Raw genomic sequence first — 57,671 nt, 5'->3', positions numbered from 1 at the left:
TCCTGCTCCGCCAGCCCCCGGATCCAGTCGATCTTCTCCTTCACCTGCTCGGGCGGCTCGCCCCACGTCAGATACACCTCCACGTTCCGGGCGGCGACCGGCCCCGCGGCCGCGGACGACCCACCGAAGAAGATCTGCGGCAGCGGGTCCGGCGGCAGCGCCGTCAGCCCGCCTCGCACCTGATAGTGCTCGCCCTGGAAGTCGAACGGTTCACCGCTCCAGACGCCCCGTACGACCTGGAGGAACTCATCCGTGCGGGCATAGCGGCGATCGTGGTCGAGATGATCGCCGAACCGCCTCTGCTCGGTCGAGTCACCGCCGGTGACCACGTTCAGCAGCAGCCGGCCCCGCGAGATCCGCTGATAGGTCGCGGCCATCTGCGCGGCCAGCACCGGTGAGATCACCCCCGGCCGGAACGCGACCAGGAACTTCAGCCGCTCGGTGACCTGGGTGAGCGCGACCGTCGTCAGCCAGGCGTCCTCGCACCACGTCCCGGTCGGCGTGAGCACCGCCTCGAAGCCCAACTGCTCGGCGGCCTTGGCGATTTGGGCCAGATACTCGATGTCCGGGGCCCGCACCCCGCTCACCGGGGTGATGCGGTCCCGCCGGATGCCGCCGTCGGTGTAGGCGTGCCGGTCGACGAGCGTCCGCCCGTCGCCGCCGGTCGGCAGAAACCAGTGCAGGTGTACGGACATCTCACTCGGCCTTTCCGTGGGTACGCGGCGCCGTCGTCGGCGGCGGATCACCGTTGCAGCGGGGGTGGGGAGGAGGGGAAGGAAGAGCACGTAGGGGAGAGCGCCGGCCGGTGAGCAGCACAAGGCCGGCACGGCGCACTTCAGCGGAACAAGGACCCGTACGCCGACGCGACAGCGCGAAAGGGAGAGCAGGCCGGAACGGAGGCGGCCCGCAGTCTCGACATCAGCGCCGGAACATCAGCACGCGCCGCGACGACACGCGGCGGACGCCACCCGCACCAGGTCGATATGACCGCGCGTGGTGAGCAGGGCTGCAGGAGACATGTCGCCGAACGTAGCGGTGCCGTCCAAGACGGGTCAACGCCGTCTCGTCGACTGGACCTTTGTTGCCGGAGCATGGCGGGAACATGGCCGCGCTCAGCTCCTGAGGTAGGCCAGAACGGCCAGCACCCTGCGATTGTCGTCCGTCGACGGGCTGATCCGGAGCTTGGTGAAGATACCGGCGGTGTGCTTGGCGACGGCGCTCTCGCTGATGTGCAGACCACTGGCGATCGCGGCGTTCGACCTGCCCTCCGCCATCAGTTCCAGGACGTCGCGCTCACGCGGTGTCAGGCTCTCGATCGTGCCGCGGGCGTCGCCGCGCGACAGCAGGCGGGAGATGACCTGCGGGTCCATCACCGTGCCGCCGGCGGCGACGCACCGCACCGCGTCGACGAACTGCTCGGTATGGGTGACCCGGTCCTTGAGCAGGTACCCGACGGCTCCCTCTCCGCCGGCCAGCAACTCGTTGGCGTAGAGCTGCTCGACGTACTGGGAGAGGACGAGGACGGGCAGGCCGGGGCGCCGGCGACGGGCTTCCAGAGCCACCTGCAGGCCCTCGTCGGTGAAGGTCGGCGGCAGCCGTACGTCCACCACCGCGACGTCCGGTGCCTGGTCGCCCTCGTCGAGCAGCGCGCGCAGGAGGGACGGGCCGTTGTCCACCGCCACGACCTCGCAGCCGTGCTCCCGCAGTGTGCGGGTCAGCCCGTCCCTCAGCAGGAAGAGGTCTTCGGCGAGGACAACGCGCACGGAATCTCCATCGTCACGGTGGTCGGTCCGCCCTGCGGGCTGTGCAGGGCGAGAGTGCCATCGAAGGTATCCAACCGCTGCCGCACACCGGCCAGTCCGGTACCCCGGGAGAGGTCGGCGCCCCCATCACCGTCGTCGGTGACGACGATGCGCAACAGGTCGTCCTCGTGCGTCAGGGCTATGTGGACCTCGCGGGCCCCGGAGTGCTTCGCCGCGTTCGCCAGCGCCTCGCTCACCGCGAAGTAGGCAGCGGACTCCACGGGGGCCGGGTGCCGGCCCGGCAGCCGCGCGGCGACATGGACGTCGAGGAAGCTGTCGAGCGCCAGCGACCGGACCGCGTCGCCGAGGCCGCGGTCGGCGAGGACCGGCGGGTGGATGCCGTGGACCAGATCGCGCAGGTCCTGCAGGGCCCGCTCGGACGTGCTGCGGACCTCCAACAGGAGCTCGCGTGCCGCCGCCGGGTCCGTCTCCAGCAGGCGGGTGGCCCGGTCCAGCGTCATCCCCAGGGCGACCAGCCGGGCCTGCGCGCCGTCGTGCAGGTCCCGTTCGACGCGTCGCAGTTCGGCGGCAAGGGCGTCCAGGGCCCGGCCGCGGGTGTCGGTCAGCCGCTCGATCCGTCGGGTGAGCTGGGTGCTGCGCGGTGCCGACAGCAGCGGCCGGCTCACCCGGGCGTGCAGGCGGAGCACGGCGGGGGCGGCGAGCAGGCCGGCGGCCATGAAGGCGAGCCCCAGCAGCAGCGCGGCGAGCATGGTCGCGGGGGAGCGCACCGGGACGAACGCGTACCAGTTGCCGTCGCCGACGAGCCGCCAGACGAAAGGCTGCACCAGCGCGCCGAACGCCCCGTACTCGACCAGGGCGAGGGGGACGGCCACCAGGAGCCCGCCGGTCACCGGCTCCCACCACGCCCACCCGACGTCCCGCCAGAACCCCTCGTCGGCGAGGAGCGCGCCCGACCTCTTGCGGGCGTTCGCACCAGGGTCGGCGGGCAGCGGCTCGGGCGGGCCGACACGGACGTCCGTCCAGCGGGCGGTACGCGAGCGGGAGCGGTCGGACAGCGCGCGCAGGGCCCGCGCGGCGGGCGGCAGCAGCCGGAAGCCGACGCCCACCGGCAACAGCAGCAGCGCCAGTACCACCAACGAACCGGCCGCCGACGCCGCGAGCGCATGCAGACTCGTCAGCTGGCACCGGCCGAGGGCGATACCGGCGCGGGCCACGACCTCGCGCGGCTTATCGAACATCTTCCATGATCGCGGTGAGCTTAGCCGGTGCCGCCGCCGTCGCCCACCCCCGCCCGGCGCTCAGCCACATCCACCCGACCGCCGCCGTCAGACACGAGACGCCGAACAGCACCATGGGAAGCACCGCGCCGGCCTCCTCGTCCATGAACAGCAGCATGCCGAGGTTGATCAGCGCGTGGAAGCCCCCCGCGAACAGCAGCCGGGAAGCCCGCGCCCCTTCGAGGGCCCACCCCATCACCACCGACATGGACACCGCCGCCACCAGGAACGCCCCCGCGTACAAGGGGTGTTGCGTGAAGACCTGGACGTGCCAGACGCCCCACAGGGCGCCCACCGCGACCGAGGAGGCATGGGGCCCGAAACGCGTGCGCAGCAGCGGCTGCAAGAAGCAGCGCCACCCGATCTCCTCGCCGCACGCGCCGACCAGCTGCGCCGAGGCGATCAGCGCGAACGGGGCGTCCGGACGCGTGAACCGCACATCCCCGCTGAACGCCGCGTACCCGCCGGCACTCGCCGCGATGATCAGCGGCGCCGTCACGATCAGCAGCGCCCCATGGCCGCCGCCCCGCCGACCGCTCGTGAGCTGCGCCCGTACGCGCCCCGGCCACAGCATCGCGGCGACCCCCACCCCCAGGGCGGGACCGAACTGCGTCAGCTGGATCACCTCGACGGGTATCCCCGTCGCGGGCTGGACCGCGCCCAGCAGGCCGGCTGCCAGGAAGGCGACGGCGAGGAACGAGGCCATCGCCCTGATGTCCACAGGTGTCATTCGCATGGCACCGACGATGCCGCCTCACGGGGCCCTCGCCATTGCACCTGCCTGCCGGCCTGGGGTGTACCTGGGTACACCCCAGGCCACAGCCACCGGCCCCCATCAGGACCCACCCGCTCGAGTCGCCTCTCACAAGCCCCGTCGACTCTGAGAAAGTCCCTCCATGGCTGAGACCTTCACGACACGAGAGATCGACGTACGGACCGGCTCCCGCGAGACGGTCCACGACCTGACCCGGGAGTGCGCGTCCTTCCTGCGGGACGTGGCCCAGGGACGTGACGGGCTGCTGAACGTCTTCACCCCCCACGCCACAACGGGCGTCGCACTGGTGGAGACGGGCGCCGGCAGCGACGAGGACCTGCTGGCCGCCCTCGGCGACCTCCTCCCGGCGGACGACCGCTGGCACCACAAGCACGGAAGCCCCGGCCATGGCCGCGACCACGTCCTCCCCGCCCTCGTGCCCCCGCACGCCACGCTGCCCGTCATCGGAGGAGAACTGGCCCTGGGCACTTGGCAGTCGGTCTGCCTGGTCGACACGAACGTCGACAATCCGGATCGGCGGGTGCGGCTGAGCTTCCTGGGCTGACCAAGATCGTCCTGGGGGTGTCCGCGAAATCTCCGTACCCTGCGTGCCCTGAACGGAGAAGCCTTGCGCGGTACGGACCTGAACATGATCGAACGACCCTATGACGGATGCGGAAAGTGCCTGCTCGGCGTGCGGCGGCTGTCGCGTGTGAAGGCGGCCACGTCGTCACCGGAGCGGCAGCGAGAGGACGTCCTCACGGCTGCCGCGTCCGTCGGAGGGCACATCATCGGCTGGGCCGATGACTGGGAGGTGTCAGGAGCACGGACCCGATGACACGGCCCAAGCTCGGACCGTGGCTGCGTGACGAGAGGGGCCCGTATGACGGCCTCGTTGCCGCAGCGGTGGACCGGCTCGGCCGCAATGTCGTTGACTGCCTGAACGCCGGCTACAAAATGCGTGACGAGGGAAAGCTGCTCGTCACGTATGGTCACGACGGCCCGTGGTGCCTCGACGACCAGGTGGACGAAAACCGCTTCACCATGGAGGCGTGGGGCGCGCAGATGGAGCTGCGAGCCATCCAGCGCCGGAACCGCAACGCCACCATCAAGACGCGCGCTGCCGGAAGCCTGCCAGCGGGTCAGCTGACCCAGATGCCCTTGGGCGAGACCCGGCGTGCGAGGCGTAGGCCCGCGTCACTGACGGGGCTCGACCAGGACACATCGGCGACCTGGCAGCCGAAGTCATCGGCGAGTGCCTGAACGAGCGTGGTGCCGATGCCCTTGCGGCGGTAGGTGTCCGCCACCCAGATAAGGATGATGCGTGGGCGTAGGGTGTCGTCCTGGTCTCCATACCGTGACTCGTCGATCAGATCCCAGCTGTGTTGCTCGCTGGCGTCATTGGCGGCGAGGTAGCCGATGACGTACCCATTCGCCTTCAAGAGGTACGCGCGCAGGTTGTCCGGGGTCACCTCAGGCTCGTCAAGGTGGGACCACGAGCGGAAGTCGTAGTGGTTCTCTTTTTGTGGCATCCGTGCCACTCGGTAGGCCAGCTTCCTCCACGCGATGGGTGACTGCGTCGTCACGACGGCCAGATCACTCCACCAATCCAGGTTCCTGGGTGGCCGAATGCCGAAAGCCCACGCCGCGTGGTGAGCGGTGTGCTCCTTCCCGTCGTCCAACGGCTCCTGCAGGCTTATGCCACAAGGGCAGTTGCCGCTGCCTGGCGTCTCCACAGCGCGGAATTGAACGGGGGTTGCGCCATAACTGAGGTTCTGGCCTCGGCTGCCCACCCAGGGACGGATGGGCGGATCATCCGACTCGACGTACCCGGTCCAGTGGTCCTCCCACCCGGGGTACTGCTCGGGAAACATCTCCCGTCGCTGCTTCTCGGCGAGCGACAGCATCGGCCGAACCCACACGCTCCCGGCAGTCGCCCGACCGTTGAGGCGCACTCCGCGTCCTTTGGCCTTGCCGCGCAGGAACCTCAGGAACGCGCTGGGCTGCGAGTCGAAGTCGACGCCGCGGACCAGCTCCCGCTCGCCAGGAGCAAGCCAGTCATCGACGGGGAGCGCCAGCCGGTCGGCGAGCGCATGGAGCCTGCTGTAGTCGCGGTCGAGCTCGGCTGAACGGAGCGCTTCGACCATGGCCTCTACATGCGGGAATGGGGCGAACAGATTGACCCAGCGTGGGCCGTTCCCCCATGAGAAGCTACCCGGGTAGCCGTCATACCAGATGCGGTCGGTAGACGCCTCACGCACCCTGTCGACGGCTTGTGTGTAGGCGGTGGGCAGCTCCGGGGTGTCACCATGCGAGGTCGTGGCGTCGACGTACCCATCGCGGTCGAGGCCGATCGTGGCGTACCAGTGGGAGGCCCGGACACGGATCTTCCGGGAGCGCCAGGCGTGTGGGTCGGGATCGAGGTAGATAGTTCGCTCGGTCACGTGCTCTGCTCCTCGTCCTGCTACTTGCGGTTCCTCGCGGCCCTGCGTGCGATGGCTGCGGCCGGCAGAGACATGCCACGCCTATGCTGCCAGGGTCGAGCATGACTAGACCGCTGATCCGGTCTGCCTCATTCGTCTCTTCGGCATCCGCCCGGTCATCGCGGTAAAGCGCGCAAACTGGCTTGACCGCAATAGGCACTTGTCTCAAGTCAAGTTGGCTTGATCGAGCGACTCGCTCGTCATGAGCGGTAGCACATCCGCTTTTGACCGAACCGGGGTCCATACCGGAGACGAGGTAAGAGGTTGCTGTCGTCGTTCGGTTTCTGTGGGCCGATCACCCGCGCAGCGCGATGGCATTAGGTGACGGTTCGAGAGAAAATCGGCCAGGGCTGACACGACCCACATCGGTTGGTTCCTAGCTGTCCACCTCCGTAGGGCGGGAGTGCCACACAAGACGGGTGGATCGTGGCAGCGCCAAACGGCCCCATGCAATGCCACCGACCATTCTTGGCGCGGCGGGTCTGGCTTCCGCGAGGACGATGACGCTGGTGGCGTGGTGACACACAGTGAAGAGTGAGCGTGTTGCGGCTCGGCGCTGTCCGCAGTTCCACCCACCAGCGCCGACCAGGCTCAGCACGACGTGCATGCTGCATTCCTCGGCTTATGACTGTGTGCCCCGGCTCCTGATCTGGCCGCTGCTGAGAACCTGATCGCCGCCATCCCACGCTTCTACGCTCGCGACACCAAGGCCACGCTGCCGTGGGCGACTTCGCCACGACGCCTACCTGATTCCCACCGCGCGGCCGATGGCTGCGGACGCGACGTCGCCCTTTCACGTCGGGCCGCTGGCCACCTGGCCGGCGTGTTCCACGCCAAGGCCAGAACCATCCGCCGCCACCTCATCGCCGTCCCTGCCCGAATCGCGCACCGGGCCCGCAGCCTCGTCCTCCACCTGCCCAGGCGCTGGCGATGGGCCTATAGCTTCACCGACCTGTTCACCGCCACCGGCCATTGCCTGCAAACTTGTCGGACGCGCCCTTGCCCGCCCACGACACGAAAGGCCTTGGAGATCCCGCACCGGTCGGCCACCCGGCCCCTTGAACTGTTCGCGAACAGAAACCGCAGTTATGCCGCGCGCTGGGCGGGAGGGCATGAATATCTTCCCGTCACCTCCAGCTCCACGGTGTTTGACGGGAGTTGTCCGCCGGGCTCTTCGGTGTGGGTGGCCAGGAGATTCAGGCGGCCAGGACGAGGAAGGCGTGAGCGAACATGCAGGCGGTGATCTGGTGGTGCCAGGCGGTCCAGGTGCGGACCTGGTAGTCGTCGAGACCGGTGAGCCGTGTGCCGTGCCGGTTGTCCTCCTCGATCTTCCAGCGCAGTCCGGCGCAGGCGACCATGACGCTCATCGTGGTGCCGGCAGGGGCATGCACGAGGAAGTAGCCGGCCTTGCCGGGGTCGCTGACGCTGCGGCGGATGAGCAGGGAGTGCGCGAAGCCGTCGGCGGGGTGATCGTCCTTGACGTTCACCTCGAACAGGGCCCAGTCGTAGAAGCGTTGCCCCTTGCTTCCCTCGCCGCACGAACGCCGCTCCCATCGCTGTCCGGTGATACGCGTGAGCAGGCCGTCGGCCCGTTTCACGGTGGACCGGCCGGCGTCCTGGTGTCCGGGCAGGGCGGCGAGCGGGAAGCTGGAGGGCACTGCCGCCACGTAGCGCAAGCGCTGTTCGCGCAGGTAGTGGCGCACGGTGGCGTACTGGCCGTAGCCGCCGTCCACGGCGGCCCAGCCGAAGGGCACCCGGGTGTCGACCGCCTCGCCGATCAGCTCGACGGCCTGGGCGGGCTTGGTTGCGAAGGCGACCTCGTCGGGGATGTCGGCCTCCCGGCACCGCTCCCGGTCAGAGGTCCGGCGTTCGGGCAGGTAGAGGCGGTGTCGGATGAAGGCGTGCCCGCGCTCGGTGGTGTAGCTGAGCATGACCGCGACCTGGCAGTTCTCCGTGTGGTTGGTCGCCCCACAGTGTTGTGGGGCGACTCCGGCCGACTTCGTGCCCTTCTTGATCATCTGGGTGTCGTCGACGACCAGGCCCGCGATCAGATCATGGAAAATCACCCGTGGCTCGGGCCCGCGAGAACAAGTCGTCAACCCTGTCCGGGAACATTTTCAACTCGGCATCCAGCGCGGTGATTTCAGCGTCCAGCACATCCAGCATCATGACCGGTCAACGCGCGAGACTGTCAGCCGTCACAAGACCCGCAGCTGCAGTACCTGGGCATGACGAGTTGAGCGAATTCCGCGAAGTGTCCGAGGCCGTACGGGAGAACTGGCTGCTGCAGCGGTGGATGTACAAGGAAGCGATCGTTGACGGACTGCGCACACCGCTGCCGGGAATTCAGCTGAGCGAGGCGACCGGAATGGTCCGGCTGACGTCCTATCCGGGGCGCCCTGAACGCCTGGACAAGGCCGTATTGATGCCGGTGGCGGCGCCGCCCGGATATGCGGCGCCGGAAAGTATGGCTTCCGCCGCGTTCTTGGCGGATCGTGGCATGAGCTCCCCTCGAGTACGGGCTCGGGACGGCCGGGAACTTTTCCATTCCGCACCCTATCCTGAACCGGTCGAGCGCAATCGGGGGCAGCAGGACAGAGCGACAGAGGAGCACACGCAATGGCACAGCGAGAGAAGCCGCGTCTGACCATCGTCGGCAGCGGGGGACAGGCTTACCGGGAGTATTCTTTCCAATTCCTTAGCATAGACTACGAGTTGACGGCAGTTCTCTCGGCGGAACCCACCTGGCAGGCTCAGTACCTGGCCGACTACCGGGTCGCCGACTGCACGGATCCCCGGGCGATCGCCGCCGCGGTGACCGAACTGACCCCGGCCGGCGGCCGCACGGGCGTCCTCACCTGGGACGAGCTGGTGCTGGAGGCGACCGCCCGGGCCGCCGAGGCGCTGGGGCTGCCGCACACCTCGGTCGCTGCGGTGACACGCTGCCGCGACAAGTACGCGACCAGGTCGCTCATGCGGGAGGCCGGGCTGCCGTCGCCGAGGTACCGGCTGACGTTCTCGGCCGACGAAGCGGCTGCCACCGCGGCGGAGTTCGGCTATCCGGTGGTGGTGAAGCCGCGCTCCCTGGCCGGCAGCATCGGTGTGGTGAAGGCCGAGGACGAGAGCGCCGTGCGCGCGGCGTTCGACCTGGCCGCGGGGGCCGCGTACGCGACGCTGCCGGCCGGTGAGGGCATCCTGGTGGAGGAGTTCCTCGACGGTCCCGAGATCAGTGTGGACAGCGTGGTCTTCGAGGGGAACGTACGGTGCGTCCACGTCGCCCAGAAGCGCGTAGGGTTCCCTCCGTACTTCGAAGAGGTGGGGCACCTGGTCACGGCCGACGTCACAGGGTCCCTGCCACCGGAGGTCGCCGAGCTGATCGAAAGCGCGCACCGCACCCTCGAGGTGGACTTCGGTGTCACGCACGCCGAGGTCAGGCTGACGGCCGACGGCCCCCGGCTGATCGAGTTGAACGCCCGGCTCGGTGGTGACCTGATCCCCCTGATCAGCCGCATGGCCACCGGGATCGACCTGGTGAAGGCTGCCGCCGAGATCGCGCTGGGACGCTCTCCCGAGCTGGGTACGGAAGGCCGGGAGCCGGGCGGCGCGGCGGAGATCCGCTTCGTCTATCCGCCGCACGACTGCATGGTCCGCGATGTCGACCTCAGCAATGTCGAGGGCCTGCCCGGCGTCGCGTACACGACCGTGCTCGCCCTGCCGGGAACGCGGCTGCTTCTACCGCCGAAGAACCCCATTCCACGGCTCGCGGCCCTGGTGGCGGTCGCCGCCGACGAGGCCGGGACCAGGCACATCCTCGATCTCGCCGAGGAGAAGGTCATCACGGACATCACTCCACTGGCGCCCTGAGACACCTGGAGCACCTGGAGCGGACGAAGCGGGCGAGCCCCTGAAGCCCTGGCAGGCCGGGGCCGGGAGCGCCGGGTGACCGGTTACGCGCCCTCGGCTCCGGCCTTGACGATCTTGGCCACGAAGAAGCCCTCGAAGGTCTCGGTCGGAGCCACCCGGACCGCGCCCGTGAGGCGCGGGTCGAACTCGGTGCCCCGCCACGACGTGACGCCGGGCAGGAACGACGGCTCGGAGAAGTCCAGCGGCTCCACGGTGAGATCCGAGTGGCGTTGCAGGCGTTGTCAAGTTGCTGGTGTGGTATCGCGGACGATTGGCTGCTCGTGTTCACCGGCCCGAAGCGGGAAGCCGAAGAGATCAAGGCCGACCAGTCCGGCGGACTGAACGCACGGTCAACAGCGATTTCTCCATCGTCGCCCAGTACCAGGCCGAATTCCGCGGGATCGCCGGTTGCTACCAACTCGCGTTCAACCTCCACCAACTCGACCGGCTGAAGCACGTGATGCAGCGCTCCCTGGTCAAGACGCTGGCACGGAAGTACCGCGTCCGCGTCCCCAGGATCTACCAGCGCTACCGGACCGTGCTAAAGACTGACCAAGGTCCCCGACGGGGACTCCAGGTCACCGTCGAGCGAGGCGAAGGACGACCGCCGTTGGTGGCGCAATGGGGCGGGGTCTCACTGAAGTGACCGTGACACTGAAGCGCAAGATCAGGATCGGCAGCCTCGACGATCACCCGACACAGGTGTGGAACAGCGGACGCAGCGAAGTCGTCAAGCGCCTGCTCGCCGCCTGCCTGGGCCCAGCTGATGGCCGCGCGCCATCGCAAGTCCCTGGTCGTCTGCCGTGTCTGCCACGAGGACATTCACTACGGCGGATGTCCCTCGCGGCAGAACTCATGAGAACTCATGAGAAGAAAAGACACTGGAGAGCCGTGGTGCTCGGAAAGCGAGCATGCCCGGTTCGGTGGGGGCCGTTGGAAAAGGTCCTGGTCACAGGCACATCGCTGGCGGCCTACCCAACGCATGCCTGGTTTGAAGCGGCGGGGACTGGAAACGAAGCATCAGCCACCGCGCCAGTCCCCGACCCTACTCAGCTTGAGAGGGCCTCGCCGATGCGGTCCGTTAGGGCGGAGACGGTGCGGGTCGGGTCCTCGGTGGCGGCGGCGAGGACGGACTGGAAGCGGCGGGCGAAGTCCTCGGCGGCTTGGCGGTCGACCGCGCCGAGGGCGTGGACGACCTCGCAGCGGTACATGCCAGGGGAGCGCATGACCTCGAACAGCAGCTCGATCTGGGCCACCGCGGGGTAGCTCAGCACGTTCTCGACCTGGATGCCGTCCAGCTGCCAGCCGTTGTCGATGTCGTTGGACGCGTAGGTGAACCCTGTCTGGTAGACCGGGTGGCGCAGGTCGCCGTACTCAAGGCCCAGGGCGTCCAGGATCTGCAGCATCGGGACGTGGCGGCGGGCATGGGCGGCAGCGGCCATGCGCTTGACGCCGTCCAGCAGGGTGGCGAACGGCTCCTCGGGGCGTACCTCGTAGCGCATGAAGGTGGCGGTCTGGAAGAAGCCGATGGCGTCGAAGTGCTGCTCCTCGCTGCGGGTGTCGGTAGGCACGAACATGGTGGTGTCGGTTGTGCCCGTCCAGTCCCACAGCACGGCGTAGTAGACCGCGAGCATCACCGAGAACGGGGTGGCCCGGTGCGCGGCGGCGGTGCGGTCGAGCGCGGCCGTGGTGTCGGCGGTCAGAGTGAAGTGCACCACGCCGGCGGTGAAGGCGTCGGGATCCTGCTGGAGGGAGACGTCCGGCAGCGGGCGCGGGGACAGCGGAGTGAGGCGCCGGGTCCAGTAGTCGAGGTCCTCCGCCGACACCTCGTCTCGCGGGGGGACCTCGTGGAGCTGGGGCGCCGGGTCCAACTCCACGTCGGGGTCGGTGTAGTACGCCTGCAGGTCCTTGATGAGGATCCCCTTGGACCGCTCGTCGATCACGATGTGGTCCACCACCAGGAAGAGCTCGTGCTCGTCCTCGGTCACGCGCACCAGGGTGCACTGGAAGACCGGGCCGTGGTCCAGCGAGAGAGAGGTGCCCTGGAGCCGGACGGCCAGGGCGTCGACCGGGCTCTCGCCGGCCGTGCCCGCCGGGAGGCTGTGCTGGTCGATCAGCCGGAAGAGGTCGGGGTGGGGTTCGGCGTGCGCGATCTGTACGGTCTGGTCGCCATGGAGCGCGAAGGTGCTGCGCAGCACCGTGTGACGGACGGCGAGCCGGCGCAGCGCGCGCTCCAGCCGGTCGGTGTCCAGCGGGCCGGTCAGCCGCAGTCGGGTCAGCACGTTGAACATGCCGTCCGCGGCCGGCCGGCGGGGGTGGATCACGAGGCGGTGCTGTGAGGCGTTGGCGGGAAAGACCCGCGCGGTGGAGAGGGCGGGAGACTGCTGCTCGGTCACGGGAGTTGCCTTTCCAGGTCCAGTGGTTCAGAGCCCGAGGGCGTGGGCCGCGCGCAGAGCCTGGACGTCCACCTCGCCCTTGTGGGTGCGGGGCAACGGGGAGTTCAACCGGACGATCTGGGTGGGGACGAGGGTGCGGGGCAGCAGGCCGGCCGCGTGGCGGCGGATCGCGGTGGCCGTGAGCTCGGCGTTCGTGACCACGTACGCCAGTGTGCCGATGGTGTCCGCGCCGCGGGTCAGCGCCGTCACGTGTGCCTCCTGGATGTCCGGGTGCTGAAGCAACTCGTGTTCGATCTCGCCAAGTTCGGTGCGCACGCCGTTGATCTGGATCTGCCGGTCGAGTCGGCCCAGGTGGAACAGCCGTCCGTCGGGGTCGAGTCGGGCCAGGTCGCCGGTACGGTAGAGACGCTCGCCGTACGGGTCGGTGACGAACCGTTCGGCCGTACGCTCCGGCTGATGGAGGTAGCCGTCGGCCAGGCCGGTCCCGCCGATCAGCAGCTCGCCCGTCTCGCCTGGAGCGACAGGTAGCAGCGAGTGGTCCGCCACCCTGACGTGCGTGCCGTCGACCGGTGTGCCGATCGGCACCTCGCCGCTGTGCTCGGAGCCGTTGCACAGGAATGTGGTCGAGTCGATGCATGTCTCGGTCGGCCCGTACTGGTTGAAGAGCAGGGTCCACGGGTACGTGGCCAGCCACGCGTCGCGGGCGGCGGCGCTCATCGCGGCTCCACCACAGAACACGTACCGCAGCTGGGCGGCCTGAGCGGCGGACAGGCGCCCGGTGACGAGGCCGAGCATCCGCGGCACGAAGTGCACTGCGGTGATGGCGTCGCGTGCCAGGCAGGCAGCCAGCGCATCCGGGTCGCCCGCCTCCTTGGGGTCGCCGACGACGACGGTCGCGCCGAAGGCGAGCGGCGCGAGCATCTCCCAGACGGAGAAGTCGAAGCCCACGTTGGCGTGCCACAGCACCCGGTCGCCGTGGCCGAGCGGGTACACGCCCTGACCCCAGCGGAAACGCCTGACCAGTGCGCGATGCGGTACGACCACGCCCTTGGGTCTCCCGGTGGTCCCCGAGGTGTGCATCACGTAGACGGTGTCGCCGCCGCCGATGTCGGGCCGTACGGCCGGGGCGAGCTCGGTCCAACGGTCCGTGTCGGCGGGCGTGACGACGGGCAGCCCGGCCGGTCCGAGCTGAGCGGCGGCGGAGTCGGTGTCGGTGATCAGCAGGGTCGGCCGGCTCTGCGTCAGCAGCTCCCTGATCCGCGGTGCGGGCAGCTGCGGGTCGCTGGGCTGGTAGGCGGCGCCGACGCTGATGATGCCCAGGGCCGCGGCGATGTGGGCGGCCGAACGCTCCATGAGCACGGCCACCCGGTGGCCGACACCGACCCCATGTGCGGTCAGCAGCGCCGCCCACCGCTCGGCGTCCTGCTGCAGCTGACGTGCCGTCAGTAGCCGTTGGCCGTCGATGACGGCGACGGCCTGCGGCGCGGCGTCCAGACCGGCGAGGACCAGTTGGCCGGTACTCGTCGAGTGGCTCCCGACGGACGCGGGAGTGCCCGTGCTACCGGTAAGCACGGCGCTGGAGTTCGAAGAGGCGGGCGTAGTCGTCACCATTGGCGAGCAGCTCCTGGTGGGGGCCGAACTCGTGCACCTTGCCGTGCTTGAGGAAGACGACGAGGTCGGCGTGGTTCAGCGTGGACAGCCGGTGCGTCACGATCACCGCGACGGCGCCAGTGGATCGGGTGAGGGTGCGTGCCGCCAGCAAGTAGCGGTCGAGCAGCTCTTGCTCGGCGGCCGCGTCGATCGCCGAGGTGGGCTCGTCGAAGAGCAGCAGCAGCGGGGTCTCCCGCATCGCCGAGCGGGCCAGCGCGGTCTTCTGCCACTGGCCGCCGGAGAGCTTGACGCCGTCCGGGAAAGAGGCTCCCAGGGGAGTGTCCAGGCCGAGCGGCAGACGTTCCGCCAGGTCACCGGCGGCGGCCTTGTCCAGTGCCCCGATCAGCGCGTCGGGATCGTCCGCGCGTGACAGGTCGCCGACGCCGACCACGGAGCGCAGGGTGAACTCCAGGCGGGCGAAGTCCTGGAAGGCGGCGGTGACGCGTGCCCGCCAGGCCTCCGCAGCGACGGCCGTCAGATCGACGTCGTCGGCCAGGAGCTCGCCGGAGGTCGGTCGGTAGAACCCGGCGAGCAGCTTGACCAGCGTGGACTTGCCCGCGCCGTTCTCGCCGACGAGCGCGACCACGGAGCCGGCGGGCAGCCGCAGGTCCACCGCGTCCAGCACGGGGGTGCCGGACGTGCCCGGATAGCGGAAGGTGACGTCGCGCAGCGCGATGCCGTCGGTGAGCCGCTCCGGCGGTCGCGCCCCGGTGCCGGCGGCCCGCTCGGCCGCGCTGAAGCGCTCCAGCCAGTCGTACAACGCGCCTGCCCGGGCCATCCGCAGCAGCGCCTTGGTGAACCGCACCAGCAAGTCGATCTGCAGGTTCATCCCGGTGATCAGCAGCAGTGCCAGCACCACCTGTCCGACGCTCGCCGTGCCGTCCTGGTAGGCACCCACCACGAGCAGCAGCGCGGTCAGGTAGCCCGCGCTGAACACCACCCAGCCGAGCGTCGTCAGCCACAGTCCCCGCCAGTTCGCCGCGGCGAGCGTGGCCCGGGCCCGATCGGCGCTCTCGGCGTGCCGTGCCTCGATGGTCGCGGCGAGACCGAAGACCCGCAGCTCCATCGCGGCGTCGGGGGAGCTGGACAGCTGGAACAGGTCCCGGGTACGGCGCAGGTCGGCCGCCGCCTCGGTCAGCGCGGTCTGGCGCAGCCGTTCGGCGTGCCGTCCGGCAGCGAGCGAGAGCAGCGTCGCGAGCGGCAGGAGCAGCAGCCACGGGCTGATCAGGGCCAGCAGCACCACGGTGGCGAGGGTCCGGACCAGGACCCCGACCTCCAAGCCGACCACATCCGCACCTTCGGACAGGTGCTGGCGTTCCTGGCGCAGGTGCTCCAGCCGGTCCAGATAGGCCGGGTTCTCGTAATGGCTCAGCCCCGGGATCCGGTTCGCCAGTGACTGCATGCGCAGGTCCACGTGGTGTGCGGTGTTCTCGATCATCAGGGCACTGACGTTGAGCGACAGCCGCATGACCAGCACCGTCAGCCCCATGGTCAGGGCGCTGGCGAGGGCGTACCCCCATGCGGAGGAGGTGTCGCCGCGGCCCGCGGCGTCCACCAGCAGGCCCAGCCAGACCACGGCCAGGACCTGACCGATCGGGCGTAGGGCGAACATCAGCAAGGTGGCGGTGGCGTGGCGGCGGTCGGCGACGAAGGAGAGCCGTAGCACGGTGCGCAGGCCACGCATGTCGGACAGCTCGCCCCCGGCGGTCCCGGCGGTGCCCGGCAGTGGCTTACTCGACATGGAACCGCTTCGCCTGCAGGGTGAACATCTGGGCGTAGACCCCTTCCTGGCACATGAGTTCGTCGTGACTGCCGTCCTCGGTGATCCGGCCGCCGTCCAGGGTGATGATCCGGTCCGCGTGCCGCACGGTCGCGAAGCGGTGCGAGATCAGCAGGGTCATGGAGGCGCCGCTGCGCTCCATCACCTCGTCGTAGAACCGGGCCTCGGCTCGGGCGTCCAGGGCCGACGTGGGCTCGTCGAGCACCAGACAGGGCGCACCGGCCCGCACCGCGTGCAGCGCGCGGGCGACCGCGACCCGCTGCCACTGGCCGCCGGACAAGTCGTCACCGTCCGGGTAGCGGCGGGAGAGCACGGTGTCGAAGCCGTGCGGCAGCCGCTGCGCCAGCGTGTCGGCGCCGGCCGCGCGGGCCGACTCCTCGATCCGCTCGCGGTCGGCCGGCTGCTGCGGGGCGCCGAAGGCGATGTTCTCCGCGAAGGAGACCGGATAGCGGTTGAAGTGCTGGAACACCACCGCGAAGTGCCGCTGCCAGGCGGCGGGTTCGAGGGCGGCGAGGTCGCGCCCGCCGACCGTGATCCGTCCCTCGGTCGGGCGCTGCAGGCCGCACAGCAGCTTGACCAGTGTGGTCTTGCCGGCGCCGTTGAACCCGACCACCGCGAGCGTCTCGCCGGGGCGGATCTCCAGGTCGAGCCCGCGCAGTGCCCAATGGGAACTGCCGGGATAGCGGAAGCCGACGTTCTCGAAGACGATCGGCGGCAACGGAGCCGCGACGCGCTCGCCGCCGACGGGCGGGGCGTGCCCGTCCAGTTCGGCGACCACCGACAGGGCGGCCGGGATGGCGAGCGCGCCCTCACGGAGATAGACCAGGTCCATGGTGAGTGCGATCACCGACACCAGGCCGGACGCGGCGGTGGTGAAGGCGATGAACTGGCTGAACCCGATGGACCCGTCGGCGGCGGCCGTGGTGAGCTGGTAGAAGAGCACGGTGTGCGCGGCGACCACGGCGGCGCAGGCGGCGAGGATCCGCAGTACGGCCGGGCTGAGCCGGGCTCCGGCGACCCCGGGCCGCCAGGCGGAGGCGAACTGCCGTTCCAGCCAGTCGGCCAGGTTGAAGACGCGGATCTCTTTGGCCGCCTCACCCGTCAGCGCGAGATCGCGGATGTAGCCGGACCGGCGCAGCCGCTCCGACTCGGTGTAGACGGCGCCCTGCTGGTCGCGGTACTCGGCGGCCAGAGCAAGGGTGAGGGCGAAGTACGCGAGAGTGACCAGGGTCCCGAGCAGCGGGTCGAACCAGAGCAGCACGATGCCGCAGGCCAGGGCCTGAAGGCGCATCACCGAGAGGTTCGCCAGGGCGGTGACGGCGACATGCACCTCGACCTGGTTGGTGCCGATGCCGCGGGCCACCGCGATGCGGTCCAGCAGCTCTCGGTCCTCCAGCGGCGCGACGGTGGCCGGCCGCAGCATCGCCGCCATCATCTTCTGGCGCAGCGAGTCACCGATCCGGCGGCCCAGGTCCTCGGCCAGGATGTTGATCACCAGGGCGGTGAGCTGGAGGCAGAAGAACATGGCGGCCAGCGCGACCGCCGTGACGGTGATGGCCTGGCCGATCGCGACGCCCTGGTGTCCCTGCCGGATCAGCCCGACCAGGTGGCCGTTGGCGATCGCGATCAGGATAGGCAGGGCCCCGCTCGTGGCGACCGCCGCGCCGAGGGTGACGGTGCGTCGGGCGTCGGCGCCGATCGCGGCCCGCAGCAGGACCAGGACGGGGGCGGTCCGGGCGCCTCGCTCAGTGCTTTGCATTACCTGCCTTCAGCAGTAGCGGGGCGGGCCCCACCGGTCCTCGGGGAAACGGCAACGGGTGAGTTGATCTTCTCGTCAGGCATGATTTCTATCAGCGTCGATGGGAAGCAGTCAATGAATGTCAGGGGGTTCTGAGTGGTCCTGGCCGGAGGGGGATCTGGAGGGGATAGGAGTGTGGTCTAGAAGATCTTGACCACTGAAACAAGGTGACTTAGCCTCAAGTTGCTCGTGGTCCAGCACCTTCCCCGAGCGATATAGGTGGAGCGCCGGGGAGGTCGCGAGGGCCTTTTAAGTCACATTCGGCAGGCCGCCGTATTGCGAATACAAGAGCGGCCCCGATGATTTCCGGCCATGCCGAACCATTCATTGTCCAAGAGTGCCCTGCTTCCCATTGGAATTCTGTGAGCGCGATGAAACCCGATGGTACGGCGGTACCGATTGCCGTGATCGGCGCCGCCTGCCGGCTGCCCGGCGGCATCGAGAGCCTCGACGCCCTCTGGCGCGCCCTGCGCGATGGCGTGGATGCCGTGACCGACCTGCCTGACGCCCCCTGGCACCGGGAGACCGCGGCCCTGCTCGGAGCCGACCACGCCCAGCCGTCCCTGCCCGTGCGCGGGGCCTTCCTCGGCGACGTCTACGGGTTCGACGCCGGCTTCTTCGGTATCTCCCCCAAAGAAGCGGCCAGCATGGACCCGCAGCAGCGCATCCTGCTGGAGACCTGCTGGCGGGCTCTGGAGCACGCCAACCTCGCGGCCGACGCACTCGCCCGCAGCGCGACCGGCGTCTTCATCGGCATCGGCGGCGATGACTACGCCCAGCTCGCCACCGCACCCGCGCGGTTCGACCAGCTCGACGCCTATTCCCTGCTCGGCGTCAACCGCGCCATGGCGGCCGGCCGGATCGCCTACCTGCTGCGGTCCCACGGTCCCGCCCTCACGCTGGACACCACCTGTTCCTCCTCGCTGGTCGCCGTCCACACGGCCGCGCAGTCGCTGCGTTCGGGCGAGAGCGAGGTGGCACTGGCGGCCGGCATCCACCTGGTCCGTACACCGTGGAACATCGCCACCCGCGGCCTGACCAACGCACTGTCACCGACCGGGGTATGCCGCGCCTTCGATGCCGAGGCCGACGGGTTCGTGCTCGGCGAGGGCGCCGGCGCGGTCGTACTCAAGCGCCTTGAGGACGCGCAGCGCGACGGCGACCCGATCCTCGGCGTGCTGCGTGGCTCGGCGGTCAACCACGACGGGCCGAGCAGCGGGCTCACCGCCCCCAACGGCCGGGCCCAGCAAGAGGTCATCCGCAGCGCCCTGCGGATGGGGCGGCTCGCCCCGGCCGAAGTCGGCTACGTGGAGGCGCACGGCACCGGGACCTCTCTGGGAGACCCGATCGAGGCCGAGGCCCTCACGGCGGCCTACGGCGAGGGCCGGCCGGCCGACCAGCCGCTGGTGATCGGCTCGGTGAAGACCAACTTCGGCCACCTGGAGGCCGCCGCCGGCATCCTCTCGCTGCTCAAGGCCCTGCTGGTGGTGGAGCGCGGTGAGATCCCCGCGACGCTGCACCACCGCACACCCAACCCGCACATCGACTGGGAGCGGAGCAGCCTGCGGGTGCAGACGGCGCACGGCCGCTGGGCGGCCGGACCCGGCCCGCGCGCCGCCGGTGTGAGCGCCTTCGGGCTGAGCGGCACCAACTGCCACGTGGTGGTCACCGAACCCCCGGTACGACCGGAGGTCACACCGGCGCCGCATGGACCCGGCCTGGTGCTGCTCTCGGCGAAGGACGAGGAGGCGCTGCGCACGACGGCGCTGGAGTGTGCGCAGGCGTGGCAGGAGACGGACGCGCCGTTCGACGAGGTGTGCGCCGCCCTGGCCGTGGGCCGGTCGGCATTCCGCACCCGGCTCGCCTTTGTCGCACCCGACGCCGGCGCCGCCCGCGAGCTGTTGCTTCAGTACGGGAACACCGGCGCGGCCCCCGGCGTGCGCGTCGGCGAGCTGGGCGCGCGCCCGGCACAGGCCCCGGTGGTGGTGCTCCTGCCCGAAAGCGGCCCAACTGGCCTGCCGACGCGGACCTACCGCGAGGTCGAGGTGTTCCGACAGGCCGTCGACGCGGTGGCCGAGGCGGCGGGCGTGGAACCCGGGGCCCTCCTCGGCGGCAAGGCGAGCGACTTGGCGGCCTTCGCGAGCCGGTACGCGGCCGGCCAGATGTGGCGGGCCTGGGGCCTGACGCCCGACGTGCTGATCGCCGAGCCCGGCACCGCCACCGTGGCGCGCTGTCTGGCAGGCGAACTCTCGTTGCCCCAAGCCGTGTCGGTGGTCACGGGAGGTACGGGCGGGGGCGGTCCGGCCGGGCAGCCGACTCCCGCTTCGGCCGACATCGTGATCGCCCGGGGCGGCGACGGCTCGCACCCGGTTCTGCGCGAGGCAGCGGCGCTCGCGGCACGGACCCCTTGCGTCCTGCTGCAGGCCGGCGGCGAAGCCGGACTGGCCGGGCGCGCCCTCGCGTCGACCGCTCCCGGAACGGCGGTGGCGACGGCACTGACCGGCGTCGAGGACAGCTCGCGGGCCGGTGTGCTGGCCGGGCTCGGCGAGCTGTTCGTCCACGGGCGGGCCGTCGAGTGGCGGCGCGTGCTGCCCGGGGTGCGCTCGGCCAGGCTCCCCGGCCACCCGTTCCGGCGCAACCGGCTGTGGCTGTCCGGTATCCCGGACCCGCAGCTCGTACCCAGCACAGCACACGCGGACGATCAACCTGACGAAGAATGGGATGGCGGCATGGCCGACGTTGGAGCGTTCCTGCGCAGTGAACTCGCGCACATGCTGGGCATGGCCGAAGCGGAGGTGTCCGAGCGGGCGCCGCTGCTGGAGCTCGGCGCGGACTCGCTGGTCTTCGCACGGATCGTGCAGCGGATCGCGGACCGGTTCGACGTCGCGCTGACGGTGCGTGAGCTCTTCGAGGACCTGCTGACCATCGAAGAGATCGCCCGTCATGTCGCGGGCGCGATCGGCGCGTCGGCCGAGAGCGTGCCAGAGCCCGAGAACGCGCCCGCGCCGACTGCCGTACCGTCCCCGACCGCCGTCCCGGCTTCGGCTCCGGCTCCCGTTCGGGCCTCGGTCGCCACCCCTGCCCCGACTCCGGTCCACGCACCCGCTCCTGTTCCGGTCTCCGCCCCTGCGCCAGTCGCCGCGTCCACGGCGCCCGGTCCCGTCGGCGACGCCTTAGAGGCACTACAGGCGCAGGTCAGAACGCTGACCGCCGAGCTCACCGAGCTGCGTGCCCGAACTGCCCCAGCCACGACCCCCGTTCCCGGGCAACGTGCCGCAGAGCCCGCGGCCGCAGCGCCCGCCCTCGCGCCGGCCGCCCGCCGTGAGGCGTACCTCTCCGACGTCATCACCCGCTACCAGGCCCGCACCGCCGCCTCCCGCGAGTACGCGCTGCGCAACCAAGACCGCCTGGCCAACAACCGGCGTTACGCCCCGGCGACCCGCCCGGAGGTACGCGCGATCCGCTACCCGCTGTGCGGCGACCGGTCGGCCGGCTCCCGCTTCTGGGACGCCGACGGGCACGAGTACATAGACCTCTCCATGGGCTTCGGTGCCCACCTGCTCGGTCACAGCCCCGAGCCGGTGGTCGCGGCTCTGGCCGAGCAGATGCGCCAGGGCATGCAACTGGGCAGCGCCAGCCGACTGGCCGGCGAGGTGGCCGGGCTCGTCAGCGAGCTGACCGGTGCCGAGCGGATGCTGTTCTGCGCCTCCGGCACCGAGGCCGTGATGACCGCGATCCGCCTGGCCCGCGCCGCCACCGGCCGGTCCAAGATCGTACTGTTCGCCAAGGCCTACCACGGCCACTTCGACGGGACCCTGGTCTCACCCCGACTCGACCACCCGGCCAGTGGCGCGGACCCGATGGTCGTCGGTACCCCGCAGGCGATGGTGGACGACGTCATCGTGCTGCCGCTGGACCGGGAGAGCTCGCTGACCACCATCGCCGAGCTGGCCGACGAGCTCGCGGCCGTCGTGGTCGAGCCGGTGCAGAACGGCAACCCGGGCCTGCACCCGGTGGACTTCCTGCGCCGACTGCGCGCGCTCACCCGCGAGGAGGGTATCGCGCTGGTCTTCGACGAGGTCCTCACCGGCTTCCGGGTCGGGCCCGGCGGCTGCCAGGAGCTGTTCGACATCCGGGCGGACCTGGTGACCTACGGCAAGACGCTGGCGGCCGGCCTGCCGATGGCCGCCGTCGCGGGCCGCCGCGACTTCCTCGACCTGGTCGACGGCGGGTCCTGGGTGGGCGAGTGGCGGATCCCGGGCGAGACCGCACTTACCTTCACCGCCGGCACATACGCCAACCACCCGCTCGCCCTGGCGGCCTCCCGCGCGGTGCTCGGGCACCTGCGGGAGAACGGACCGCAGCTGTACAAGGAGCTCAACGAGCGCTCCGACGCGATGACCGAACGGCTGAACGCAGGCTTCGCCGAGCTGGGTGTGCCGCTCGGTGCGGCCAACACGGGCTCCTTCTTCCGGTTCGCGCAGAACGCCAACTTCAGCTTCGTCCACCAGCCGGTGGAGATGGACCTGTTCCGCGCCAACCTGGCGCTGCGCGGCGTGTACGTCGCCGAGACCGGAGCCTCGTTCCTGTCCACGGCGCACACCGACGAGGACGCCGACCAGGTGGTGCACGCCGCCCTGGACGCGGCCGCCGAGATGAGGGAGGCCGGCCTGTGGCAGCGCGCCGACGGATCGTCCGGTCCGGCGCCGGCGGTCCGTGAGCCCGAGGCCGCGCCCCGGCGCCCGGAACCACCGTCAGCGCCGGTCGCACCGGTGCTGACGGTACGTGAACCCGAACGCCCGCAGGCCCCGGCCGTCCCGGCCGCGCGCCGCGCCCCGCAGCTGAGCCTGTCCTACTTCGGCGACAGCGACATGATCGACATCGACGCGCACTACCAGCTGCTGATGGACGGCGCCGACTTCGCCGACCAGCACGGTTTCGACGCGATCTGGCTGCCCGAGCGGCACTTCCACCCCTTCGGCGGCCTGTCGCCCAACCCCGCCGTGCTCGCCGCGACGCTTGCCCAGCGCACCAGCCGGGTCAAGCTGCGCGCAGGCAGCGTGGTGGGTCCGCTGCACCACCCGGCCAGGATCGCCGAGGAGTGGGCCGTGGTGGACCGGCTCTCCCAAGGGCGGGTCGGCATCGCCGTCGCCTCCGGCTGGAACGACCGCGACTTCGTACTGGCGCCCGGCTCCTTCACCGACCGCCGCGAGGTCACCATGAAGCGGATCGACCAGGTCCGTCGGCTGTGGCGCGGCGAGGAACTGGAGTTCCGCGCGGGCGAAGGGACCCAAAAGGTCCTCACCTATCCGCGTCCCGTACAGCCCGAACTTCCGCTGTGGCTCACCACGTTGGGAAGCTCCGAGGCGTTCGGCGCGGCCGGTGAGGCGGGCCTGGGGGTGCTGACCAACCTGCTCACTCAGGACGTCGCCGAGCTCAAGACCAAGATCGCCGCCTACCGGGAGGCCCGGGCCCGGGCCGGCCACGACGCGGGCCGGATCACGGTCCTCGTGCACACCCTGGTCGGCGAGGACGAGGAGAAGGTGCGGGCCGCGGCCGCCGACCCGCTGGCGCGCTACCTGGCCGCGGCGCTCGACCTGACCAACCGGATGTCGCCCGCCGAGCGGCGGATCGACCCGGATCGGCTGGCCGAGTCCGACCGCGAGTTCCTGATCCGCTCGGCCCAGGACAAGTACCTGCGTCATCGCTCGCTGATCGGCGGCATCGACGGCTGCCGGGCGACCGTGGACGAGCTCGCCGACGCCGGGGTGGACGAGATCGCCTGCTTCGTGGACTTCGGCGTGCAGCCGGACCTGGCGCGCGAAGGATTCGAGGCGCTCGACCGGCTGCGCCGGACGGTGGCCGACGCCCCTGCCCGCGACGCGGGCCCGACCCGCCCGGCGGTCGTCCTCACCCAGCCCGAGCGCCCGGCCGCACCGCAGAGCGGTCCGCCGCAGTCCGCCGCGCTGCCCAGCACCCCCAACCAGCGCCTGGTCTGGGCCGCCGCACAGTTCGGCGCCGAGACCAACAGCGCGTACAACCTGCGCCGACTGCTCAGCCTGAGCGGAGAGTTGGACACCCGGGCGGTGCGCGCCGCGTTCCGGACGCTGGTGGACCGACACGAGGCGCTGCGGGTGGCCTTCAGCGACGACGGCGCCACCCAAACCGTACGGACGGATGTGGACACTGATCTCGAGCTGGTCGACCTGTCCGGTCTGGACGAGGCCGCGCGCGACCGCGAGGTCACGGCGCTGCTGGAGGAGGAGGCCGCCCGCCCGTTCGACCTGGCCCGTGGACCGCTGCTGCGTGGCACGCTCCTCACCGTGGGGCCCCGCGAGCACCTGCTCTGCCTGACCGCGCACCATGTGGCCGTCGACGGCAGCGCGGAGAACGTGCTGCTGGACGAACTGGGCCGGCTCTACGCTCACGAGATCGGCGTCGGCGAGCCGCTCGCCCCGGCCCCCCGGCTCGCCGACTACCTGCTCGGGCCCGACGGTCGGCCCGCCACCGAGGCCGACCTGGCGTACTGGCGCGGCATCTTCGACCCGCTGCCCGAGCCGCTCGCCCTGCCCGGCCGAGGCCGCACCGTCGGCAAGCGGGTGACCGGGCACGCGGGTGCCCGGCTGAACGTCGACTTCGACCAGGACCTGCTGCGCCGGGTGCAGAAGTTCGGCTCCCAGCACGGAGCCAGCCCCTTCATGGTGGTGCTGGCCGCCTACACGGCGCTGCTGCACGAGATAGCCGGCCAGGATGACGTGGTGGTCGGCGTGCCCACCGCGCGCCGCCCTGCCGAGGGCCCGGGCAAGGACCTGGTCGCCTACTGCGCCAACGTGCTGCCCATCCGTTCGCTCCGCGACCCGGCGGAGGACTTCCCCGCACACCTGCGCCGGATCCGCAGCGTCCTGCTCGACGCCTTCGACCACGAGGCCTGCACGCTGGCCGAGATCATGCGTGACCTGCCGAAGCCCGCGACGTGGGGCCAGCCGGCGATCCTCTCGGCCGTGTTCAGCTGGGACAAGCCGCACCTGCCGGAGCTGGCCGGGCTCACGGTGCGACACCTGGAGAGCGGGGCCCCCGCGGTCCGGTTCGACCTGGGGCTGAACATCACACACTTCGACAGCGGCCACCGGATCTCCTGGGACTACAACACCGAGGCGGTCAGTGAGGACGAGGTCCGGGCACTGAACGACCGGTTCGACGTGCTGCTGCGCGCCGCTGTGGGCGCGCCCGCGGCCGAGGCCGAGCGTGCCACGGACCTGGTGGCGCGGCACGCCGAGCGGCGGCCGCAGGCCGTGCCGGTGTGCGGCGAGACGGTTCCGCTGACGCTCGCCATGGCGGTCGAGCGGGCCCGACGGCTGGCGGCACGGCTGGTCGAGGCCGGGGTCGGCGTCGGCGATCCGGTCGGGCTCGCGGTGGAACCGGGGTCCGCGCTGCTGGTGGGACTGCTCGGCATCCTGTGGTCCGGCGGCTGCTGGGTCCCGCTGGGCTCCGACGGCGCCGCGACGGCCGGGCGGCCGACCGTGGCCGTCGCCGACCGGGGGCGGGTGCCGGGTCTCGACGGCGTAGCCCTGGTGGAGGTCCACGCCTGGGACGCCGGGCCGGTGCCCGAGCTGCCGGTGCTCGACGATCATGCCGTGGCACTGCGACTGGGGCCTGACCTTTCGGTGACGCACCGTCAGCTGGCGGGTGCGGTCGCCGCGTCGATCGCCTCGCACGGCGACGCAGCCGAGGACGGGCAGCTGCTTCCGCGCGGCATGGCGGACTTGGGGGACTGGACGGCCCTGCTCGCCGCGGCGGCCGGCGGCCGCGCCGTGCGGTGGGACGAACGGGTTCCGTCGGAGCGTGAGAGTGCCCGCGCGTACCCGTCGCCGACTCCGCGCACCGATGAGTCGACTCCGCGATCCGGCACGTCGGATCAGGCTGCCGCTGCCCCCACCACGCGGGACCCCGGCATCGTCCCGGAGCTGATCGCGATCTGGTCCCAGGTCCTGGGCCGGACCGGACTCACCGCCGAGTCGGACTTCTTCGAGGAGGGCGGCGACTCCATCGCCGCGGTCCAGATCCTGGCGAAGATCCGCACCCGGTTCGCGGTCGACCTCCCCGTGGACGTCTTCTTCGACGCGCCCACCGTCAGCGACCTGGCTCGCTCGGTGCGGTCCCACTGACCAAGGGCGGGCCGCCCGCCGCCACCGCACGTCCCGCCGAACAGCAAGTAGGAGAGCGATGAATCAGGAGTCAGGATCCCCTGGCGTCGAGCAGGCAGCGGACCGAGTCCGTGTGGCACTCCGGGAGCTGCCGGGGATCACCGACTGGTGGGTGGCCGCCGGGCCGGCCGATACCGGGATCATCGCCTACGTGGTCCCAGGGCGGCCGACCGGCCATGCCGACCTCCTGCGCACCCTGCGGCGCGCCTGCGTCGGCGTGCCGCAGGAGCTGGGCCCGCACCTGGTCCGGCTGACCGCGCTGCCCCGCGACCCCGAGGGACACGTGGACCAGGACCGGCTGGCCGAGCTGCCGGCACTCGGCGAGGACACACTGCGCGCGGCCGAACGGGCCGCACTCGAAGTCGGCGCCACCCAGGCCCGGGCCGCGATCGTGGAGGCCGGTGTACCGCAGCCCGGCGGACTGGTGGTCTGGCCGGGCGACGCCGCGCCGGTGCCCGCGCGTCAGGACGGCGAGGCGCCCCCGGCACTGCTCAGCGGCGGGCGGCGGATCAGCCACCCGGACGGTCCGCTCACCCTCGTACAGGCACTGGAGCGGGCCGCGGCCGGCAGCGCGGGCGTGGTGTTCGACCCGGGCGCGGGCGAGGCGGTCCGGCTGACCTATGGCGAGCTGCGCGAGCGCGCCGCACGGGTGGCGAAGGGCCTGCAGGGGGCCGGGGTGCGTCCGGGCGATCCGGTGCTGCTGCCGGCCGGCGACAACGAGGAGTTCCTGACCGCCTTCTGGGCCTGCCAGTTGACCGGCGCGGTGGCTGTCCCGTGCGCCCCGGTCACCGCGGAGGCGGGCGCCTCGGCGGCGGAGCGGCTGCAGTACGTGTGGGAACTGCTCCAGGAGCCCGTGATCGTCACCTCCGACCCGACGAGCGTGCCGCCGGCCGTACGCGAACGCGCCCGGCTGCACGGCCTGGACGCGCTGACCGAGGCCGAGCCCGCCACCCCGGCGGAGATCCGGCCGGACGACATCGCGGTGATGCTGCTGACCTCCGGCAGCACCGGGATGCCCAAGCTGGTCACCCAGACCCACGCGGCGATCCTCTCGATGACCGCCGCCGCCCGCGCCACGCTCGGCCTCGGCGCCGACGACGTCTCCGTCAACTGGTTCCCGCTGGACCACGTGGTCGGCCTGCTGATGTGCCATGTCCGCGACGTCTACCTGTGCTGCGAGGACGTGCACGTCCCCACCGACGCCGTGCTGGGCGACCCGCTGCGCTGGCTGGACCTGCTCACCCAGTACCGGGCCACACTGACCTGGGCGCCGAACTTCGCCTTCTCGCTGATCGGAGCCCGCGCCGGGGACCTGGCCGACCGTGACTGGGACCTGTCCCGGGTGCGGTCCATCATCAACGCGGGGGAGATGGTCGTCGCCGAGCAAGTACGCCAGTTCCTCGCCGTGCTCGCGCCGTTCGGACTGCGGGATCACACCGTGCAGCCCGCCTGGGGCATGTCCGAGACCTGCTCCGTGGTGACCGCGGACCAGGATTTCTCCGGCACGGGGGGCTCACTGCTCGGTCCCGTGACGGTCGGCGGCCCGTTCCCCGGCCTGTCGGTGCGCATCGTCCGGGCCGACGGCTCGCCCGCGGTCGAGGGCGAGACCGGCGACCTGGAGGTCACCGGCAGCATGGTCACCCGCGGCTACCACAACAACGACAAGGCCAACGCCGACTCCTTCGCACCCGACGGCTGGTTCCGCACCGGCGACCGCGCCGTCATCGCCGCCGGGGCACTGACCATCGTCGGCCGCTCCAAGGACGTCATCCGGGTCAACGGCATCAGTATCCCCTCGACCGAGGTGGAGGCCGTGGTCGAGCGCTCCGACCGGGTACTCGAGAGCTTCACCGCCGCGGTCTGCTACCGCCCCGACAACGCCGCCACCGACGAGATCGCCGTCTTCTACAGCCCGCGGGCCGGCCAGCAGGCGGAGGTGGTGGGCGCTGACGTACGCCGCCGGGTGCTGGAGCACTACGGCTTCCCGCCCCGGCACGTCATCCAGGTGCGGCCCGAGGAGATACCCAAGACCTCGATCGGCAAGATCCGCCGTGCGGTGCTCGCCGCACGGCTGCACGCGGGGGAGTTCGATGACCGGCTGGCGCGCGGCGCGGCGGCCGAACCCGCCGGGGTGTGGCTGGCCCGCCCCGAGTGGCGCGTCCGAGCGGCCCGTCCCACCGCGCCCGGCATCCGTGACATCGACGGCGCGCGGACCGTGGTGCTGGGCGCGGACGCCGCGACCGGCGGACGACTGCGTGCCCTGCTGACCGCCCACGGGCGCCGCTGTACCTTCGGGATCTGGGACGGCGACCAGGAGATGGACCCCCAACTGGTCACTGTTGCGCCCTCGGTCGGCGCGGTCGGCGCGTTCCTGGCCGACGGCGCGAACGGTACCCGGCTACCCGGCGAAGTGGTGCTCGCCTTCCCGGCCGAGCCGCAGCCGCAGGACGCGCGCACCTTGATCGAGCGTCAGGCCGCCGTGATCGAGCAGGTACTGCTGGTGGTCCGCGCACTGGACGAACTGGGGCCGCGCGGGCCGATCCGGCTCACCCTGCTCGGCGCCGGCCTGTGCGCGGTCACCGCCGACGAAATCCCGGACCTCGCGCTGAGCCCGCTCGCGGGGCTGGCCCCCAGCCTCGATGCCGAACTGCCCTGGCTGCGGGTGCGGTTGATCGACGCCGAACCCGGCGATGAGCGGACTGTGGATGGCGAACTGCTCGGCGAAGCGGGAGGCGCGGTGGTTTCCTACCGGGGCGGTGTGCGGCGCGAGCTGTGCATCACCGGCCAGCCCGAGCCCGAGCCCGAGCCCGAGCCCGAGCCCGAGCCCGAGCCCGAGCCCGAGTCCGACACAGAAGGGCCGTCGGCACTCTTCCGGCGGGACGCGACCTACCTGGTCACCGGTGGCCTCGGCGGCGTCGGCTTCGAGGTCTGCCGTCATCTGCTCGCCACTACCGGCTGCTCGCTCGTCCTGCTCGGCCGCACCCCGCTGCCGGAGCCGAGCACCCTGCAGGGCGACCGGGGCGCACTCGACGCCCGCCGGCGGCGTCTGCGCGAGCTGGAACAGGTCGGCCGGGTCCGCTACCTCGCTGTCGACTCCGGCGAGGAGGCCGGGCTGCGCGCCGCGCTCGCGGAGGTCGAGGCATCCTGGAACCTGCCGATCGCCGGTGCCGTGCACTTGGCCGGACTGATGGACGGCGTCCCGGTCGCCGAGCTGACGCCGGAACGGCTGCGCGAGGTGCTCGCCGCCAAGGTCGAACCCGCCCTGCTGCTGGGTCGGCTGATCGCCGAGCGGAAGGGCTCCGTGGTCGCCTTCTCCTCGGTCAACGCGCTCTTCGGCGGCGCCCAGGTGGCCGGCTACGGCGCGGCCAACGCCTTCCTCGACGCCTGGGCCGCACAACTGGGCGCCCAGGGCGTGCCGGTGCATCTGCTGTCCTGGTCCCGCTGGCAGTCGACTGGCATGAGCGCGGGCAGCGAGGACGACGAACTGGTCCGCTCGCGCGGCTACCGGGTGCTCACCGTGGAGGCCGCGCTGCGCGCCTTCGACAGCGCCGTGCGGCTGCCCGTCGGCCACACCGTGATCGGCCTCGAGCCGACCAACCCGTTCATTCTGTCCCGCGTCGAACTGCCGACCGCACCGCTGGACCGGCTCGAGGTCCGCTGCGTACCGCTGCCCGCTCACACCGGCGAGCTCGTCGTCGACGATCTGCGCGGCACACCGGTCGCGGTGGCGGCCGTCGCCGACCCGACGGGTACGGGCTCGCGCGAGGGCGCCGACCGGGAGACCCTCGCCACTCTCGCCGGTATCTGGCAGAAGGTCCTCGCCGCGCCCGAAGTCCCCTACGATGCAGGGTTCTTCGACCTGGGCGCGCGGTCCCTGCAGCTGCCCCGGGTGCAGCACCTGATCGAGGAGAAGCTGCGGACCCGGGTGGAGATATCCGACTTCTTCGCCCATCCGACCGTTGCCGCCCTCGCCGCGCACCTGGACCGCCTGCGCGGCGCGGGCGGCGGGGGAGGCGGGGGCGGACAACCCGAACCGGCCGCGCCGCGGCGCGGCTCCGACCGGTTCGGCCGGCCGGGCACCGCCCTCCTGGAAACGGAGGCCGTGTGATGAGCACCGCCGAATCCGGACGGGACGTCGCGATCATCGGCATGGCCTGCCGGTTCCCGGGCGCGAACACGCCCGAGCAGTTCTGGGCCAACCTCACGGGCGGGGTCTCCTCGATCCGCACCTTCACCCCCGACGAACTCCTCGCCGCCGGCGTCGACCCCGACTTGGTGCGCCACCCCGACTACGTGCCGTCCGCCGGCTACCTGGAAGGCGCCGAGGACTTCGACCCCGGGCTGTTCCGGATCCCGCCCGCCGAGGCGCGGATCACCGACCCCCAGCACCGGCTCTTCCTCGAGTGCGTCTGGGACGCCCTCGAACGGGCCGGGTACGACCCGCAACGGCTCGGCGACGCAAGGATCGGCTGCTTCGGCGGCGCGGGCATGGCCCTGTACGCGGGCAACCGACTCAGCTCCTACTTCAGCGAGAACCTGGCCCGCAGCTCCGGTCTGCTCACCGAACTCGCCCCGCTCCAGGCGTTCATCGCCACCCAGAGCGACCACCTCTGCACCCGGGTCTCGCACCGCCTCGGCCTCCGCGGACCCAGCATCGGTGTGCAGACCGCCTGCTCCACCGGCCTGGTGGCGCTCCACCTGGCCTGCCAATCGCTGCTCACCGGAGAGAGCGACATGGCGCTCGCCGGTGCGGCCGGGGTGCACTTCCCGCTGCGCCGCGGCTACGTGTACGAGGAAGGCGGCTTCCTGTCCCCGGACGGCGTGTGCCGCCCGTTCGACGCGGCGGCGCGCGGCACCGTGGGGGGCAGCGGCGCGGGCGTCGTGCTGCTGCGCCGCCTGCAGGACGCGCTGGCCGACGGCGACCCGATCTGTGCGGTCATCAAGGGCAGCGCGGTCAACAACGACGGAGCTGTCCGGGCCGGTTACCTGGCCCCCAGTGCCGAGGGCCAGGCCGACGTGGTCCGCACCGCGCACCGGATGGCCGGGATCGCACCGGACGACATCGGGTACCTGGAGGCGCACGGCACCGGTACCTCGCTCGGCGATGCCATCGAAGTCAGCGCGCTCACCCAGGTGTTCGGCGCCGGAACCGGGCGCGAGATAGGCCTGGGATCGGTGAAGTCCAACATCGGCCACCTGGACACCGCAGCCGGCCTCCCCGGGCTGATGAAGGCGGCCATGGCGCTGGAGCACGGTCTGATCCCGGCCACGCTGAACTTCACCACTCCCAACCCGGCGCTGCGGCTGGAGAGTTCACCGCTCTTCGTGGTCTCCGAGAACACCCCGTGGATTCAGCACCGGTCCGAACGCCTGGCCGGGATCAGCTCGTTCGGCGGCGGCGGCACCAACGCGCACGTGGTGCTCGCCGCGGCGCCCGAGCGGCCCGCCGCGCGGACGGACGCCGGCCCCTACCTGCTCACCCTGTCAGCACGCAGCTCGGAAGGGCTGCGTCAGCAGGCCGAGGCCTATGCCGACCACGTGGCCGCCACCGAGCAGGACCTGGCCGACGTCTGCGTCACCGCCCGGACGGCCCGGCCCACTTTCGCCCACCGCGCCGCCGTGGCCGCGCCCGACGCGGACACCCTGGTGGAGCGGTTGCGCACCCTGGCGCGCCACGACGTGACGGCGGACCGGGCCGCGCCGCCGGGGGACCAGCAGCCCGTCTTCCTGTACAGCGGCCAGGGCGGCGCACTCGCCGAGACCACCTGGAGCCTGTACCAGCGGGTGCCGGCCTTCCGGTCCGGACTGGACGAGTGCCTGCAGGAACTCGGTGAGGCAGGCCCCGCACTGCTGGAGCTGTTGCGCACCGATGCCCCAGCCCTGCACACCGAGGCACGCTGGGCCCAGCTCGGGCTGTTCTGCTTCCAGTACGCGTTCACCGGAGTGTGGACCTCGGCCGGGGTCCGTCCCGCCGCCGTGCTCGGCCACAGCCTCGGCGAGTACGCAGCCGCCTGCGCGGCCGGGATCCTCGACCTGCCGGACGCACTGCGGCTGGTGACGGCGCGCGGCCGGCTGATGGACGAGCTCTGCCCGGCCGGCTCGCTGCTGGCCGTGATGGAGACCGAGGACCGGGTACGCGACGTACTCGCGCGCACCGCCGTGCCCGCCGAGATCGCCGTGGTCAATGGCGAGCGCGCGGTAGTGGTGGGCGGGCCCGCGGACGCGCTCGCCAAGATCACCGCCGAATTCGGTACCGAGACCGTCACCACCGCCGTCGGTACCACGCACGCGTTCCACACCAGCGCCGTCGACCCGATGCGCGAGGAGTTCGAGCGCGCCGTCGACGGGGTCCGGTTCCGCGAGCCCAGGGTGCCGTTCGTCTCCTCGATGGCCGGCGGTGCGGGGCTGTCCGCCGCCGATCCGGCGTACTGGGTGCGCCAGGTGCGCGAGACCGTACGGTTCGGGGACGCACTGGAATCGCTGCTCGACGGCCACCGTCTGTTCCTGGAGATCGGCCCCGCCGCCGTGCTCAGTGGCCACGGGCGGAGCTCCGGAGCCGACGCGGCCTTCGTCTCCTCCCTGCAGCGCCGCAGGGATACGGCCGAGGCGCTCACGCAGGCGGCCGCCCGACTCTACGCCCTCGGCACGCCGGTCGACACCTCCCGGTTCGGTTCGCGCGGCTCCGGACGACGGGTGCTCATCCCCACCTCGCACCGGATCCGCGAACGCTACTGGATCGACCCGGGCCCGGCCGCGCAGACCGTGACACCCGAGGCCGCGTCGACCACCGACGGAACGCTCTTCCACGGCCGCACGGTCTGGGAGCCGGCACCGGGACCCCTCACCGAGACCACCTCGGACCTGTCCTGGACCGTGCTGGGCTCGCCCGACAATCCGGTCGCCGTGCGCGTCGCGGAAGCGATCCGCGCGCACACGGGGTCCTGCGAGCTGCGGGCACCGGGCGAGGCACCGCCGAGCGGGACGCCCGACACTCTCGCTGCGGGGGTCGTCTGCGTCCCCGACCCGACCGTGGATCCGGCACCGGTCGGCCTGCCCGACTGCGTCGCCACCGTCGCCGCCCTGCTGCGCGGCTACGCGGACGGCACCACCGTCGCGCCGCGCCGCTTGGTCCTGCTGACCACCCGTGCCCAGTCCACCGATGCCGCCCCCGATCCCGCACATGCGGCGCTGTGGGGCCTGGCCCGTAGCGCGCGCACCGAGCTCACCGAGATCGCGATCCGCTGCGTGGACACGGACGGTGGCCCGTTCGACGCCGGTCTGGTGGTCGACCTGGTCGGTGGTGTCGATCCGGAGGTCGCCTACCGTGACGGCGTCCGGCTGCTCGCCCGGATCAGTCCGGTCGCCGGGCAGCCCGCCCTGCCGCGTCTGGACCCCGACGCGACGTACCTGGTCACCGGCGGCGGTGGTGCGCTCGGTGCCCGGGTGCTGCGCCGGTTGTACGAACTGGGCGCCCGTCACCTGGTGGCGCTCGGCCGGACAGCAGGCGGCGCCGGTATCGGTGAGACGATCCTTGAGGAGCTGCGTGCCGACGGCCTCGATCTGCTGAGAGCCCAGGTGGACGTCACCGAAGCCGCGCAACTCGAGTCCTTGTTCACCTATTTGGCGAGCGCCTATCCGCCTGTACGCGGCATCGTGCACACGGCCGGAGTGCTCGACGACGCGACCCTGGCCAACCTCACATCCGATTCGCTGGCCCGGGTGCTGGCCCCCAAGCTCGACGGCACCCGTCACTTGGACCGGCTCACGGAGCGGCTCGACCTCGACTTCTTCGTCTGTTTCTCGTCCATCACCGCGACGCTGGGCGCCCCGGCCCAGGCCGCCTACGCTGCCGCGAACGCGGCGATGGACGCCGTCGCGGCAGGCCGCCGGGCGCGCGGGCAGTGGGCGGCCTCGGTCCAGTGGGGCCCTTGGTCCGGGGGCGGCATGCACACTGCCCTCGGGGAACGGCCCAGGAGCACCAGCCGGGGTCTCGGCGAGCTCAGCCCCGAGCAGGGCATGTCCGTGCTCGACCACGTGCTCGCCGCCACACCTGACACCACGCTCGCCGCCCACCTGCGGGTACCGCACGCCGACGCTGATCCCGTCGCCTTCGCCCGCCAACTCACCGACCCGCCGGCCGAGGGTGCCATCCCGGCGGCCGCCGGCGCCGTGGCCGCCGACCTGCGCGCACTCCGGCCCTGGCAGCGTGCCACCCGGATGACCGATTACGTGTCCAGCGCCGTCGGAACCCTGCTAGGAGAGGAACTCGGCGGCCTCGACACCGAAACCCCCTTCATCGAGCTGGGTCTGGACTCCCTCCTCGGCCTGCGCCTGCGCAGCCGCCTCCGCGAGGACCTGGCCATCCGCCTCACACCGACCTACAGCTTCGACTACCCCACTATCGCGGAACTGTCCGCACACTTGGTGGAGTTGATCGAGTGAGGCGACCCCGCACCAGCCGACGCGGTCGGCTGGGCTCTATCAGGATTGAGGGTCCTCCAAGATTTTCGTAGCCGGTGATCGACTTTGTCTGGTGGTCAGTTGAGCAGGATGCGCTGGTAGGAGTGGGAAGCCGGCCCGGCCGTAGGGCTGGCGCTTGAGGAGTTTGGGGTTGGCGATCAGCGCCTCCACCCGACCCCACGTCCACCGGCCCTCGATCGGGTACCGGTCGGGCTCGGCGGCCAGGATCTCAACGATGTCCGCCGCCCTCAGGTGCTCCTACCGGCGCAGGCGGCACAGCTCCTGGGCGGCTGAGGTCGGCGGTGTTGCAAGGGCGGGATGCGTCTGGTCACGTCGCACCTCGGAAGCCGTTCGGTTGAGGTCTCCGCTACCGTGGTGTTGCCCTAACGGAGTTTCGCGGACACGACCAGGGACAGAAGCTCCGCGCTCAGAGTCCCTGGCGTTCACGGCTCACCCTCCGACGGTATAGCGGCCTACATCCCCCAGAGACAGCGCTAGGAGCCCGTGGTCGAGTCCGACGATCAGCCGCTGTGCCACCCATGTGACGGCAAGCGCGGGATGGTGTACGGGAATCTCCTCGACCAGCGCCAGGTTCGCCACGTCCCACAGGCGCACAGTCCGGTCACTGCTGGCGGTGGCGAGAAGGAGCCCGCCGTCACTGACCACGCTCACTGCGTTGACCGCGCCCGTGTGACCCGAGAGGTCTCCGAAGAGTTCGCCCCGCTCGGCGTCCCACAGGTATATCCCCCCGTGCGCGTGCGCGGTGGCGAGTGCGGTCCGCCCGGCCATGGGCAGCGTGCACATCGCAAAAGTCTCGCTCGTGGAAACCAACTTGTGGCGTTGACCGGAGACCGCGTTCCACAGCCACACTGCGCCGTCCTGCCCGTCCGTGGCCGCGGCGACGTACGGTTGTCCAGCAAGTTCCAAGGGGCACATGGCGTAGATCCCGCTGCGGAAGCGGGAGAAGTGCGTGGTCTCTTCGGTGAGTGGGTCCCAAAGCCATGCGCTACCGTCGGTGTGGCCCATGGCTAGGAGCGTTCGGTCGCCAACGTGCACGGCACACACGGCGTAGGCGGGTTTGGTGCCCGGACGCCGGGAACGGGGCCAGGCGTCTAGGGGATCCCACAGCCACACCGCTCCGTCGTCGCCGCACCCGGCGAGGTACGGCCGGTCGAGGCGGTTTGGGGAGCACAAAGCGCGCACCCATTCGCGGTTGCCCTTCAACGCGCCGACGACGATGCCAGAGTCGGGATCGCGCAGCTCGGTGACGCCGTCGTCGCCGCCGGCGGCCACTAGCATTCCGTCGCTGCTGTGAGCGGGGCAGAGGGCGCGGATCGCGCTCACACGGCTGGCGCGCGGTGCCGCCGGGTCCCACAGCCGCACGGTGTGGTCGGAGCCCCCACTGGCGAGCAGGTCTCGGCCGTTGACGCGCAGGACGCAGAGGGAGTCCACGGAGTCGGAGTGGCCTTGGAGGGTGATGGCGATCCGGCCTGTCTCCGGGTCCAGCAGTCGGACCAGATCGCCGCTCGTGCCAGCAAGGAGTGAGCGTCCTTCGACCGTGACGGCGCTCAGCGTGAAGTCCAGGTCCTCACCGGGGAGGGTGCGTACGCACCAGCCGCTGGCCGGCTCCCACAGCCGAACGGTCTTGTCCGCGCCGAGACTTGCCAGCAGGGTGTGCTTTTCTACCTGCACGGCGCATAGGGCAACGACGGAACCTTCGTGTCCCTCGAGGACGTGGACACGTTCTCCGGTATCGGGACGCCAGAGAATAATGGAGCCGTCCTCTTCGTCCCCGCCCGACGCCAGGAGGGTTTCGTCGTCGACCGCCACTGCGCATACACTCTCGACCCAGCCGCTGTGCCCCGAAAGGACCGCGGTGCACTGTCGTGCGGTGGGATCCCAGACACGGACTGTTCCGTCCGCACTCGCGGTCGCAAGGCAGGGGCCGTCGGCCGTGTCGAACGCGCACAAGTCGCGAATCGGGCTGAGGTGGCCGCTTAGGTGCCCCGCGGCGCACTGCCGGGATTCGTTCCACAGCCAGACGTTGTTGTCCGTGGCAAGAGCGAGGTAGGTCTGCTCGTCGACGATCACGCCGCACATCGCCCTGATGCGGCCGAACTCGGGTGTGAGGCGTCGAACTGTCCGAGCGGTGACTGGGTCCCACAGGCGCACGGTCCCGTCGCCGGAGGCGCTGGCGAGCAGGGTGCGGGATGCAGGGCCGAAGGCACACACGGAGCGGATCTCGGCGCTGTGGCCCTCAAGGACCGCCTCTTCGGCGCGCGGGGCGACTGCCGCCCACTCGGCTCGGTACGGCCCTTGCGCAGCCAGAGGCCCATAGACCTGCTCGAACCCTTCCTGCGTCTCGGTCACACTGAAGAGGGCCGCGCGCCGGGCGGCATCACAGTCGATGGCCTGCGGCGTCCGGCGCAGGATGTGCGCACGTTCCTTGGCCGCCCCGGAGAGCGCTGAACCGCTCGCCGGGATGAGGCGCCGCAGATCTGCATGGAGCGCGTACTCCGGCTCTGCAAGCAGTTCGTCGATGATCCTGCCGCGGACAGCGTGTCGGGGCAGCGAACGCAGCAGGTACGCGGGCGCGCGGTCCCAGCCGAGCCTTCTGCCGTAGGCGATGAACGAGCGTGTGAGGGCGCGCTCGTCGGTCACGGCCGAGCCGAGCTGGGCGCGGCTTTGCCGCAGCGCGTCGTCGAGGGCCTGGTGGAAGAGCCGGAACACGCCCGTGTTCTGGTCGTTGACGCCGGTCTCGACGAGGAAGTTCGCGGCTGACGAGCGTGCCAAGGACTGGAGTTGGTCCGCAGTGAGGTGGTGGCCCGTGAGTTCCTCCACCGCGGCGCTCCACAACGGCAACGGGAGCCCCGGTGCCTCGGCGTAGGCTAGGACACAAAGGGCATCAGCCGCCGGAGCGCCGTCAACGGCAGGCAGCCGTGCGAGGTATTCCTGCAGTGCCGCGGCGACTGTGGGCGTGAAGGCGATGTCGGCGGGCGCGGCTGCGTGGGCGTCGTGCAGGCCGTGAGCGCGCGCGGTGAGCCCGGCCACGAGGAAGTTCGCGTCAGCGAGATCGGCGATGCGGGCAGCGACCGGGCGTGCGGTCCGGTCGTCGCCGTAGGGGTTGTCGGGCCGCTCGTCGCCCAGGAGTTGGAGCGTGGCCATCGTGTACGCGGTGAGGTCCGCTGCGTCGAAGTACTCGGGAGCGTCGAGGTCGACGACGCGGGCCGCTTTGCCGAACGGGTCGAGCAAACTGCCGGCGTCGTCCCTGCGACGGCTGCCAACCAGCACCCTGACGTGGAGATCCGCGCAGGTCTCGGCCAGCGGGATGGCGATGTGCCGCGCGATCAGGCGGGCCTGCTGCGCGCTGGTGGCCTCGTCAAGGGCGTCGATGACCACGATGAACGGCGCATTTGCGGAGGCGGGCCGCTCGGATAGCGCGGTCCGCAGCACGGAGGAGAGGTCGCTTGCGCGCTCGGGCGGTGAGGCCGAGGCCGCAGTGGCGATCTCCGCAGCCACCTCGAGGGCGGTCTTTCCCTTGGCGTGCACGGCGCAGGAGACCGAGCCCAGGGGGGCACGCAAGGCGTCGTCGTCCGCCGGGAGCGACGCGGCGATACCGGGATCCGCCGAGGTAACCACTCGCCCGAGCACCGCGGACTTGCCCACGCCGGGCGACCCGGTCACCAACAGGACTTTCCGCGGCGCGACAGCGCAAGTCATCCAGCCGATGATCTCGGTGAGCGCGGCGGTTCGCCCCCGGAACCGGAAGCCCTGTTCGGCGTCCGTGCTAACGCCGCGGGCGCGCGGCTTCCAGTGCCGGCCAGCCTCCGGGTCCTCGTCCAGCGTCCAGCCCCACGCCGCGAGCGCAGTCTCGCCCGCTGCCTCAGCTGACCAGTCGGCGAGCAGTGCGATCTTCTGGTCGGGCAGACACTTGTCGACGTGATGGAGCGTGAAAGCCCGGGCATCACCCGAGCCACTGGCTTGACCGACCATACCCACGACCGCGCCGTACGTCGGCGACCACAACGCAGCGCCGCTGTAGCCGGGTTTGACGGGATAGCGCGAGGCCGTGTCGAGTCGCACCCACCCGTAGGCGAGCGATTCGCCGACCGTCCCGTCCGACGAATTACCGAACAGGTCGCCGTCGGGGAACCCGAAGGCCCACCACGCCTCGCCCACGAGGGCGGATGGCGTCGGCCGCCGCAACCGCGCGGCCGGCTCGCCGGAGACCGGCTGCGCGAGCACGAGGACGGCCACGTCCTGCGCCCGGCGCTTTGCTGGGGGCTCCGGGGCGAACACGTCCCGTACCCGGAAGCGCCGGTCCATGAACTGGTCCGACTTGGGGAACGCCACCCACAGTTCCTGCGTCCGTTCCCACGTGGGGCAGGCGACATGCGCGCACGTCAGCACCCGGTGGTCGTCGATGAGGAAGCCGGAACCCAACGCCTTCTCGTCGTGTTCCGTACCGTGCGCTGCGGCCACCCAGGCATCGGTGCCCGGGCGCGGGCCCGAGCCAGCAGCGGTGCTCATCAAGGCTCAGGACCCGTCCGCCGCCGGGGGACGCCATAACAGTGACACTTCGAAGTTCGCGTCCGTCGAGGCCTTGGCGACGAACCAGTTGGCCGTCCCGCTGACCTTGATCCCGAACTTCACCTGAACCTCCGCGGGGCGGAGCGCCGCGGCCTGGTCGAGTACCGTACGGGCAGCTTCCACGGCCGGACGTACGGCTTCGCGTACCTGCCCCACGATCTCCGCGGCGCCGACCTGGTAAAAATCGTCCGTCGGCTCGATCTCGAACTGGACGACTGTCTCGTCGTCCAGCACGTACGACACCACCTGATCTGCCATCGCGGCCCCCTCTGTGGAGTGAGATCACAGCTTAGATCCAAGATGTGGCTCCAGATGGGTAGTTGGATGCTCGCGCGTGGTGGCGCGCGAACCGACCCAGGCGGCTCCTGTGCCGCCGCACTGGCGCTACATTCCGGCGTGACCATGTCCGGATGGGGGACCACGGCGACGGCCTGATACACCTCGGGAGCCGGATAGCCTGGCGTTGCTTCAACGGAGCTTCGCGGACATGAACGTCGACAACCGAACCGGCGGGTGCGGTTGAGCTTCCTGGGGTGACCTTGGGCGGGTCATTCTTGCAGGGCCTGGTCCGGGTGCCGGCTCTCGTGCGCTCTCGGGAGCCACGGCTGGGGGCCGGGTGTTCGCCGTGCCGGATTGCTCGGTGGGAGGCCGACCGACGGTGTCCTGACTGCCCACGTGCGGGTCATTGCCGGCGCCAGCAGGACGCTCGCAACTGGGGTGCTCTGGTATCTGTGCCATAGGCTGGATGCGCAGGGTGTGAAGGGAAGACTTCGCTGAAGTACCGCGGAGTGACGTGGCTTTGGGGGAGTGCGGGTGGATACCGACGGCGTGGTCAGCCCTGTGTCGGGGCAGCAGGGACCAGCAGCCGTCTCCGCGGCGTCCGAGCCCATGACGCCGTCACGAGCCGGCAGGCTCGACGACCAAGTTCCCTTTCTTGCCCGGTTGGAGCGCCAGGAGCGGGTGGCTCTGCTGGAGCTTGGCCGGCCCATGAAGTACAGCCCGCGGTCCGTCCTGGTCCATCAGGACGAACCGTCCACTCACGTTGTGGTCATCCTCGCCGGCTGGACCAAGGTCATCCACTCCGCGGCCAACGGTTACGAAGCTCTGCTCGCCCTGCGGGGGCCGGGCGACATCATCGGTGAGGCCTCCGCAGTCAGCGGCCGCTCGCGCTCGGCGACAGTCGCCGCACTCGGAAAGGTCGAGGCCGTCACGATCGAGCGCGGCAGATTCCTGGACCATCTCGCGGAGTTCCCGGCTACTGCCCTCCAACTGCTCAGCCTCATTGGGGACCGGACACAGGCCAGCGATCGGCGACGCGTGGAGCAGGGGGCGCTCGGGGTTCGTGAGCGGTTGTCGCTCCTGCTCCTGGAGCTGTCGCGCACACACGGGGTGCAGGATGCGGAGGGGGTGCGCCTGACCACCGGTCTCAGCCAGCAAGAGCTGGCAGGCGCGGTCGGAGCCTCCCGCGAGGCGGTGGCCAGGCTTTTGAAAGAGCTGCGGGAACGCGACATCGTCCGCACCAGTCGCAGAGGACTGGTCATCGTCCGCCCGGACCTGCTGCGCCGGATCGGGGGCGGCGAATAGCCGACCGATGGCTTTGCAGTCGAGGCGAGTTGTGTGCCATCGGCTACAGACGCTGTGTGTAGCTGTTCCTGTTCCACTGTCAGACCCCTACGAGATAGTGCTCCGGACTGAGCCCGACCGTCCGAGAGGCACCTATGATTCTGGCCCTGACAGAACCCGTCAACCGCACCATTCTGCTGCTGGACATCGAGGACTTCAGCCGACGGGACGATGTGGTGCAGGCCTGCCTGCGCCGGGAACTGCACAACGTGGTGGAGGACACCCTGGCTGAGGCGGGTGTTGAGAGGAACATGCAGTACCGCGAGGATCGCGGGGACGGCCTGATCGTGCTGGTCAGCGCCGACATCCCGAAAACTGTGGTCCTCCGGGCCCTGCTGACGACCACCCCGGATGCGTTGTGCCAGTACAACCGGCTGGCATCGAGCACTGCCCAGATGCGGCTGCGGATGGTACTGGCCGCAGGGGAGGTCGCCTTCGACCCGAAGCAGGGCACGGTCGGCGGGCTCGTCGGCCACGACCTCAACCAATCCTGCCGGCTGCTCGATGCCGATGCCCTGCGCGAAGGGCTCGCGCAGCGAGACACGGACTGTGTGCTGGGGGTTTCGGCCCCCGTCTACGAAGGAGTGGTCCGCCATGGACACCGCGGACTGCGCCCGGAGGAGTTCCACCACGCCGCGGTGTCCGTGAAGAAGGACCGGCTCGACCTGTGGCTGCACGGTCCGCTCCCGCACCTCACCACCGTCCCTGCCCCGGGACCCGTGCCCGCCGGGCGCGGCAGCGGTGGTACGCACAACGATGCCGCCGGGCAGGCTCCCGCGGCGCCTGTCTCAGTGCCTGCGAGCACCGGGGCAGCATTCGCGTTCAACGGCGGGACCGTGTCGGTCGGCGGTAGCCAGATCAACGGCGATCAGACCGGGGTCAGTGGCGGCCACGTCACCGGGGACGTGGTCATGGGCTCTGTCCGGCACGAGGGCCGGAGCGAGCAGGCATGAGCGAGCAGCCTGGTGACAAGCAGACGGATCGCTCCCAGGACGACACCGACCCGGCGGCCGACCAACGGGAGCAGACCAACGACCAGCACGCCGAGGCGGAGGACGACCGTCCGCAGGACCCCTGGGCAGCGCGGCGTGAGCTGTACGAGCACGTACCGGCCGCGGTCAGCGGCAGCCTGGTCGGTGGCGATCAGACCGGGGTCAGCGGGGGCAGTGTCGCAGGCGACGTTGTTCTCGGCACGAAGGTGGAGCACCACTACCGTTTCGGCGCCGCCACCCACACCTCCGGAAACATCCCTTCTTCCGAACTCGACCAACTTGCCCTGGAGTTCGCCGGGTACGAGGAACTCGTGCACCCCCTGCGCGACCGGCTGCGCGAGAAGCGGGTACTCGTGCTGTACGGCGCGCCCTTCACCGGCCGCCGCAGTGCTGCCCTGATGCTGCTGCGCTCCTTGGACGCCGTGCCGGTACGCGCCGTCGACCCCAACACCCCGCCGACCGCGCTGAAGGACGAGGTGAATGGCGATTCGCACGGCTACCTCGTGAGCGACCTGGTGACGGGCAGGGAGAACCCACTGCGCGACATCGACCTGTGGGCCCTGCGGGACGCCCTCCGGGAGAAGGACGCCTATCTCGTCATCACCGTCGACCTGTTCGCGACCCTGCGGGGCGTCGACCCTGTTCCATGGGTGCCGCCGTCGCCCCAGGCTGTGCTCCGGTCACACCTGCACGCCCTGGTGGACGACCCGCGAAGGGAGCGCGAGCTGCTGGCTCTGGAACTCTCCCAGGAGTTCCTCGACCGGGACGACCACCAGCTGCGGGAGGCGGCGGCGTTCGCGAAGGCACTGGCCGAACACGCGGACGGCACGACTACTCGGGAGGAGCTGGCGAACGTCGGCCCGAGGCTGGTCCGGGAGCAGGTCCGGGAATGGTTCGGGGGCGACGAAACCCAGCTCCGGGACAAGGCGTTCCTCATCTCCCTGGCAGCGTTCGACGAGGCCGCCTACGCCCTGACCGCGGAGCTCAGCGACACCCTGTACGCGCAGTTCCAGAGAACGGAGGACGCCGGGAGGGAACCCCGGGTCGGTATCTTCGGGACGTCCATCACCAAACGCCTGCGCCTGGCCCGCGCTGTCGAGTACTGGAGGGAGGAACACACCGAGTGGGGCCCCGTGCGCCAGCGCGTGGCTCGCTTCCAGGAGCCCAGGGCCTCGGTCGAGGTCCTCCGCGAGGTCTGGACGAGCCACCCCTCCGCGCGGCCTGCTCTGCTCGCGTGGCTCCGGAAGCTCGCACAGGACGGCCGGCCGCTGGTGCGTACCCGCGCGGCAGTGACCGCCGCGGTGCTCGCCCAGACCGACTTGCCGTCGGCGATGGCCCTGCTCATCGAGGGCTGGGCGAAGTCGAAGCTCTACCGCGACTGCCTCGTCGCCGCCAACACCCTCGCGACGGCGCACGCCGTCGGTGCCCCGAACATCCCGCCGATCCTGCGTTCCTGGTGCGAGGAGGAGGCCGAACCACGGCTTCGCTGGACAGCCATCCGAGCCTACGCTCTGGTGGGCCCAAGGATGCCCGACGAAGCGCTGCAGGCGTTGGCGAAAGCCGCTCGCACTGGGGATGACGAGCAGGAGGCGCAGCACATCGCCGAGTCCGCCGCGCTGCTGCTGAGCGACGAATCGGCATCGGTGCGCAGCCGGGTGCTACGGGGCCTGGTCGAACTCCTCGGGGACGGGCCTTCCGGCCGTCGCCTGGCGCTGCAGGCGTTTGTCCTGGCCTGCGCGCGCGCCGACAGCTGGCTGTTGTTGCGGTGGCACACGGAAGCCGCCTCAACCGGCCCGCCCGAGGACGCACGGTGGCTGACCCTGCTCTGGCAGACGGCCCTGGGTGATCTGCGGTACACAGCCGATGCGTTGAAGGCCCTGGCCGGATGGGCCCTCGAGGCGGACGGCGATCCGCAGGCCGAGCGGGAACTGGCGATGCTGCTTCCGATGCTTGTCGACTCCGATGAGGACCGTAAGCGCCTCGATCACATGCTCGGGACACTGCGCGACCGGCGAGGGGGCGGCCCGCCCGCGGTAGCTCATCGTCTGATGGCCGTGCTGTAAGGCGCCGACTCTCGTCTGCGGCCACGGGCCGCGAATTCCGGATCACCGCTGAACGAGGAGAGATGAACCATGGTGGACATCCGCCGCGAGCCCGACTGGGACCAGGGAGCGGACCGGCACAGTGAGCTGGTCGACCCGGTATTGACCGTGCGCCAGTTGTCCCGGTTCGACCACCGCTGGGGGTACAGCCGGATCGACAATGCGCTGCTCTTCACCACGGACAAAGGGGAGTTCGAGGTCTACCTGCCACCCCATCGGCCGGCGCGCCCTCTGTTCGCCACCAGGCGGTACACCGCGGTCTACGAAGTCGACATGGGGGTGCACCCCTGCACCGTGTCGCTGCTGCTGCCCAGCGACAACGACGCCTTCGACTTCACCGCCGAGGTAGAGCTGACCTGGCAAGTCTCCCGGCCGCAAAAGTTCGTGGCCAGCGGGGAACGAGACGTGCCCGCTCTCCTGAAACGCCGGCTGGAGCAGTTGATGTACCCGGTCAGCCGTGGCTTTCCGATCGACCGGAGTGCGGATGCCGAACGCGCCGTGTACCGGGTGCTCTCCAGGGCGGGTGAGTTGGGGGACGAAGCCGGGCTGCGCACGTCGTACGCCGTGCGGCTCAGGCTGGACGACGCCGCGATTGCCCACCAGCGGGAACTACGCCGACTCCGGTATGCCGATGAACAGCTGGGCATGTCACACGACGTGGCAATGCGGGAGGACCGTCTCAGGGCGGAGCGGAATGTGGAGCGGGCCCAGCACGATCACGAACTGGCCATGCTGCAGAGACGCCAGGATGAGGAAGCGCGGCAGTTGGAAGCGGAGAAGATCCGCTACTACGAGTACTACCTCCAGCACGGCGGCGTGGCGATGTGGGCTTTGCACCTGGCGCAGCATCCGGAGGATTCCCGGCTGGTGATGGAAAACCTGCAGAGGGACCAACTGGACCTGATCCGAAGTCAGTCTGAGGTCGCCCTGCAGGTGTTGAAGGAAGGGAACGCGGAGGACTACCAGCGTGCCGGCCTGAACAAACAAGCCGTGGAGATTTTGGAAGGGCTCCTCGCCCGCAACCTGCCCGGCATTGCTTCTGCTCCCGCACCGGACTCCTTGCCTTGGGCAGGACCCACCGGGCACCGGTGCACTTCCACAAACAGAGGGACGGGGCGACCGCCAACAGCGCCGAGGAGGAGCGATGAGCGGTAGTGGGACGGAAATCCCGTCCGTGGGAGCCCGTCTGCTTGCGGAGCTGCGCTCTGAGACGGCCCGTGCGGACAGTAAGGCGTCTCTGCTTTTAGGGGTCATGAGCATGACCGTGAGTCTTCTCGGTGGCTTGGTCGCGGCTCACGGATGGTCCTTATCGGGGCTCTCGGCCCCCGGGAGCGTGCTGTTGTGGGTGGCCATGGCCGCTCTGGCCGGGGCACTGGGGTGCCTGCTCCTCGCCGTCCTGCCCCGGTACGGCACCAGCCGGTGGTCTCCGGGGCGGCCGTTGACGTACTTCGACGACATTCGCCGGGCCACGGAGGGCGGTCGGCTCGCAGAAGCCCTCGCCATCACCGAGGCAAACCAGGCCGATGGGGTACTCGAGGCGCTGGCCCAGAACAGTCGCATCGTCGGTGCCAAGCACTGGTGGATCCGGACCGGCCTGGCCGCCTATTGCGCGGGAGTCGTGCTTCTAGCCATCGCGCCACTCATCTGCTGAACGCATTTCACCGGCTTGCCTCTTACCGCGTCGTCACGATCAGGGCCGTACGCCTAGACAGGTAGCTACCATGACCGCTCCTCCCGATCCCACCCACGCTGGCCGCCCTCCCCTGCCCGACCCTCCGGCCTATCCGGCTGCTGTGGCCTCTCCGTCCCCGCACTGTCCAAACGAGACGATCCCGCCCCCGCCGCCGTACCCGGGCGGCACGACGCAGTACGATGCCGCCCGCGATGGCGGCGGGCCGGAGGGTCACTCCGGTCCCGGCGCCGGGAAGCCTGAGCCGCACGAGGATTTCGGCCACCGTGGGCGAGTGCATCTCGCCAAACGGCAGCGGAGCATCGATGTTACGGCCGTGCTGCAACTGCTGCTGCAGTTGCCCTCGTTCCTCGCAAGCCTGGTGATCATTGCAGTGCTCTCTCAGCTCCTGCTCCCTGACATGGGCTGGCTGGGGGGCTTGCTCTGGCTCGCTTCAGGGGCCATGGCGTTTTACCGGCCCATGGAGAGAGCCCTCGCCCGCCATCTGCTGAACCTTCGCCACCCCACCCCACGGGAACTGAGCCGGCTGGAACCATTGTGGCGGGCAGTGACCGCACGGACGGGCGTCGAGGGACGCGCATACGAGCTGTGGATCGAGGACAGCGATCATTTGAACGCCCTGGCCGCGGCAGGCCACATCGTGGGCGTCACCCGGTTTTCGCTGGAGCATCTGTCCGATGCCCAGCTGGCCGCGGTACTCGCTCATGAACTGGGGCACCATGTCCGCGGTCATGCGTGGTCCTCGCTCCTGGGGCAGTGGTACGCGGTTCCAGGACGTCTTGCGTGGGCGGCTGTGCGGAGGCTGATCCGGCTTGTCACCGACATCGGGCATGGGCGGATGGGCTTCTGGGCGGCAGCGCCGCTTCTGGTGGCGGGTGCCGCCGGCCTGCTGGTCGCGCTGGAGTACTGGTTCGTCACTCTGACGCTGGTCGCTGCCCCGTATCTGCTTGCCGCCGTGACCCGCCGGGCCGAAGTACGGGCGGATCACCATGCGGCAGCGGCCGGCTTCGGGCCGATGCTCGCCGAGGTGTTGCACATGATGCAGGCGGCGGATCGGGAAAGTGGATCCGTGACGGCTTCCGCCCTGTCCGGGTGCGGTAAAACGGCTGCGATGGGCACGAGAACCCCAGTTCGTGGCCGCAGACAGGGCCTCTTGGGAAAGCTCCTGTCCTCGCACCCCGACTACCACACGCGCCTGCACCACCTCGCGCCGTATCTAAAGCAACGATGAGCCTGCCGCACGGGTCAGCCCTTCAGCGGGGCGAGGTCGGCGGCGCCGAAGGAGACGGAGAATCGCTCGCACCAGATCACGGCGCTGCGGAACCTGGACAGATCGGTACCGGCCGGGACGGCGTAGTTCTGGTCGCCCAGGTTGCCTTTGAGCTTGCCGAGCTGGACCGCTCCGTCCCCGAGCCCGGTCTTCACCGCGTCGGCGTCCCTGGGCGAAAGGTAGACCCGGACATCCGGCCCTTCGCTGGTCATGAGGTTCTCCAACCGCAGCAGCTTGCCGCCGTCCGCGAGCCGGACGGTACGGGCCGTGCCGCTGGTGTCGTGCTCATGGGAGACGAAGCTGCCCTTGGCGAGGTCCTTCGCCCTGGTGTCCTTCATCGCCGAACCGGCAGCGGACTCGGCGACGGCCGGCAGGGTCTCGTTCACCGCGGTGTCGGTGAACGCCTTCCAGGGTTGGAAGAGGTAGAGCCCGATGCCGGCGGCGACCACCAGCACCAGAAGAACGGGCACGACCGTACGGCGGGACATGCGGGACACCAAGACCTCCGGAAGGGGAACGGGCGGGTCGGCTCCGAGCGGCCGCCCCGTCATGCGACCAGCCAACACGTGCGCCGCGCGCCGGGGTACCCGTGTGGCGCCCGCGTAAGACACCGGTAATCAGCCCTACCGGATCCGGTGGTGCACACGGTCGGCCGTGACCACAACCGGGTGTCCGCCGTTTCTCACTGCTTACGGGTGAACCACGAAGCCACGCCCTCGCGGTGACCGGGACTGGACGATCGCGACCGTTATCGTCAGCTCTTGTGTCGTTGAGCTGTGCGTTTGTGAACCTCAAACCCGGCGTCGGAAAGACGACGAGTGCGGTGTGGCTGGCCCATGCCCTTCACGAGTCGGGTCTGTCGCCGCTCCTGGTCGACGGTGACCCGGCCGCTTCCGCGCTGCGCTGGAGCGAGCTGGCCGGTGGCTTTCCGTTTCCGGTGATCGCCCTGCCGGTGGGGGACGTCCACCGTCGCGTGAACGACTTCCTCGGCAACCGGCAGGCCGTCGTACTCGATGCGCCCCAGTTGGAGGACCATCCCCGCATCGCCCGCAGCATCATGAGGTACGCCGGCGAGTGGATCGTGCCGGTGACCCCCGCCCCCATCGAACTGGACCGGATGGCACCCATCCACGGCGAGATGGCGGACGTGCAGTCCCTGCGTGCCGAACCGGCCCGCACGGCGGTCCTGCTCAATCGCACCAACCGTCCCGATGCCACGCGCACCGGGCCCGACGCCGACGCTCGCGAGGCACTCACCGAGCGGGGATTCGAAGTGCTGGACACCCAGATCGCGCGGCTCGACCTGTACGCCCAGTCGTTCGGGAGCCCGGTTCAGGCCAAGGGCTCGGCGTACATGGACTTCGCGGAGGAACTGATCAAGCGTCAGGATGAGGTATGAGCCAGCGCAAGGACAACTACCGCGCGGCATTGCAGCGCGGGCAGGACGTCTCCGCACCCCGGCCCGCCAAGGTCACCACGCTGCAGAACAGATACATCCGGGTGACCTTCGAGGTGGATCCCGACCTCCAAGGCGATCTGGTGCGATGGGTGGGACGGCCGGTCTCCTCGGTCGTGCTCGCCGGCACGGGCGTCCTGCGTACCCTGGCCGCCACCGTGGGCAGGGTGTCTCGGACCGGAGGCTAGGTCGGTTCGGCCCCCCGCACGGACCTGGTCGGGCGCCCTGCCGGGCCCTTTGCCGCGGACTCGGCCTCCGGTAGCGCCGGGTGGTCGGGCGGGTGGAGCCCGGCCGCGAAGTCGTCCACCACTTCGCCCGGAAGCCGGCGCAGGCACGGCCGGTCGCGCGGGGCGCGCTGCTGTTCCACGCCTGTATCCCCGTGCCTGAGACCGGTCGGCGCCTCTCTCCGACCGACCGGTCCGCCGCCACGAAGGGCCGCGTTCGCCGTCGACCAACCGGGCAAGCCGGGGTCGGCAGGGCGTAGCGCCGCACCAGGGGCGCATCGGTACAGCTCGGGCCCGGCGAGGGGGTGGGGTGGGCCGGATATCGCCGCCCCAGTAGGGTGCCGCCATCTGGGGGGCGGCGACCGGAGGAAACGGACAACCGCATGGACTACTGCGTGGGATGCGGGAGCCATCTCGACGGGGCGGAGGTGTGCCCGACGTGTGGCCGTGCCCACGGTGGCCCGGCCACCGGGTACCCCCCGTCACGGCCGCACCCCCTCTACCGGAGCGGCGTCCTGCCGATGCCCGAGCCGCCGGCCTACGGGCACACGGGCACGTACGGGTACGACGGGAGCCTCGAGGCCCCGCACACCTACGAGCAGACGCAGGCGTACGAGCCCCTGGAGTCCTACGAGGCGGGGCCCTTTCCCGAACAGGGCGGCCGGCCCGACGGACCCGGCCCGACCGACGGAGACCTCGACCCCGGCCCGGCCACCGGCTTCGAGGCGGCTGCCGGTCCCGATGACGGCGACGAGGCGTACGCCTCCCACCGGACATCGACGACGCGCCGCCGCGGCAAGGGCCCGCGCCGGGCGCGACGCCGCAAGGGCGGCAAGACCAAGCTGGCCCTCGGCGTCGTGGGCGGGGTCGTACTGGTCGGCGTCGTCGCGACAGGTCTGTCGGGGGAACTGCTGCCCACTGCTCCGACTCAGGGAGGGCACACGGAGTCGCAGGCGTCGCCCACGCCGGTCGACGCGTCCGGCACCGCGCAGCCCGTACCGAGCCGGACCGCGGGAGAGCAGGCCCGCCCGTCGCACACCGCGAAGCCCTCGGCCCCGGCATCGGACGTCGCCGACTCCCACTCCGCGGTTCCCGCATCCGCGACCACGGCATCGTCCGTCGCCACCCGGCCCACCGCCGAGGAGCCGCCCCGGCCGGCGCCGTCACCCACGAACGCGGGGTCGGACCCGACGCCCGCACCACGCCCCACCCGGCCGCGGACCTGCGTCCTCTTCTGGTGTTCCTAGGCGATCGGCCGCCGAGGGCCGCACCCCGACGTGAGGTGCGGCCCTCGGCGTGTGTGCTTATGAAGGCCAGCCGCCGTAGGGGACGGTGAGGAGCTCCATGGCGTGGCCCGCCGGGTCCATGAAGTACACGCCGCGGCCCCCGTCGTTGTGGTTGATCGTGCCGGGCTGCTTCTGCTGCGGGTCGGCGTAGTGCTCGATGCCGCGCCGACTGATCTGCGCGTACGCCGCGTCGAACTCCTCCTCGGAGATCAGGAAGGCGTAGTGCTGCGGGGTGATCCTGTCCGCGGGGATCGTGGCGAAGTCCAGTGTGACGCCGTTGCTCAGGTCGACGGCGATGAACGGGCCCCACTCGGCGGTGATCTCAAGGCCCAACAGGCCCGCGAAGAACTCCGCGGACTCCCGGTTGTCCCGGGCATGGACGATCGTGTGGTTCAACTCAACTGACAAGGAATGCCTCCGTGGGCATCTCCCGACACCTCCATGCCTCGCCCAGCCGGCGACCGACACGCGATGTCGCCATCGATCCTACTCGTCGTCGTCTCCGCGGTGAGTCGGTGGTAGGCGGTCGGCCATGCGGGCCGAGGAGCGGCGGCAGCTGCCGTGAGGTGCGGGCCGGGGTGGCCACGGGGACGACCGCGACCGGCGTCTCGCGGTCACCCGCCCGACCACCGCGCCCCGCGGAATCGATGAAACAGAGGTTTCTGGTCAGCTTTGCCTTGCATGTGTCCAGGTGTGTCTCTCATGTGCGATATCTTCTACGGCGTTCCCTCGTGACGGAACGTCGGATGCGACGACGGCACGACGCCGGGAGGGCAGTACTCACGCCCCCCGCGGAACGACATCGAGAACCGGTACGTGACGCACGGGCGCCTCTCTGCGCCCTCGTCACAGCTTCGCCGTGCCGGCAGACCCCTACCGCTACCGTCCGCACCACCTAGGCAGAGGCCGCATGTCCGTTCATCCGTTAGCGCACCTCATACGTCACGCCCGCGATCACTCTCCCTTCTACTCCGATCTCTACGCGGCGCTCCCGCCGGCCGTGACGGACCTCACCGCGCTGCCCGTCGTGGACCAGGACTCCTACTGGGCGGCCAACACCGTCCAGGGCAACCGCGTTCTGACCGGCCCGCTGACGGAGGCGGTCGTCTACAAGACCGGCGGAACCACCGGCGCGCCGAAGTTCTCGTACTACAGCCGTGAGGAGTGGCGGGAGTTCGTCACCGCCTTCGGCCAGGGCCTCGTGGACGCCGGGCTGCGTCCGGGCCACCGGGTGGCGGACCTGTTCTACGCCGGGGATTTGTACGCCAGCTTCCTCTTCGTCCTGGACTCGCTGGCCCACGCGCCCGTCGCCAACGTCCGCCTCCCCATCGGCGGGGCCGCTCCTGTGGAGACCACCGTCCCCGCGCTGGAGGACTTCCGGGCGCAGGTGGTGGCGGGCACTCCGACCACGCTGTGCCGGCTCGCCGCGCACCTGGTGGCCACGGGCCGTCAGCTGCCCGCGGTGGAGCTGCTGTTCTTCGGCGGCGAGCCGCTCTTCGCCGACCAGCGGCCCCTGCTGTCCGCCGCGTTCCCCAACGCCGAACCGCGGTCGCTGGGTTATGCGAGCGTCGACGCCGGCCTCCTCGGTCGTCCCGTCCCCGGGCCGGACCCGCGCGTGCATCGCACCTTCACCCCGCACACCGCCTTGGAGATCCTCGACGAGACGACCGGGGAGCCCATTCGGGAGACCGGCCGACCGGGGCGCGTCGTGGTGACCCAGCTCTACCGCCGCCTCATGCCCGTCCTGCGCTACCCCGCCGGAGACCGCGCCGAGTGGACGGACCCCGAGGCCGGCTGCTTCCGCATCCTGGGCCGGGCCGACGAAGGGGTGCGTGTGGGACCCGTGTCGCTGTCCGCGCAGGACGCGCAGGACGCCGTCGCCGAGGCGGATTCCGGCGGGCGCATCGTGGGCACCCAGCTCGTGGTGCGGCGCTGGGAGGGCCGCGACGGGCTCGTGCTGCGCCTGGTCACGGCGCCCGGTGACGACGGCCGGGAGCTCACGGCCCTGGGCCGTACGGTCGTCGACGGGATGAACCGGGCCCGGCCGCTGTACCCGGAGAGCGTGGCCGCCGGGCACGTCCACCCGCTCACCGTCGAGTGGGCACACCACGCCGACCTGGTGGTCAATCCCCGCTCGGGCAAGCTGGTCCGCGTGGTCGACGAGAGGCCGACCGCGTGACCGCCACCACCGTGAGGCAGCGGCGCAGGCTGCCGCTCGTCCTGCGCAACCGTGCCTTCGGCGCGGTCTGGCTGGGCCAGGTGCTGACCCAGGCCGCCGTACGCATGTTCCAGGTCGGTGTGGCCTGGTGGCTGGTGGCGTACGCGGTCGGCGCCGGGAGGGGGCTGGCGTCGGGCCTGTTCATGGCCGTCAGCACGCTGCCGGCCGTGGCGCTGGCGCCCGTGGTCGCCCGGGCCGTGGCCGGTCTCTCGCACCGGTCGGTGTTGCGCACGGCCGCGGCGACGGCCGGTGCCGCCGTCCTGCTGCTGGCCCTGGTGGCGTACGGCAGCGCGCCGCCCGCGGCGGCCGCCTACGCGGCGACGCTGGTGCTGGCCTCGTGCCAGGCGTTCTTCGACCCCTGTCTCACCACGTCCGTTCCCGAACTCGTCGACGACGAGGACATCGAGGCCGCCACCGGGTTCGAGCTGTCCACGCAGTCGCTGGCGAGCCTGGGCGGTGCGCTGCTGGGCGCGCTGGTCGTGGACGCGGCCGGCGTGGCCGGGCTGGCCATCGGCTGTGCGGCCGCCTACCTGGTCGCCGCGCTCCTCGTCACGACGGTCCGCTTCCGCCCGGCCGTCGTCCAGGAGCCGCGGGAGCCGCAGGAGCCGCAGGAGTCGCAGGAGCCACAGGACGGCGCGGCGGCCGGCGTCGGCACGGCGCGCGGATTGCGCGAGGTGCTGGCCGGGCTGCCGGCCATCCGGAAGATCCTGCTCTGCTTCACCGCGGCCAACCTGTTCACCACGGCCGTCTTCGTGGTCATCCCGCTCTACACCAAGTCGGAGCTCGGGGGCGGCGGTTCCACCGTGGCGCTGCTGGAAGCGGGGCTGGGCACGGGCACGCTGCTCGGCTCGATCACCGGCGCCCGGGTGCCCGGCCGACCCACGCGTGTGGGGGCCGGTCTGCTGGCCGTGATGGCAGCGGCGTTCGCCGTGGCGTACCTGGTGGCCGGGCGGTTCGTCCTGGCGGGCTGCCTGGTGGTGGCCGGCTGGTGCGTGGGCGTCATCGGCGTGCGCTTCGTCGCACTGTTCCAACGGCTCGTCCCGCCCGCGGACAAGCCCGGCTTCTTCGCCGTCATGCAGGCCGTGCTCGGCGCGTCCTTTCCCGTCGCCTCGCTGCTGTTCGGTCTGCTCGGCGACCACCTTCCGGCGCGGACGCTGTGCCTGGTCCAGGCCGCGGGGCTGGTGCCCGCGGCGATCGCGCTGGCGCTGCTGCGCGGGCCGGGCGCGGACGGCCGGGAGCACGGGCAGTCCGGAGCGCACCGGCAGTCCGGAGCGCACCGGCAGTCCCACCCGTCCGATCCGTCCCCCGAGTTCGTGGCCACCGGAGGAGAACGATGACCGCCGTGATCGTCCCCGCGTCGCCGGCCGACATCGCCGAGCTGCGCCAGCTCTACTACGCCGTCTACGGGCCGCACTACCCCGGTGCTCTGGGCACCGACCCCGCCGAGATGTCGCGGCTCATCGGCGACCCGGACACGCTCTGGCTGGTCGCGCGCTGCCCGGACACCGGCGCCCTCATCGCGTCGGCCGCGATCCACGGCGAGCCCGGCGGCCGGGTGGGCCGGCTGGAGGGCCTGGCCGTGCACCCCGGTCACCGGGCCGGCGGGCTGGCCTCGGCGCTCACCGACGAGCTGTGCCGGCGCACGCTGGGGACCCGTCGACTGGACTCGGTGTACGCCACCGTCCGTACCGTCGGCGCCGGTCCGCAGCGTGTCGTCGCCCGCAACGGCTTCAGGCCGCTGGGCCTGCTGGCCAACGCCGTGGACCTCAGCAGCCGTGAAAGCCTCGCGCTCTACGCGCGTCACTCCGCGGGCGTGCTCGACCGCCGCATCCCCGTCGCCGAGGTGCCCGCCCCGTTGGCCCCGCTGCTCCGTGCCGCCGAACGCAGCCTGGGCATCGACTACGGACTCACCCGCACGACCGCACCGCGCCCCGTGCCGGCCCGCCCGGCCGCTCCGGCCGACCGGCTGGAGATGATCGAGGCACCCGGCTTCGTCCGCCGCCGCTTCCGCGACCGGTTCCCCGGCGCCGAGCGCTGGTTCTACCCACTGCACCTGCCCAACACCCTGCTCGTGCCCGACGACGACGGCTTCGAGGTGTACGCCTACCTCAACCGGGCCGGGCGCTACTGCTCCCTGGTCGCCGCGCACCCCGAACCGGAAGCGGCGGCCGCCTGGCTGGAGCCCATCCACCGGGTCCTGACCAGGGCCGGTGCCGGTTACGTCGAGGCGCTGCTGCCGCTGGCGCGGCACGACCTGCTGTCGACGTTCCTCGCACAGGGCTTCATCCCCAGCGCGCTCTACCCGGCGATGCGCCCCGAGCCCGACGGCGACGGCCGCCACGACTACGTGGTGATGTCGCGGACCGCCGAACAGATCGATTTCCGCGGTGTGGTCGCCGACGGCCCCCTGCAGCCCTACCTGGACGCCTACCTGTCGGCCTGGGCGTCTGCCTATCTGCCCCCATTCGAGGTTGCCTCATGACCGTGAGCGGTTCCCCCGTCGCCAATCCCCACCTCGCCCCCGTCGAGGTCCCCGACCCCACCCTGCTGCCGCGGGTCCAGGAGCTGTGCGATCTCACCGATCCGTACACCTGCGGCCCCCGGCAGGACGAGCTGTTCGCCGCGGCCATGGCGGAGATCAACGCATGGCACGCGGACCGCTCCCCGTTCTTCCGCTCGCTGGTGGAGCGGGCCGACCGGGGGGCAGCCGAGGCCTACGGCGCTCCTCTCGTGCACGCCAACTTCTTCAAGCGGCACGAGGTGCTCTCGATCCCCCGGGACGAGGTGGAGTTGCATCTGACCTCCTCGGGCACCACCGGCCAGAAGTCGCAGATGTTCTTCGACCGTTGGAGCATCCGCGCGGCCCAGCGCATGGTCGCCCGCATCTTCGAGCGCAACGGCTGGATCACTCCCGACCAAGACGTCAACTACCTGCTCTACAGCTACGAGCCCGCCCCCGGCCTGAAGCTGGGCACCGCCTTCACCGACAACTACCTGTGCGACTTCGCGCCCGCCCGGCAGGTGGAGTACGCGCTGCGGCACACCGGCAGCGGCCACGAGTTCGACCCGTTCGGCACCGTCGCGGCGCTACGGCGGTTCGCCCTGGACGACGTACCGGTGCGCATCCTGGGCTTTCCCGCCTTCCTCTGGTTCACTCTGGAGCGGATGCGCGCCATGGAACTCCCGCCGCTCACCCTCCCGGAGGGCTCCCTGATCGTCCTCGGCGGTGGCTGGAAGGGCCACACCGACCGGCAGATCGGCAAGGAGGAGCTGTACGCCCGCGTCACCGAGCAGTTGGGTGTGCCGTCGGAACGGATCCGCGACACCTTCGGCTCGGTCGAGCACTGCGTTCCCTACATCGAATGCGACCACCACCGGCTGCACGCCCCCGTGTGGTCACGGGTGTCCGTCCGCTCGACCCGCACGCTGGAGCCGCTGCCGCACGGCGAGCCCGGTTTCCTGCACCTGGTCTCCCCGTACATCACCTCCGTGCCCGCGCAGAGCGTCGTCATGGGGGACCTGGCGACCCTGCAGCCGGGCCGGGAGTGCCCGTGCGACCTGGACACCCCCTGGTTCACCGTCCTCGGCCGGGCCGGAGTGAGCCGCAACCGAAGCTGTGCGGTGGCCGCCGCAGAACTGATGAAGGGACTGTCGTGACGACCCCCACCGCAGAGCACCAGCATTACTGGCAGGGCGCGTTCGTCGGCGACGAGGAGGCGGGCCGCCGCCTGGCGACCCTGGCCGACACCGTCGAAGCCGTCCTCGCCACCCCGATCGACACCGCGGCCGTGCTGTCCGCGTGCGACGCGCTGGCCACCGCCCTGCTCGACCCCGCGCACCCGACGCGTCTGCGCCTGGCCGCACAGCTGCCCGCCGGCGAGGACGAGGGCGTGCTCGGCGAACTGGGCCTTGCCCTCACCCGCGCCGAGCTGACCGGCAAACTCCGTCGCGAACTGGGCGGCACGGCGCCCCAGCGGCTGACCCGGCCCGACGCGAAGGAGACCGTCTACGAGGCGTGGGCGCCGGTGGGTCTGGTCGCCCACATCGCGCCCGGCAACGCCGCGACCGTCGCCCCGCTCAGCGTCGTCGAGGGACTGCTCGCCGGCAACGTCAACGTGCTCAAGACCAGCTCCGGCGACCCGCTGTTCGCCCAGTACGTCCTGGCCGAACTGGCCGCGCTGGACCCCACGGGAGCCATCGGCGAGCGCGTGATCGTCCTTCGCTTCCCCTCGTCGCGGCAGGAGTGGCTGCGCATGATGTGCGCACCCGCGGACGCGGTCGCGGTGTGGGGTGGAGAGGCGGCCGTCGCGGGCGTCGCCGCGCACGTACCGCCCGGTTGCCGCCTGGTGGAGTGGGGCCACAGGATCTCCTTCGCCTATCTGGCGCGCGCCGCCTGGCACGACGACCAGGCGCTCGCGGCGCTGGCCGCCGACGTCTGCGCGCACGAGCAACAGGCCTGCTCCAGCCCGCAGGTGGTCTACCTCGACACCGACGACGAGGAGGAGGTCTTCGCGTTCGCCGAGCGCTTCGCCGGCGTGCTCGCCGCGGCGCCCGCCCCGGCCGCCGACGCGCCCGGCATCGCCGAGGAGGCGGAGGTCACCACCACCGAGCTGATCGCCCGGCTGGAGGAACACCTCGGACTCACCCGCGTACACGCGGCGGCCGACGGCTCCTGGCGCGTGATCGCCGACACCCGGCCGGCGCTCACCGCGTCCCCGCTCCACCGGAGCCTCTGGGTCAAGCCGCTGCCGCGCAAGCGCGCCCTGGCCGCGCTGCGGCCGATGCGCCGCTACCTGCAGACGGCCGGCGTGGCCGGCGATCGCACCGACGTCGCCGAACTCTCCCACCTGGTGCTGACCGCCGGCGCGACGCGGGTCACGCCACTGGGCGGGATGCTGTCGGGCTACTCCGGCGAACCGCACGACGGGGTGTACGCGCTGCAGCGCTACAGCCGCCGCGTCGCGGTGCGGGCCGACGAGCGGTTCGCCACCGTCGCCTGCCTCGACGACCTGGTACGCCCGGTGCCGCCGCCCGCGCACAGCGGACCACTGCGCGACAAGGCCGCGGTGCAGGAACTGAACGAGCAGGTCTCCCGGGCCGACGCCGAGCTGTACTTCCGCAGCGGCGGCTCCACCGGCACCCCCGCGCTGTCGCTGTTCACCTACGAGGACTACGACGCGCAGATGCACGCCGCCGCCCGCGGCCTGCTGGCAGCCGGTTACGACCCGCGCCGCGACCGGACCGCCAACCTCTTCTACTGCGGCGGCATGTACGGCGGGTTCATCAGCTTCTTCTCCATACTGGAGCGGCTGGGCGGCGTGCAGATACCGCTGGCGGCCGGACCCGACCACCTGGCGACGGCGCGGGCGCTGGTGGAGTGCGAGGTCGACACGCTGTTCGGCATGCCCTCGTACCTGTGGCAGCTGCTGCACGACCAGAGCGACCTGCTGCGCGCCTACGGCGGGATCCGCCGGATCTTCTACGGCGGCGAGCACTTCACCGCCGAGCAACGGCGGGTGCTCGTGGAGGACTTCGGCATCGAGACGGTCCGCTCGCTCACCTACGGCAGTACGGACCTGGGCCCGCTGGGCTACCAGTGCACCGAGAGCACCGGGGGCGTGCACCACCTCCACGCCGATCTGCACGCCCTGGAGATCCTCGACGTCGACGAGGACCGCCCGGTGCCCCACGGCGAGACCGGCCGGCTGGTGTTCGCCACGCGTGCGCGGCGGGGGCAGGACCTGGGCCGGTA

38 protein-coding genes and 1 pseudogene (2 of these 39 only partly in view) are annotated in these 57,671 nt (G+C 71.0%); 23 read left to right on the top strand and 16 right to left on the bottom strand.

Translation table 11 applies throughout. The annotated features are described in order from the left end of the window. From ACFWZH_RS10335 to ACFWZH_RS10315, 5 genes are all read right to left on the bottom strand, one after another. On the bottom strand, positions 1–695 hold the 5' portion of the coding sequence (locus ACFWZH_RS10335; protein ID WP_384427725.1) for an LLM class flavin-dependent oxidoreductase. It extends 511 nt beyond the left edge of the window; 695 of the gene's 1,206 nt are visible here — the first part of the coding sequence; its start codon is at positions 693–695; the stop codon falls past the left edge of the window. Between the two features lie 237 nt (positions 696–932). Further along, positions 933–1,019 carry a putative leader peptide gene (locus ACFWZH_RS10330; RefSeq protein ID WP_384427756.1) on the bottom strand — a complete coding sequence of 29 codons (87 nt, stop codon included), beginning with the start codon at positions 1,017–1,019 and terminating at the stop codon, positions 933–935. Positions 1,020–1,112: 93 nt separating this feature from the next. Then, positions 1,113–1,763, bottom strand: coding sequence for a LuxR C-terminal-related transcriptional regulator (locus ACFWZH_RS10325; protein ID WP_384427723.1), 651 nt, complete (start codon positions 1,761–1,763; stop codon positions 1,113–1,115). Beyond that, positions 1,727–3,001, bottom strand: a complete 1,275-nt coding sequence (locus tag ACFWZH_RS10320; RefSeq protein ID WP_384427721.1) for a sensor histidine kinase — start codon at positions 2,999–3,001, stop codon at positions 1,727–1,729. The genes ACFWZH_RS10325 and ACFWZH_RS10320 overlap by 37 nt, the downstream gene beginning before the upstream one ends. Beyond that, a complete protein-coding gene (locus ACFWZH_RS10315) occupies positions 2,991–3,776 on the bottom strand; it encodes a CPBP family intramembrane glutamic endopeptidase (protein WP_384427719.1) in 786 nt (261 codons plus the stop codon). Before ACFWZH_RS10315 ends, ACFWZH_RS10320 begins: the two co-directional genes overlap by 11 nt. A 160-nt stretch (positions 3,777–3,936) precedes the next feature. Between ACFWZH_RS10315 and ACFWZH_RS10310 the strand changes: the two genes are divergently transcribed. Together ACFWZH_RS10310 and ACFWZH_RS10305 are read left to right on the top strand one after the other, a co-directional pair. After that, positions 3,937–4,359 (top strand): secondary thiamine-phosphate synthase enzyme YjbQ, encoded by a 423-nt coding sequence (locus ACFWZH_RS10310; protein WP_384427717.1) that lies wholly within the window; start codon positions 3,937–3,939, stop codon positions 4,357–4,359. Positions 4,360–4,628: 269 nt separating this feature from the next. Beyond that, a pseudogene (locus tag ACFWZH_RS10305) lies at positions 4,629–4,862 on the top strand (recombinase family protein); the annotation flags it as partial. Positions 4,863–4,936: 74 nt separating this feature from the next. Here the strand turns inward: ACFWZH_RS10305 and ACFWZH_RS10300 are convergent. Together ACFWZH_RS10300 and ACFWZH_RS10295 are read right to left on the bottom strand one after the other, a co-directional pair. Further along, positions 4,937–6,238: a GNAT family N-acetyltransferase gene (locus tag ACFWZH_RS10300; RefSeq protein ID WP_384427716.1), complete on the bottom strand. Its 1,302-nt coding sequence runs from the start codon at positions 6,236–6,238 to the stop codon at positions 4,937–4,939. A gap of 1,235 nt (positions 6,239–7,473) precedes the next feature. Continuing rightward, on the bottom strand, positions 7,474–8,343 hold the full coding sequence (locus ACFWZH_RS10295) for an IS701 family transposase (RefSeq protein WP_384427714.1): 870 nt from the start codon (positions 8,341–8,343) through the stop codon (positions 7,474–7,476). A 170-nt stretch (positions 8,344–8,513) separates the two neighbouring features. Here ACFWZH_RS10295 and ACFWZH_RS10290 point away from each other — a divergent pair, with 170 nt between their 5' ends. Beyond that, positions 8,514–8,924: a hypothetical protein gene (locus ACFWZH_RS10290; RefSeq protein ID WP_384427712.1), complete on the top strand. Its 411-nt coding sequence runs from the start codon at positions 8,514–8,516 to the stop codon at positions 8,922–8,924. A 68-nt stretch (positions 8,925–8,992) separates the two neighbouring features. Beyond that, complete coding sequence (locus ACFWZH_RS10285) at positions 8,993–10,141, top strand: acetyl-CoA carboxylase biotin carboxylase subunit family protein (protein ID WP_384427710.1); 1,149 nt, start codon at positions 8,993–8,995, stop codon at positions 10,139–10,141. An 83-nt stretch (positions 10,142–10,224) separates the two neighbouring features. Here the strand turns inward: ACFWZH_RS10285 and ACFWZH_RS10280 are convergent, their stop codons facing one another. Continuing rightward, the gene (locus tag ACFWZH_RS10280) at positions 10,225–10,392 is read right to left on the bottom strand and encodes a hypothetical protein (RefSeq protein ID WP_384427708.1); all 168 of its coding nucleotides are present in this window, start codon (positions 10,390–10,392) and stop codon (positions 10,225–10,227) included. 41 nt (positions 10,393–10,433) lie between these two features. Between ACFWZH_RS10280 and ACFWZH_RS10275 the strand changes: the two genes are divergently transcribed. Then, entirely contained in the window at positions 10,434–10,826 is a 393-nt protein-coding gene (locus ACFWZH_RS10275; protein ID WP_384427754.1) for a group II intron reverse transcriptase/maturase, read from the top strand. Positions 10,827–10,868: 42 nt separating this feature from the next. Next, entirely contained in the window at positions 10,869–11,039 is a 171-nt protein-coding gene (locus ACFWZH_RS10270; RefSeq protein ID WP_384427752.1) for a hypothetical protein, read from the top strand. Between the two features lie 190 nt (positions 11,040–11,229). On the opposite strand, the gene ACFWZH_RS10265 is transcribed toward ACFWZH_RS10270, so the two are convergent. Genes ACFWZH_RS10265 through ACFWZH_RS10250 form a run of 4 tightly spaced genes read right to left on the bottom strand, consistent with a single transcriptional unit; the run spans position 11,230 to position 17,765 of the window. Beyond that, positions 11,230–12,576 carry a condensation domain-containing protein gene (locus tag ACFWZH_RS10265; protein ID WP_384427707.1) on the bottom strand — a complete coding sequence of 449 codons (1,347 nt, stop codon included), beginning with the start codon at positions 12,574–12,576 and terminating at the stop codon, positions 11,230–11,232. A 27-nt stretch (positions 12,577–12,603) separates the two neighbouring features. After that, complete coding sequence (locus ACFWZH_RS10260) at positions 12,604–14,148, bottom strand: amino acid adenylation domain-containing protein (protein WP_384427705.1); 1,545 nt, start codon at positions 14,146–14,148, stop codon at positions 12,604–12,606. After that, positions 14,135–15,967 carry an ABC transporter ATP-binding protein gene (locus ACFWZH_RS10255; protein WP_384427703.1) on the bottom strand — a complete coding sequence of 611 codons (1,833 nt, stop codon included), beginning with the start codon at positions 15,965–15,967 and terminating at the stop codon, positions 14,135–14,137. Before ACFWZH_RS10255 ends, ACFWZH_RS10260 begins: the two co-directional genes overlap by 14 nt. Continuing rightward, positions 15,957–17,765: an ABC transporter ATP-binding protein gene (locus tag ACFWZH_RS10250; protein WP_384427701.1), complete on the bottom strand. Its 1,809-nt coding sequence runs from the start codon at positions 17,763–17,765 to the stop codon at positions 15,957–15,959. Before ACFWZH_RS10250 ends, ACFWZH_RS10255 begins: the two co-directional genes overlap by 11 nt. 410 nt (positions 17,766–18,175) lie before the next feature. Here ACFWZH_RS10250 and ACFWZH_RS10245 point away from each other — a divergent pair, with 410 nt between their 5' ends. From ACFWZH_RS10245 to ACFWZH_RS10235, 3 genes are all read left to right on the top strand, one after another. Beyond that, positions 18,176–25,969 (top strand): MupA/Atu3671 family FMN-dependent luciferase-like monooxygenase, encoded by a 7,794-nt coding sequence (locus ACFWZH_RS10245; RefSeq protein WP_384427699.1) that lies wholly within the window; start codon positions 18,176–18,178, stop codon positions 25,967–25,969. Positions 25,970–26,081: 112 nt separating this feature from the next. Further along, the gene (locus ACFWZH_RS10240; protein WP_384427697.1) at positions 26,082–30,116 is read left to right on the top strand and encodes an SDR family NAD(P)-dependent oxidoreductase; all 4,035 of its coding nucleotides are present in this window, start codon (positions 26,082–26,084) and stop codon (positions 30,114–30,116) included. After that, positions 30,116–34,450 (top strand): SDR family NAD(P)-dependent oxidoreductase, encoded by a 4,335-nt coding sequence (locus ACFWZH_RS10235; RefSeq protein ID WP_384427695.1) that lies wholly within the window; start codon positions 30,116–30,118, stop codon positions 34,448–34,450. The genes ACFWZH_RS10240 and ACFWZH_RS10235 overlap by 1 nt, the downstream gene beginning before the upstream one ends. Positions 34,451–34,918: 468 nt before the next feature. Here ACFWZH_RS10235 and ACFWZH_RS10230 read toward each other — a convergent pair whose 3' ends face one another. Both ACFWZH_RS10230 and ACFWZH_RS10225 read right to left on the bottom strand, forming a co-directional pair. After that, complete coding sequence (locus ACFWZH_RS10230) at positions 34,919–38,950, bottom strand: trypsin-like peptidase domain-containing protein (protein ID WP_384427693.1); 4,032 nt, start codon at positions 38,948–38,950, stop codon at positions 34,919–34,921. 54 nt (positions 38,951–39,004) lie between these two features. Next, complete coding sequence (locus ACFWZH_RS10225; RefSeq protein ID WP_384427691.1) at positions 39,005–39,316, bottom strand: CU044_2847 family protein; 312 nt, start codon at positions 39,314–39,316, stop codon at positions 39,005–39,007. 630 nt (positions 39,317–39,946) lie between these two features. On the opposite strand from ACFWZH_RS10225, the gene ACFWZH_RS10220 reads away from it, so the two are divergent. From ACFWZH_RS10220 to ACFWZH_RS10195, 6 genes are all read left to right on the top strand, one after another. Further along, positions 39,947–40,642, top strand: a complete 696-nt coding sequence (locus ACFWZH_RS10220; RefSeq protein ID WP_384427750.1) for a Crp/Fnr family transcriptional regulator — start codon at positions 39,947–39,949, stop codon at positions 40,640–40,642. 134 nt (positions 40,643–40,776) lie between these two features. Continuing rightward, on the top strand, positions 40,777–41,634 hold the full coding sequence (locus tag ACFWZH_RS10215) for a hypothetical protein (protein ID WP_384427689.1): 858 nt from the start codon (positions 40,777–40,779) through the stop codon (positions 41,632–41,634). After that, positions 41,631–43,736: a hypothetical protein gene (locus ACFWZH_RS10210; protein ID WP_384427687.1), complete on the top strand. Its 2,106-nt coding sequence runs from the start codon at positions 41,631–41,633 to the stop codon at positions 43,734–43,736. The genes ACFWZH_RS10215 and ACFWZH_RS10210 overlap by 4 nt, the downstream gene beginning before the upstream one ends. Positions 43,737–43,805: 69 nt before the next feature. Then, positions 43,806–44,930 (top strand): PE-PGRS family protein, encoded by a 1,125-nt coding sequence (locus ACFWZH_RS10205; protein ID WP_384427685.1) that lies wholly within the window; start codon positions 43,806–43,808, stop codon positions 44,928–44,930. Further along, the gene (locus ACFWZH_RS10200) at positions 44,920–45,426 is read left to right on the top strand and encodes a Pycsar system effector family protein (protein WP_384427683.1); all 507 of its coding nucleotides are present in this window, start codon (positions 44,920–44,922) and stop codon (positions 45,424–45,426) included. The genes ACFWZH_RS10205 and ACFWZH_RS10200 overlap by 11 nt, the downstream gene beginning before the upstream one ends. Positions 45,427–45,781: 355 nt before the next feature. Beyond that, on the top strand, positions 45,782–46,696 hold the full coding sequence (locus ACFWZH_RS10195) for a M48 family metalloprotease (RefSeq protein WP_384427681.1): 915 nt from the start codon (positions 45,782–45,784) through the stop codon (positions 46,694–46,696). A gap of 14 nt (positions 46,697–46,710) precedes the next feature. On the opposite strand, the gene ACFWZH_RS10190 is transcribed toward ACFWZH_RS10195, so the two are convergent. Further along, entirely contained in the window at positions 46,711–47,223 is a 513-nt protein-coding gene (locus ACFWZH_RS10190) for a DM13 domain-containing protein (RefSeq protein ID WP_384427748.1), read from the bottom strand. A 296-nt stretch (positions 47,224–47,519) separates the two neighbouring features. On the opposite strand from ACFWZH_RS10190, the gene ACFWZH_RS10185 reads away from it, so the two are divergent. The 3 genes from ACFWZH_RS10185 (at position 47,520) to ACFWZH_RS10175 (ending at position 49,662) form a co-directional block, all read left to right on the top strand. Next, the gene (locus ACFWZH_RS10185; protein ID WP_384427679.1) at positions 47,520–48,134 is read left to right on the top strand and encodes a hypothetical protein; all 615 of its coding nucleotides are present in this window, start codon (positions 47,520–47,522) and stop codon (positions 48,132–48,134) included. Beyond that, positions 48,131–48,379, top strand: a complete 249-nt coding sequence (locus tag ACFWZH_RS10180) for a hypothetical protein (RefSeq protein WP_384427677.1) — start codon at positions 48,131–48,133, stop codon at positions 48,377–48,379. The genes ACFWZH_RS10185 and ACFWZH_RS10180 overlap by 4 nt, the downstream gene beginning before the upstream one ends. A gap of 557 nt (positions 48,380–48,936) precedes the next feature. Beyond that, positions 48,937–49,662, top strand: coding sequence for a hypothetical protein (locus ACFWZH_RS10175; protein WP_384427675.1), 726 nt, complete (start codon positions 48,937–48,939; stop codon positions 49,660–49,662). Positions 49,663–49,719: 57 nt separating this feature from the next. Here ACFWZH_RS10175 and ACFWZH_RS10170 read toward each other — a convergent pair whose 3' ends face one another. Then, the gene (locus ACFWZH_RS10170) at positions 49,720–50,109 is read right to left on the bottom strand and encodes a VOC family protein (RefSeq protein WP_384427673.1); all 390 of its coding nucleotides are present in this window, start codon (positions 50,107–50,109) and stop codon (positions 49,720–49,722) included. Positions 50,110–50,611: 502 nt separating this feature from the next. Here ACFWZH_RS10170 and ACFWZH_RS10165 point away from each other — a divergent pair. The 5 genes in view from ACFWZH_RS10165 to ACFWZH_RS10145 are tightly spaced (each overlapping or abutting the next) and all read left to right on the top strand, a layout consistent with a single transcriptional unit that may run on beyond the window. Then, complete coding sequence (locus tag ACFWZH_RS10165) at positions 50,612–51,880, top strand: phenylacetate--CoA ligase family protein (protein WP_384427671.1); 1,269 nt, start codon at positions 50,612–50,614, stop codon at positions 51,878–51,880. Next, entirely contained in the window at positions 51,877–53,256 is a 1,380-nt protein-coding gene (locus ACFWZH_RS10160) for an MFS transporter (RefSeq protein ID WP_384427669.1), read from the top strand. Before ACFWZH_RS10165 ends, ACFWZH_RS10160 begins: the two co-directional genes overlap by 4 nt. Next, a complete protein-coding gene (locus ACFWZH_RS10155) occupies positions 53,253–54,401 on the top strand; it encodes a GNAT family N-acetyltransferase (protein ID WP_384427667.1) in 1,149 nt (382 codons plus the stop codon). Before ACFWZH_RS10160 ends, ACFWZH_RS10155 begins: the two co-directional genes overlap by 4 nt. Further along, positions 54,398–55,576, top strand: a complete 1,179-nt coding sequence (locus tag ACFWZH_RS10150) for an acyl-protein synthase (RefSeq protein ID WP_384427665.1) — start codon at positions 54,398–54,400, stop codon at positions 55,574–55,576. Before ACFWZH_RS10155 ends, ACFWZH_RS10150 begins: the two co-directional genes overlap by 4 nt. After that, on the top strand, positions 55,573–57,671 hold the 5' portion of the coding sequence (locus tag ACFWZH_RS10145) for an acyl-CoA reductase (RefSeq protein ID WP_384427663.1). The gene runs 433 nt beyond the window's last position; the window shows 2,099 of its 2,532 coding nt (coding positions 1–2,099); its start codon is at positions 55,573–55,575; its stop codon lies beyond the right edge, outside the window. Before ACFWZH_RS10150 ends, ACFWZH_RS10145 begins: the two co-directional genes overlap by 4 nt.

The sequence above is a fragment of the Streptomyces sp. NPDC059008 genome (assembly GCF_042749045.1).
Classification (GTDB): Bacteria; Actinomycetota; Actinomycetes; order Streptomycetales; family Streptomycetaceae; genus Streptomyces.
Note: the sequence above shows the minus strand (reverse complement) of the source record. Positions and strands in the feature narration are given on the sequence as shown.

Coding starts and splice junctions, on each gene's coding strand:
- ACFWZH_RS10330 (WP_384427756.1), bottom strand. CDS start 1,019: ATGTCTCCTGCAGCCCTGCTCACCACGCGCGGTCATATCGACCTGGTG.
- ACFWZH_RS10190 (WP_384427748.1), bottom strand. CDS start 47,223: ATGTCCCGCCGTACGGTCGTGCCCGTTCTTCTGGTGCTGGTGGTCGCC.
- ACFWZH_RS10215 (WP_384427689.1), top strand. CDS start 40,777: ATGATTCTGGCCCTGACAGAACCCGTCAACCGCACCATTCTGCTGCTG.
- ACFWZH_RS10165 (WP_384427671.1), top strand. CDS start 50,612: ATGTCCGTTCATCCGTTAGCGCACCTCATACGTCACGCCCGCGATCAC.
- ACFWZH_RS10225 (WP_384427691.1), bottom strand. CDS start 39,316: ATGGCAGATCAGGTGGTGTCGTACGTGCTGGACGACGAGACAGTCGTC.
- ACFWZH_RS10310 (WP_384427717.1), top strand. CDS start 3,937: ATGGCTGAGACCTTCACGACACGAGAGATCGACGTACGGACCGGCTCC.
- ACFWZH_RS10180 (WP_384427677.1), top strand. CDS start 48,131: ATGAGCCAGCGCAAGGACAACTACCGCGCGGCATTGCAGCGCGGGCAG.
- ACFWZH_RS10255 (WP_384427703.1), bottom strand. CDS start 15,967: ATGTCGAGTAAGCCACTGCCGGGCACCGCCGGGACCGCCGGGGGCGAG.
- ACFWZH_RS10245 (WP_384427699.1), top strand. CDS start 18,176: ATGAAACCCGATGGTACGGCGGTACCGATTGCCGTGATCGGCGCCGCC.
- ACFWZH_RS10175 (WP_384427675.1), top strand. CDS start 48,937: ATGCCCGAGCCGCCGGCCTACGGGCACACGGGCACGTACGGGTACGAC.
- ACFWZH_RS10155 (WP_384427667.1), top strand. CDS start 53,253: ATGACCGCCGTGATCGTCCCCGCGTCGCCGGCCGACATCGCCGAGCTG.
- ACFWZH_RS10315 (WP_384427719.1), bottom strand. CDS start 3,776: ATGCGAATGACACCTGTGGACATCAGGGCGATGGCCTCGTTCCTCGCC.
- ACFWZH_RS10210 (WP_384427687.1), top strand. CDS start 41,631: ATGAGCGAGCAGCCTGGTGACAAGCAGACGGATCGCTCCCAGGACGAC.
- ACFWZH_RS10200 (WP_384427683.1), top strand. CDS start 44,920: ATGAGCGGTAGTGGGACGGAAATCCCGTCCGTGGGAGCCCGTCTGCTT.
- ACFWZH_RS10150 (WP_384427665.1), top strand. CDS start 54,398: ATGACCGTGAGCGGTTCCCCCGTCGCCAATCCCCACCTCGCCCCCGTC.
- ACFWZH_RS10235 (WP_384427695.1), top strand. CDS start 30,116: ATGAGCACCGCCGAATCCGGACGGGACGTCGCGATCATCGGCATGGCC.
- ACFWZH_RS10205 (WP_384427685.1), top strand. CDS start 43,806: ATGGTGGACATCCGCCGCGAGCCCGACTGGGACCAGGGAGCGGACCGG.
- ACFWZH_RS10250 (WP_384427701.1), bottom strand. CDS start 17,765: ATGCAAAGCACTGAGCGAGGCGCCCGGACCGCCCCCGTCCTGGTCCTG.
- ACFWZH_RS10220 (WP_384427750.1), top strand. CDS start 39,947: ATGACGCCGTCACGAGCCGGCAGGCTCGACGACCAAGTTCCCTTTCTT.
- ACFWZH_RS10320 (WP_384427721.1), bottom strand. CDS start 3,001: ATGTTCGATAAGCCGCGCGAGGTCGTGGCCCGCGCCGGTATCGCCCTC.